Here is a 57,671-nt window from a genome sequence, read left to right on the forward strand (position 1 = left end):
CAGGATCGCATGCGGTTCGGCCAGCCATTCCAGCACGGCGTGGCACAGCACCAGGTCGTAGGGTTCGGTGAGTTGGCCGAGCAGATCCTGCCACGGCGCCTGAATGAACGTCGCTGTTTGCCCGGCGTCGGCAAAGCGCTGACGGGCGCCTTCGAGCATCGGCTCGGCGGGCTCGGCCAGCGTGACGTCATGGCCGCGCTGGGCCAGCCACAACGACATGTGGCCCAGACCCGCGCCGATGTCCAGTACGCGCAACGGTCGGTCCGGCAGGGTTTCGGCCAGGTCGGCCTGAAGCACCGCCAGACGGATCGCGCCTTTGGCACCGCCGTAGATTTTTTCGGCGAAGCGGGTCGCCAGTTGATCGAAATGACGGTCGCTCATCAGCTGAACCTCCGTTCGCTGTCCGCGAGTTTGCTGCGCACCACTTCATTCATGTCCAACCCCAACTCGCTGCACAGCAGCAGTAGATAGAGCACGATGTCACCGATTTCCTGCCCGGCATGGGCCAGTGTGTCCGCCGGCAACTGGCGCGACTGGTCTTCGCTCAGCCACTGGAAAATCTCCACCAGCTCGGACATTTCCACGCTCGCGGCCATGGCCAGGTTTTTCGGGCTGTGAAATTGCCGCCAGTCATTGCGGTCACGGATGGCGTGCAGGCGTTCGGTCAGTTCAACAAGGTTCATCGGGCTCTCCTGAAGGCGTATAGCTTCGGGGGGATAAGGAATGAAGGCAAGCGGCAAGCGCTGCAAAACCACTATGATTGGAGGGAACTCGGCACCCTGCTCGATAGCCCAAGGCTCAAGTCCGGCAACCACGCCACCACTTTCATCAAGGACGCTCACGACATGCAGGTAGAAAGTTTTTTCGAATGGCTCGGCCAGGTACTCGGTTCGGTTATCCGTTTCATCGTTGACGGCCTCAGTGGCTTGTTCAATCTGCTGAGCCACGCCGGCAGCAACTTTGTCGAAGGGCTGTCCCGTGCGCTGGGCATGGACGCGTCGATCATCAGCATCGTTGCGCTGATTTTGGGGTTGATGCTGTTGTGGTCGGCGATTCGGGCGTTCATGAATGCGTCGATCATCATGGGGATTATCTGGTTGCTGCTGGGGTTGTGGTTGTTGAGCTGGATAATCCACTAACACCACGGCCCCCTGTGGGAGCGAGCCTTCTCGCGAAAGCGGTTTGTCAGTCACATCATTGTCGGATGTGCTGCCGTCTTCGCGAGCAGGCTCGCTCCCACATGGGTTCTCTGATCGACATCTACCGCTACAATGCCCGCTCCCCCAAGGAGCCTGCATGTCCAACCTGATCGCCGACTGGCGCGACCGCCCTACCCATCGTCGAGTCTGGGCGCTCGCTGCGCCGATGATTCTCTCGAACATTTCCGTCCCGCTGGTGGCGCTGGTCGACAGTACCGTCATCGGCCACTTGCCCCATGCCCATCAGTTGGGCGCCGTCGCGGTCGGGGCCAGCCTGTATACCTTTCTCGCCTGGGCCATGGGTTTTCTGCGCATGGGCACCACCGGGTTCGCCGCACAGGCCGCCGGGCGTGGGGACGGCGCGGCATTGCGGCAGATCTTGCTGCAGGGTCTGTTGCTGGCCATGGGCCTGGCCATTGTCCTGGGAGCACTGGGTGTGCCGTTGAGTGGGGTCGCGCTGCACTTCATGCAGCCGTCGGCGGAGCTGGATCAACTGACCCGCGAATTTTTCCACACGCGCCTGTTCGGTCTGCCGGCGGCGCTGGCCAGTTATGCGCTGGTCGGCTGGTTCCTCGGCACTCAGAACGCCCGGGCGCCGTTGGCCATTCTGCTGAGCACCAACCTGGTGAATATCGCGCTGAACCTGTGGTTCGTTCTCGGGCTGGAGTGGGGTGTGGTCGGTGCCGCCCGAGCATCGGTGATCGCCGAGTGGACCGGCGCGCTGATCGGCCTGCTGATGACCCGCAACGCCCTGCGCGCCTATCCCGGCCACATCGCCTGGGCAGCGCTGGCGCTGTGGCAGAGTTGGCGACCGCTATTGGCGGTCAACCGCGACATTTTCATCCGCAGCCTGGCGCTGCAATCGGTGTTTTTCCTGATCACCGTGCAAGGCGCGCGACTGGGTGATGCCACCGTCGCCGCCAACGCGCTGCTGCTCAATGGTTTGCTGCTGACCGCCCATGCGCTGGACGGCCTGGCCCACGCCGTGGAAGCCCTTTGCGGGCATGCCATCGGCGCTCGCGATCGAGAGGCCCTGCGCCGCTCATTGGTGGTGGCCTGCGGTTGGTCGTTGCTGGCGAGTCTGGGCTTTGCCGTGCTGTTCCTGTTCGCCGGGCATCTGTTTATCGAGATGCAGACCAACATTCAGAGCGTGCGCGACACGGCGTTCATCTACCTGCCCTACCTCGCCGCGCTGCCGCTGATCGCGGTCTGGAGCTACCTGCTCGACGGGTTGTTTATCGGCGCCACCCGTGCCCGGGAAATGCGCAACGGCATGCTGCTGACGGTGGTTTTGTTGCTGCCGTTCGCCTGGGCGCTGCAAGGTTTTGGCAACCATGGACTGTGGATAACCTTTCTATTGTTCATGTTGCTGCGCAGCCTGACCCTCGGCGCGTTTGCCTGGTACCTGCACAAAAGCGACGGCTGGTTCGCAGGCAAAGCTCACTGAGTCGGCGTGGCTTTGACGAAGGCCGTGACCACATCCAGCACCGGAGCCAAACCGCGCAGGGGCCGGGACAGCGTCGCCACCAGCGTGGCGTGGCCGGTGCGCGAGAAATACAGGTCCTGCACCGGCACGCCCGCCTCGCGCAGTTTGCGCGCCAGACCACCGGTGTTGCGGGCCGGGTTGACCAGCTCATCGTCGCTCGCCGCGATCAACAAGGCCGGTGGCGCGCCGCGACTGACATGATTGATCGGCTGCGACCGGGGTGGTGAGTCCGGCCAGAAAAACACCGGGCGCACCTGCGGATTCTTGACCGGCAGAAAATCATAAGGCCCGGCCAGACCGATCCAGCCGCTGAGGTTGTGCGGCGACAGGCCCACCGCCCCCAGTAACCCGGGATCCAGCGCCAGCATCGCGACGTTGTAGGCCCCGGAACTGTGGCCCATCAGGTACAACCGTTGCGGGTTCCCGCCATACTGCCGAATGTGTTCATGGGTCCAGGCCACAGCCCGGGCGCCATCTTCAAGGAACAGCGGGTAACGCACCTGTGGATACAACCGATAGTCCGCCAGCACCGCAATAATTCCCCGGGACGCCAGGGCCTCGCCGACAAAAGCGTAATCGCTGCGTAAACCGCTGTTCCAGCTACCGCCGTAGAAAAACACCACCACCGGGGCGTTTTTCATGGGAGGGCGCGGCACATACACATCGAGCTTTTGCCGCGGATCAGCGCCATAGGCAATGCCCTCGGTCTTGTCGCAGGTTGCGTCGGGGGTCAGCGCATTGAGCAACTTCAGCGGCGAGCACGCCGTCATCACAGCCAGCATTACGCCGCCGATTATCAGGCTGAACAACCGCCGTGTGGTGCTCGCCATCGATGTTGAACCTCGTGTTCAGGGCTGATCGTTCTGCCACCGGTTGCGCAGGCTATCGAGACGCTCCTGCTGGGTGAGTCCCGGCAATGCGTGCCCAGTCAAAGCGCCGGGGTACTGCAAGCGTAGCCATAACCAGTCATCGAGTACCGGGCGCTCGGTAAAATCCAGCGCCAGCCCTTCCTGCACGTGGGACCACAGCGTGTTGTAGTCAGTCCCGGTGGACCGACTCCAGTGCCAGGCATGTTGCTCCAGCAGGCAGGTTTGCAGTTTTTCCTGCTGACGAGGACTGAGGTTTTCTTCAACCGCCAAAGGGCTGACGGCAAGCCCCGGATTGACCAACTGCTGCCAGCCCTGACTGCCGATCGCATGGTCGGCCCACGTCCCGCCGAACCAGCGCAAATGGCTGATAGGACCCAGCCAGCGACTCAGCTCCTGCGCATCGCAGGCATCGAACAAGTAACTGGCCGTTTGCGGGTTGTAGTAACTCAACAAGGCTCGATGATGCAGGCCGAACGTGACCGTGAGCATGCGGCGCAAATGCTCCAGCAACTGCGACGACGACACCTCGCTGGCCATCAGCAAGCCACGCCAGAGGGGCACTTCGCTGTGGCACAACCCGGCCAGCGCTGGGCATGTCCGAAGGTCGATCAGGGCCGGGCCGTGTTCACGCAACGCATGCCACTCAGTGCCTTCGAACAACCAGAACCACCGGGCATGCGCAAATTGCTGTTGCAGCATCGCCCCCGCCTGTGGCGCACCCGGCACATCCAGCAATAGCCATTGCGGGGTCGCGACGATCATGCCGAACCGCTCTGGCCAAACCGCTTCGCCGCCCGGCAGGTGCAGAGGGCCTGCGTGCAATGGTTGAAACTGCCGCCACCGGGCAGCAGACATAACAACATCAATGGCTCGCTCGATCGCAGAAGCTCCAGCAAGCCCTCGACATCATCTGTCGCGGATGTGCGCGGCGGGCCGACCTCCTCAGCCTCTTCAACGGACGAAGGAACGTGAAGAAACCCGGTAATCAGCGGCTGATCCGGATCCCCCTCGATAAAGCTCACCACCACCTCGGCCCCCTCACTCAACTGCGTGACTGCCGCGTCGCCCAGTTCAGCGGCCACCGGCAGCCAACTGTGGCTGGGCACCGCGCCCTCGCCCTGATAGAGCCAGTCAAATTGCACGGCAACCGGTCTGGACGGATCGGGGCATGACTCATCAATGTTGACCACCCAGGCCCGTTGCAGGCTGTGCATCCTGGGTTTCACTGCGCAATGAGGCGCTACAAAAGGCACCTGCCAGTGAATCGCGCGGATCTGGTTGCTGTAGGACGCCGTTAAATCCTGGCTGCCCTGATGCTCGATATGGGTCAGCAGCCAGAGATGATTCCAGTCAGCGATCGGATGACCGGACAGCGGCATCAACTGACCGCTGCGCAGCGCCGTCAGGTCCGTGCGACCTTCGGCAATCTGCGCGGTTCGTTGCCCCTCTCGGGCTGCATCAGCGCAACCCTGAACCTTGAACTGACGCACCGCCGACTGCTCGCTCTCGACCTGGAAGGCCGCGCTCTCACCGAAACGAAAGTGCCCCTGACCATCACCGAAAACCACGCAATGCCCGAGCGCGCAGTGTTCGAAATGGAAATGAAGCCGTTCCTGGGCACACAGTCGCTGGATAAATTGCAGATCCGATTCCTGATACTGCGTACAGAAATCACGGGGCGGGTATTCGCGACCCAACTCAAAGCGCCGATTCTTGCCGACAATACCGTGCTCCTTGAGCACCTGACTGAGGATTTGCGGCACCGAGCGCGCGCTGAAAATTCGCTGACTAAAGCGCAGGGAAAGGCACGCCAGCTTCGGCCCCAGACGTACGCGGCAGAGCCTGACAGCCAAGTCATGGTCACGTTGGACGAGTTCATGCAATTGTCCGTGAAAGCCATTTCCCGCAGGCCCGACATGCAAAAAGGCCGAACGGTACAGCAGGCTTGCAAGGTCGAGTGTCGGGTCATCGATCAGCAGATCCACGTCGAACACAAAAGGCTCGCTGATGGCTTCTCTACCGGTAAACGCCAAGACCTCAAAGGGGTCGGGCAGACCCTCTACATCCAGACGAAATGACGGCTCGTTGACTGGATCGAACATCGGCGATTCTCTACAGGAGGGGCGGTCGGGGATTCTCTCCGAGAGAGTTGGCCGAGTAGAGTGCCGAAGTACAACTTAGGAAATGACCTACGCGAAAAGAAGACCACATCACTTGGATGACCAAGAATGTAAGTCATTTCGCTTGAAATCAGAGAGGCATCCCACCAAGCCATCTGAAATTTCCGCAGCGTGCGGAACATTTTCAGACAACCTGATGAGAGCGGTGCCTTACCTCAAGAAGACAGGTAAGAGGAACGGGTCAGACCCAGACGCAGCGCGTCGAGGAACTGGGTACGCTCGGCGGCGGTGATGCGGGCACTGGCGCATTTGTCGCGGTAGTGGGTCATCAACTCTTCCGGCGACAAGTGCACGTAACGCAGCATGTCTTCGATAGTGTCGTGGGTTTCGATACCCGCGTGGTACACACTGCCGTCAGCGTTCTGGTAGATGTTCACCGAGTCGGTGTCACCGAACAGGTTGTGCATGTCGCCGAGAATTTCCTGGTAGGCGCCGACCAGGAAGATACCCAGCAAGTAGTCTTCACCGTCGTTCAAACCGTGAACCGGCAGGCTGGTTTCAATGCTCTGCTCGTCGACGTATTGCTTGATCTTGCCGTCGGAATCGCAGGTCAGATCTTGCAGCACGGCACGGCGCAGCGGCTCTTCGTCGAGACGGTGCAGCGGCAGGATCGGCAACACCTGGCCGATGGCCCAAGTGTCCGGCAGGCTCTGGAATACCGAGAAATTGCAGATGTACTTGTCGGCCAGTTTGTCGTTGAGTTCGTCGAGCACCTGACGGTGCGAACGCTGACGAGCCTTCAACGAGTTGTGCAGGCGACGGCACACGGCGAAGTAGCATTGCTCGGCCAGGGCTTTCTCGGCCAGGGTCAACTTGCCATCGGCGTACTGGGTCGCGATGTCGCTCATGTAGTGAGTGGCGCGCCAGTAGGTTTCGGTGACCATCTCGATGTCGGTCGGGCCCAGCAGGTCAACCAGCCACTGCACGGTTTCCGGCAGTTCTTCCTTGTTGTCGATCTGCGGCACGTCGTCGTTGTGTTTCTCGACGTCGGTCACTTGCACCACCAGCATGGCGTGGTGAGCGGTCAGGGAGCGGCCGCTTTCGGAGAAGATGTTCGGGTGCGGCAGGTTCTGCGCGTCGCAGAATTCCTTGAGCATCCCGACCACAACACCGGCGTAATCGTCCATGTCGTAGTTGATCGAGCTGGCGTTACGCGAGTGCGTACCGTCGTAGTCCACGCCCAAACCGCCGCCGACGTCGATGTGGTCCACCGGCAGGCCGAGGTTGCGCAGTTCGCCGTAGTAACGAATCGCTTCCTTGAAGCCGTGCTGGTAGTCCGCCAGGTTGGCGATCTGCGAGCCCATGTGGAAGTGCAACAGGCGAATGCCCTGATCCAGGCCAGCCGCGCGGAAACGCTCGACCACCGACAGCAGTTGCGCCGCCGACAGACCGAACTTGGATTTCTCGCCACCGGTGTCGGCCCACTTGCTCGACGCCAGGGACGACAGGCGCACGCGCAGGCCAACCTGAGGTTTGACCTTGAGCGAGGCGGCTTCTTCGATCACCAACCCGACTTCGGATTCTTTCTCGATCACGATGAACACGTTGTGGCCGAGCTTCTGGCCCATCAGCGCCAGACGAATGAACTCGCGATCCTTGTAGCCGTTGCAGACGATGGTGCCGCCCTTCGGCGCCAGGGCCAGCACGGCCAGCAGCTCAGGCTTGGAGCCGGCTTCAAGACCAATGGACACGTCTTGGGTGGCAATGATGTTCTCGATCACCGCTTCTTGCTGGTTAACCTTGATCGGGTACAGCGCGGTGTACTTGCTCTGGTATTCCAGACGCTCGATGTTGGCGTCGAACGCGCCGGTCAGCTGACGCACGCGATCTTGCAGAATGTCAGGGAAACGCACCAGCAACGGCAAGGACAGGCCGCTTTTACGCAGCTGGTCGACTTGCTCGAACAGGTCGATAGGCGAACTGGTCGGACCGTTCGGACGAACTTCGACGCGACCGGCGTCATTGATCGCGAAGTACCCGGCCCCCCAATGGCGAATCCCGTAAACACTGCGGCTGTCCGCAACTGTCCATTGGCTGCCATCGTCTTTGCGTGTGCGTCGTACGGACATTGAAGTCCCCTATAAAGAAGTCATAGAGCGTCGCCTGGGTTCAGGCCGGCGCAGTCTAAAGAATGAAAATGACGGTTCGTCAACGAGGGGATAGACCTCGCTGACCGCAGTGAGTTTAGAAACCGGTCAGAACAGGCTCTGTGAAAACCATGTAGACGACGCCAGACCTGAATCGGATCAGGGCTGGATCAAGCCGAGGGTGGTTTTCACAGAGACTGCTAGCCGCCGGACTTCTTCGCTTTGAAACCGTGTTTGATCAGCTCGGCCAAGAGTAGCTCGACATGATCGCCCTGGATTTCAATGATTCCGTCTTTCAACGCACCACCGGTCCCGCAACGTTTCTTCAACGTGGTCGCCAGGTCCTTGAGCGCGTCTTCGGCCAACGGCACGCCGGTGATGGTGGTCACCGTCTTGCCGCCACGGCCCTTGCTTTCGCGACGCACGCGAGCGATGCCGTCGCCGGCCGGGATAACGGTCTGTTTGCAGATGCAGGCATCCACCGGTTGACTGCAATCCGGGCAATGACGACCTGCGTCGGTGGAAAATACCAGGCCACCAAGGGCGGCGAAGGATGCGGCTTTTTTGGCCACCGGCAATCCTCTTGGGAGGACAAAGACTGGTCGCAGCACTTGGGCAAGGCTATCGACCGCGAAGCCCCACTCAGGCAGGGGCAGCGCTACTGAAACGGTACAACCCGTGTAGGAGCTGACGAGTGCAACGAGGCTGCGATCTTTTGATTTTGACTCAAAAGCAAAGTCAAAAGATCGCAGCCTGCGGCAGCTCCTACAAAAAGCAATGCCGGTTCAGCTTGAAAAGGTCGCGCAGTGTAACGGCAAAAAGCCGACTTGCTAAGAGCCAATCGGCGCCAATTTATGCCTCTTTTGCGACGTCCGACCCACGGGCCCGAAGATACCGCTTCAATGCGGCCAGAGAGTCCGGGCAATAAGGCTTTTGCTGGATTTCCAGCAGGACCTGATCGACGGGGATAAAGCGCGCTTCAAGGACTTCTTCGGGTTGCAGGATCAACGGACCGTCCCACACCGCCGAAAACGCCGAACACCAGAGCCGATTGCCGGTGTCTTCGAAGAAAAAATGATCATGGGCGGTCAGTTCCACGCCGCTCACACCCAGCTCTTCCTCCAGTTCGCGGGCCGCCGATTCGGCGTAGGTTTCGGTCGCGAGCACCATGCCCCCCGCCGCCACGTCCCAGAAACCTGGATAAATGGCTTTGCTCAGCGTGCGTCGATGCACGCAGAGTTCACCGGCGGAATTGAACAGCATGATGTAAGTGCCGCGCCCGATCAGCCCGCGTTCACGCAGGTCGGAGCGGACCAGGGCGCCGAGCAGGTTGTCCTGCTCGTCAACCCAGGCGATCTGTTCGGCATCCGAGGCCGCGCGGTGCGCGACCTCTCTGGCGCTATCGACCATGACTTAGCCCTGATTGAGCAATTGACGCAAATCGATCACTGCGGCGTTGGCCCGGGAGATGTAGTTGGCCATGACCAGCGAGTGGTTGGCCAGCACCCCGAAGCCGCTGCCATTAAGGATCATAGGACTCCAGACCGGTTCCTGCGAGGCTTCCAGTTCACGAATGATCTGACGCACGCTGACCGTGGCGTTCTTCTTGGCCAGCACATCGGCGAAGTCGACTTCGATGGCGCGCAGCAGATGGGACAAGGCCCACGCCTGACCGCGCGCTTCGTAGAACACGTTGTCGATCTGCATCCACGGGGTCTCGACGATTTCTTCGTCAACCTGCGGCACCTGACCCGGTGCGACGACTTCGGTTTTCAGCGCGGTGTTGAGTTTGACCCGGCCAACGCTGGCCGACAGCCGTTGCGACAGCGAACCCAAACGGGTGCCGACGTCGCCCAGCCAGTTGTTCAGGTTGTCGGCGCGGGCATAGAACAGCGCGCTTTTCTGACTCGGGTCGGACAGGCGCGCCTGATAACGGCTCAGGGAGTTGATGCCTTCCTGGTATTCGGACTCACTGGAGGGCAGTACCCAGCTCTTGTTGTCGAAGTTGAAGCGCGGCTCGGCCTTGGCCAGGTCAGCGTCTTCGGTGGACTGCGACTGGGAACGAGCGAAGTCTTTACGCAGTGCACGACTCAGGTCGCGGACCTGGACCAGCACGCCATATTCCCAGCTCGGCGTGTTATCCATCCACAGGCCCGGCGGGAAACGGTCGTTGGAGATATAGCCACCCGGTTTGGTCAGCAAAGTACCGGCGACGGTCTTGAGGGTTTCGACCGTGGTGTAGCCGATGACCATTTGCTTGCCTTCTTTCTCGGCGGCCATCTGGGCGTTCTGCTGAACCGGGAACAGCGCAGGTTCCTGGCTCCAGTACCAGCCCAGCGCAATAGCCACCAACAAGTAAATGGCAATCAGAGTGGCCAACGCCCGGCTGAACAACAGGCCACCCAAGTAACTACGGGTGGCCGATTTCGGTTCAGCGGCACGTTCAGGCGCGCTGCCCGCGCGGTTCTTCCAGTCCAGCATGGCGATATCCTTTCAATCACTTGAGTTCATCGGTTCGACCACAACCCTATCTCATCGTGCCTCGTTTGCCGCGCATTAAATCCTGCGCAAACACTACCCGCACAATGACCATGATCGACGGCCACTATAAATGAAGCACAGCTTTGATCCTATGCGACCAGTCGGTCAGAAACTGAATCAGGTCGCTTTGCAGTTAATTGACGTACGACACTCATGCGATGGAAAAGAGGTGCTAGCATAGAGCCACCAGTCGATCTCAGCATGCACCCTAACTAGTAGTCAGGATATGACCGAGCCAGAAGACCCCAGCCGTGAGCGCCTCAAGCACCACTTTGCCCAGCGGGTAATTCATCAGGCACGTCAAATTCTTGAGATATGGCAGCGCCTGCAACGCAGCGAGTGGTCCACCACCGACTTATCGGAACTGAGCGAGGCCAATCTGCGCCTGCTGCGTTTCGCCGAGCGCTTCGAACAACCTGAACACACCCAACTGGCACGCCACATCGGTCAGTCGCTGGAGGCTGTCGACGCCAATCGCGGACGCCTGAGCAGCGGACTGATCACTGACCTCAATCGTTTGATGCAGCGCCTGTCACGCACCGGTTTGCGTCATGGCGATCAGTTGGACCAGACCTTTCTGCCGCCGCTGCGCAAGCCGATTTACGTGATGCTGCAGGATTACGACCGCGCCGAGCGTCTGGCCAAGCAGCTGGAATTTTTTGGGCTCAGCGCTCAAGCCCTCGACAGCGTTGCGGCGTTCCGCTCTTCGATGGTCGAGCGCTTGCCTGCGGCAATCGTCATGGACGTGGATTTCAGTGGCGCCGGCATCGGCCTGAAACTGGCTGCCGAAGCCCAGGAAGGCCTCGATCATCAATTGCCGCTGTTGTTCTTCAGCCTGCACGAAACCGACACCCCGACCCGTCTCGCCGCCGTGCGTGCCGGTGGCCAGGAATTCCTGACCGGCACCCTCGAAGCCTCGAGCCTGCTGGAGAAAATCGAAGTCCTGACCTGCGTCGCCCAGTACGAACCTTATAAAGTGCTGATCATCGACGATTCCCGCGCCCAGGCCTTGCACACCGAGCGCCTGCTCAATAGCGCCGGGATCGTCACGCGGACCTTGATCGAACCGATCCAGGCCATGGCCGAGCTCGCGGATTTCCAGCCAGACCTGATCATCCTCGACATGTACATGCCGGCCTGCACCGGTACTGAACTGGCCAAAGTGATCCGCCACAACGACCGTTACGTCAGCGTGCCGATCATTTACCTGTCGGCCGAAGACGATCTGGACAAGCAGCTCGACGCCATGAGCGAGGGCGGCGACGACTTCCTGACCAAACCGATCAAGCCCCGGCACCTGATCACCACCGTGCGCAACCGCGCGGCGCGGGCACGCAATCTGAAAGCGCGGATGGTCCGCGACAGCCTCACCGGGCTGTACAACCACACGCACATTCTGCAACTGCTCGAAGACTGCAGCTTCCGCGCCCGTCGCGAGAACAAGCCGCTGAGTTTTGCGATGCTCGACATCGACCACTTCAAACGGGTCAACGACAGCCACGGCCACCCTATGGGCGATCGAGTAATCAAGAGCCTGGCGCTGTTCCTCAAGCAACGCTTGCGCAAGACCGATTTCATCGGCCGTTACGGTGGTGAAGAGTTCGCGATTGTCATGCCGGACACCGATCTCGAATCGGCCCACAAAGTGCTCGACGAAATCCGTCGACGCTTTGCCGAGATTCACTACCCGGCTCAACCGCAGGACCTCTGGTGCACGTTCAGCGCCGGCGTGGTGGAACTGTGCGAGCACTCCGACAGCCTGATGATGGCCAGCCAGGCAGACGAAGCGCTGTACCGCGCGAAGGACGCCGGACGCAACCGCGTGCAGGCCGCGCGGACGTCAAAGCAAAGTGCCACTTTTTCATCGGAATCGACCAACTCGGTCATAACCCTGTAACACAAACGCAATAAATTCAGGCGCTTACCATTCTGCCGCTGGTAGACCCGCGATGCGCCTGAAGCTGCTAACCAATCTCAATACTCTCCTTTTAGTCGCCGTGTGCGTGGCCCTTGGCGCCACACTGTGGTGGTCGCAAAAGGCCCTGGAACGCCCCTATCTATTGATGGAGCGTTACTTGGGCTTGTCCCAGCAATTTCAAAATGAAGTCGCGCGCAACATCGACGACTACCTCGCCAGCGGCGATGCCCTGCGCCTGAGCAGTGCCAGTCAGGCTATCGACGGCCTGCAAAAGGAGCTCGGTGAGTTGCCGCCGGCATTAGCCGACACCTTGCGCCCGAGCCTGTCGAACCTCGAAGAGTTCAGCAAAACTGACCTGCTGGCCGCCGGCAAACTGGCCGGTGATCCGCAAGCGCTGCTGCTGCAGGCCGAACGCGAACTCGGCGCCAGCCTCGATCAGCTCAGCCAGTACGCCAGCGCTAACGCGGCGTATCTGACGCCGTTGCTCGCCGCCTCCCAGCACTTGGGCAAGTTGTCTCTGGCCCGGGACAAACTGGTCAGCAGCGGCCGCAGCGAATTGGCCGCCGATGTCGAGCGTGAAGTCACCAACATCCGCACTCAGGCTGAGTTGCTGGGCGCCTTGCCGCTGCTCGGTGTAGCCAGCAGCAGCGAATCCGGCACCGATGATTTCGCCGCGATGATGGGCTTGGAGAACACCGAAAAAGCTGTTGCCGAAGATGCGGGCGTCGGCCTCAAGCGCGAACTCAACGGCCTGCTGACGCGCTACCCCGCCGAACTCTCCCGTACTCGTGACCAGATCCAGAAACGCACCGACCTCAGCGCCGCCACTCACCTGAAAATCGCCGCCGTGCAGCAGGCCATCGCCGGACTGGAGCCGGTGGTTCGCGCCCAGCACGGGCAGATCCAGGGCGAAGTGCGGCTGATGCAAGGCGTGATGATTGGCCTGATTCTGCTGATTGCTTTGCTCATCGACACCTTGCAACGGAAACTGGCCCGGACGCTGACCAACCTCGCCCCGGCCCTTTCAACCTGGGCCGAGGGCGACTTCAGCCGGGACATTGAACTGGGCGCGACCAATCGTGAACTGCACGACATTCAAGCTTCGCTCAATCGGTTGCGCGCCTATCTGGTCGACTTGGTCGGGACCATTCGCCTCAACGCCGAGCAGGTCGCCGGCAGCAGCCGAACCTTGGCCGAGTTGAGCAATGACCTGCACAGCGGCGCCGAACATCAGGCCGGCGACACGGCGCTGATCCGTGATTCTCTCGGCGAGCTGGAAGCGACCATTCAACAGGTGGCCGGCGATGCCAGCCAGGCGGCCGACGCCAGCCGCCATGCCGGGCTGGCGGTGGAGCACGGCCAGAAAGTCATCGGTTTGAGTCTCACCGGGCTGCACGCGCTGGTCGATGAAGTGCAAGGCAACGCGCAGATGATCGAACACCTGGCCGAAGAGTCGGCAACCATTGGCGGCGTGCTGACGGTCATCCGCTCGATTGCCGACCAGACCAACCTGCTGGCCCTGAACGCCGCCATCGAAGCGGCCCGTGCCGGGGAAATGGGTCGAGGATTTGCGGTGGTGGCCGAAGAAGTTCGCTCACTGGCACAACGCACCGCTGGCGCCACGGCAGAAATCCAGACCCTGATCGCCGGCTTGCAAACCGCGGCGCGGCAATCGGTGGAAGGCATGCGCGCCCAGGTCGAACACGCCGAAGCCACTGCCAATCAGGCCCAGGCCGCCGACGGTGCGCTGGATAAAATCGTCGGCGCGATCCAGACCATTTCCGACACCGCCGTGCGCATCGCCGATGTCACCGCCCAGCAGAGTGGCGCCGTCAGCGAAATCCGCGATCACAGTGAGCGGATTCACCAATTGGGTGGGGATAACTTGCTGCGTATCGGTGAGGGACGCGTGCAGGGGGAGAATTTGTTGGTGCTGGGTGGACGGCTGCATACCGCCGTTCAGGCCTTCCGCGTCTGATAGATTGCCATCGTCGGAACGCCGCCCGGAGCAGGCTCGCTCCCACAGGAGTGCGCATTCCATTGTGGGAGCGAGCCTGCTCGCGATGGCGCCAGAACAGTCACCGGAAAACTCCCCGCCCTGCACACCCGACCGCTGTCCGCTATCATGCCCTCACTTTCGATACGCGAGATTGTCATGCGCCGTTTGCTCTGCCTGCTGTTTTTAGTGCTCGCCCTGCCGGCCACCGCCGCCGGTTTGCTGGACAGTCGGCCCAGTTCGACGTTGGGCTCGATCAACAACAGCGCCGACTTTCTGCCGGTACGCGAAGCCTTTCAGTTGAGCCTGGTCGAAAGCACACCGCAATCGATAAAGCTGCGTTTCGTCGCCACCGAAGGCTACTACCTCTACCGGCACCGCTTTCAGTTTCGCGCCGACCCGGCCGATGTTGCCTTGGGCGCCGCGCAACTGCCCAAGGGCGAACAGAAACACGATGAGTATTTTGGCGATGTCGAGGTCTACCACGGGGTTCTCGATGTAGAGCTGCCGCGCACCGATCAACGCGCCTTCACCCTGGTGGTTACGTATCAGGGTTGCGCCGACAAAGGCTTGTGCTATCCACCCGAGACCGAGCGCCTGAGTATTGATGGCAGCGCAGGCGCAACTCCGACCTGGAGCTGGCGCGAACTGGCGCTGTTCTTCCTCGCAGGCTTGGGCCTGACGTTCACACCCTGCGTGCTGCCAATGCTGCCGATTCTGTCCGGCGTGGTGTTGCGTGGTCAGGTGGGTGGCTTGCGCGGTTTCAATCTGTCCCTCGCTTATGTGCTGCCAATGGCCGCCTGCTTCGCCCTGCTCGGGGCGTTGATGGGGATGTTCGGCGCCCAGCTCAATCTTCAGGCGCGGCTGCAATCGGCGTGGGTGCTGGTACCGTTCGCGATGTTTTTTGCGCTGTTTGCCCTGGCGATGTTTGGCGTCTTCGAACTCAAGCTGCCCCACGCCATCAGCAGTCGGCTGGATCGGATCGCCGGTCGCACCGAGGGTGGTTCGTTGTGGGGTGCCGCGGTGCTGGGCGTGGTTTCCAGCCTGCTGGTGTCGCCCTGCGTCTCGGCACCGCTGGCCGGCGCGCTGCTGTACATCAGCGCCAGCGGCGATGCATTGGGCGGTGGTCTGAAATTGTTCATGCTCGGCCTTGGCATGGGCGCCCCGCTGTTGCTGGTCGCCACCGGTGGCGCCGCCTGGCTGCCGAAAAGCGGACCCTGGCTGATCTATGTGAAAAACGCGATTGGCGTTTTGTTGCTGGGGCTGGCGATCGGTTTGCTCAGTCGAGTACTGCCGGGCCAGATCACGTTGTTGCTGATCGGCTTGCTGGCCGGTGGCGTCGGGTTGTTCATGGGTGCGCTGGAGTTCGTCTACAAACCGCCGAGAAAACGCCTGGGCCAATTGCTTGGGATGTTCCTGCTGTTTTATGCGCTGGCGTGTTGGTATGGCGCGTTCAGCGGCCAGACCGACCCGCTCAATCCGATTGGCCAGCCGCGCACGGTTGCCGGCAACGAGCAACCGCAAAACTTCAGCGCCTGGCAAACCGTCAGCACTCCGGCAGACCTTGACCGCGTCCTCGCCGAAGCCAAATCATCGGGCACCCCGCTGCTGCTCGACTGGTACGCCGACTGGTGCATCAGCTGCAAAGTCATCGAACATGAGGTGCTCAACGACGTCAGGGTCGTCGAACGCCTCAAAGGCTATCGGCTGATCCGCTTCGACATCACCGCCAGCAACGCCGAGCAACGCGCCCTGCTCGACCGCTACAAATTGTTCGGCCCGCCAGCGCTGATGTTTTTCGGCAAGGACGGCGTCGAACACGCCGATGTGCGAGTGATCGGCGAGATCAACGCCACTGACTTCGCCGAACGTGTTGCGAAAGCAAATGACCGGATTTAATAACCCGGTCACATATTTCGCGCAAACATCGGCCATCGTGCTGGCTATTGCATAGAACTGGACAGTCACAAAGGCTTTGCGGCATAGTCGCCGGGTTCTGACAATTGCACACAGATAACAAGGAACAGCAGATGGCGACGCTACTGGTTCTGCACGGACCCAACCTGAACATGCTCGGCACCCGTGAACCGGGCACCTATGGCGCTACGACACTGGCGCAGATCAACCAGGACCTGGAACGCCGCGCCCGTGAAGCCGGCCACCATTTGCTGCACCTGCAAAGCAACGCCGAGTACGAATTGATCGACCGCATCCACGCTGCCCGCAGCGAAGGTGTGGACTTCATTCTGATCAACCCAGCAGCTTTTACGCACACAAGTGTCGCATTACGTGACGCGCTGCTGGCGGTGAGCATCCCATTCATCGAAGTGCATTTGTCTAACGTGCACAAACGCGAACCTTTCCGCCATCACTCTTACTTCTCCGACGTAGCGGTGGGAGTGATCTGCGGCCTTGGCGCCAGCGGTTATCGACTGGCCCTGGAGGCTGCCCTAGAGCAGCTTGAAAGACCGGCAACAGCTTGAACGACAAGCGTAACGCCCCTGACCGACCCTTGGGAGTTGATGATTCATGGATATCCGTAAAGTTAAGAAACTGATCGAACTGCTGGAAGAGTCCGGCATCGACGAGCTCGAGATCAAGGAAGGCGAAGAGTCCGTACGCATCAGCCGTCACAGCAAGACCCCGGCTCAGCAGTATTACGCACCGGCTCCAATGCATGCTCCGGCGCCTGCGCCTGTGGCTGCTGCCCCGGTTGCTGCCGCCGCACCTGCTGCTCCGGCCGCGCCAGTTCTGAACGGTAACGTTGCCCGTTCGCCTATGGTCGGTACCTTCTATCGCAAATCTTCGCCAGCCTCGCCGTCCTTCGTTGAAGTCGGCCAGACCGTGAAGAAAGGCGACACCCTGTGCATCGTCGAAGCCATGAAGATGATGAACCACATCGAAGCTGAATCCAGCGGTGTGATCGAATCTATCCTCGTCGAAGACGGCCAGCCGGTTGAGTACGACCAACCGCTGTTCACCATCGTTTGAACCGCGGAGAGACTTTGATGACTGCGAAGTTGGAAAAAGTTCTGATCGCCAACCGCGGTGAGATCGCCCTGCGGATCCTGCGTGCCTGCAAAGAGATGGGCATCAAGACTGTCGCCGTTTACTCCAAGGCCGACAAAGAGCTGATGCACCTGGGTCTGGCAGACGAATCCGTCTGCATCGGCCCGGCCTCGGCCGCGCATTCTTACCTGCACATCCCGGCAATCATCGCCGCGGCTGAAGTGACTGGCGCCACTGCCATTCACCCAGGCTACGGTTTCCTTGCGGAAAACGCTGATTTCGCTGAACAGGTCGAGAACTCCGGCTTCGCCTTCATTGGCCCGAAAGCCGACACCATTCGCCTGATGGGCGACAAGGTATCGGCCAAGCACGCCATGATCGCTGCGGGCGTTCCAACCGTTCCGGGTTCCGACGGCCCGTTGCCTGAAGACGAAGAAACCGCCCTGCGCATCGGTCGCGAAGTCGGTTACCCGGTGATCATCAAAGCCGCTGGCGGCGGTGGTGGTCGCGGCATGCGCGTTGTGCATAAAGAAGAAGACTTGATCTCCTTCGCCAAACTGACCCGCACCGAAGCAGGCGCGGCGTTCGGCAACCCGATGGTCTATCTGGAAAAATTCCTGACCAACCCACGTCACGTGGAAGTCCAGGTACTTTCCGACGGCCAGGGCCACGCCATCCATCTGGGCGACCGCGATTGCTCGCTGCAACGTCGTCACCAGAAGGTTCTCGAAGAAGCGCCGGCACCGGGCATCGACGAGAAGGCACGGGCTGAAGTCCTCGCACGCTGCGTCAAGGCGTGCATCGACATCAACTACCGTGGCGCGGGCACTTTCGAGTTCCTGTACGAGAACGGCGCGTTCTATTTCATCGAAATGAACACCCGCGTTCAGGTTGAGCACCCGGTATCCGAAATGGTCACCGGCATCGACATCGTCAAGGAGATGCTCAGCATCGCCGCTGGCAACAAGCTGTCGTACACCCAGGAAGACGTGGTCATCCGCGGTCATGCACTGGAATGCCGAATCAACGCCGAAGACCCGAAAACCTTCATGCCGAGCCCGGGCACGGTCAAGCATTTCCACGCACCAGGCGGCAACGGCGTTCGCGTCGATTCGCACCTGTACAGTGGCTATGCCGTTCCGCCGAACTACGATTCGTTGATCGGCAAGCTGATCACCTACGGCGCAACCCGTGACGAAGCCCTGGCGCGCATGCGCAATGCGCTGGACGAAATCGTTGTCGACGGGATCAAGACCAACATCCCGCTGCACCGCGATCTGGTCCGTGATGAAGGCTTCTGCAAAGGTGGAATCAACATCCACTACCTGGAACACAAGCTGGCTGGCGAAAAGCATTAAGCTGTGATCCATACCAACAAAGCCGCTTTCGAGCGGCTTTGTTGTTTCTGAAGGTTTCATCCATCCCAGCGGGGCTAATCTGGCAGGCACTGGTTTGTCCGGGCTGGCTATAATCGCCCTCTTATCAGCGCAACGCCGACGAACCAGAGCCAGCCTATGCCTGAAAAACTGCCCATCAATCTCAACGATCTCCTGCGCCAGAGGACAGTCGAGGGGGAGCGAATCGAATACAAATCAGGCTGGAATCCTGATCCGATCATTCGCACGCTCTGCGCTTTCGCCAACGACTTCGAAAACCTGGGCGGTGGTTACGTTGTGATTGGGCAGGATTGCGATGCCAATGGTCAGCCGATCTTTCCTCCACTGGGACTTTCCGATCAGGCGCTCGACAAGATCCAGCTCGAACTGCTAGCGGCTTGCCAATCAATTCAGCCTGCTTACTTTCCAGTGTTGAGTATGGAAGAGGTCGAAGGCCGCAAGTTAATCGTGCTATGGGCGCCCGGCGGGCAAAATCGCCCCTATAAAGCTCCGGCCGCAGTGACAGCCAAACACAGAAGCTTGCACTACTACATCCGTCGCTACAGCAGCACGGTGGAAGCCAAGGGGGAAACCGAACAGGAACTCTTGAGCCTTACTGCCAAGGTGCCTTTTGATGATCGCTTCAATCTGGGCGCTCGTGTCAGCGATCTGTCCAAACCTCTAATGCAAAGCTTTCTGCAAGAAGTGGGCAGTGCCCTGGCCGAGGATGCAGCGGTTCTGTCTACCGAAGCGCTAGGGCGACAAATGAACGTCGTGGGCGGCCCGACCGAGTCGCCATGGCCTAAAAATGCAGGCCTTATGTTCTTTAGCCCAGCCCCAGAGCGATTCTTCCCCGGCACACAGATTGATGTGCTGTGGTTTCCGGAGGGTACTGGCGGTGATCGCTTTGACGAAAAGATCTTCAAGAGGCCACTGGCAACCATAACCCGCGAATCGCTGGCTTATATTCAGCGCAATTACCTACATGAAACAGTGATCAAGCATGCAGACCGCGCCGAAGCTACACGGATCTGGAACTTCCCCTTCGCTGCAATTGAAGAGGCGCTGGTCAATGCCGTTTATCACCGGTCCTATGAAGAACGCGAACCGATTGAGGTCCGCATCAGCCAGGAAGAATTGGTGATTCTGAGCTTTCCGGGGCCAGACCGCTCGATTCGAATGGAGGACCTGCGAATAGGCCGCGCCGTGAGCCGCCGCTACCGTAACCGGCGAATTGGTGAGTTCCTGAAAGAACTGAATCTGACCGAAGGCCGCTCGACAGGCATCCCGAAAATCCTCAAGGTCATGGCGGTCAATGGCTCACCTGCGCCACTATTTGAAACCGACGATGATCGGATTTCGTATGTCATACGGCTTCCAGCTCACCCTCAGTCACAGAGAGCAGAAGCAACAACCATGGAAGTCAGCATGGAAGTCAGCATGGAAGTCGCTTCGGTGCTGAGGGCCGTTGAAGGCAACATGAGCAGACTGGAACTTCAGAACAGTATGGGCCTGAAAAACGCTGACCACTTCCGCAAGGCTTACATACTGCCGGCCATGGCCGCCGGGGTACTTGAAATGACGCTGCCTGAACGCCCCAACAGCCGCCTGCAACGCTATCGTCTGACGAACAAAGGCCTGCAATGGCTCACAGCCAACAATGCAGGCAATCAGCATTAATATATCCATACCAACAAAGCCGCTTTCGAGCGGCTTTGTTGTTTCTGAAGGTTTCATAATGTGCATGCGAGCAAGGCTGCTCCCACAAAAGCCCCGCGCTCGCGTAAACTTGCGCGCTTCTCGCAGCCCGCTAGGCTGCAATCAATATTTTTCAAAGGTGCCCGCCATGCCTTGGCTGCAAGTCCGTCTCGCCATCAGCCCAGAACAAGCCGAAACCTACGAAGACGCTTTCCTTGAAGTGGGCGCCGTATCGGTGACTTTCATGGACGCCGAAGATCAGCCGATCTTCGAACCGGAACTCAACACCACGCCGCTGTGGTCGCACACGCACCTGCTGGCCCTGTTCGAAGGTGGCACCGAAGCCGCCACCGTGCTGGCCCACCTTGAGTTGCTGACCGGCAGCCCGCTGCCTGAACATCACAGCGAAGTCATCGAAGACCAGGACTGGGAACGCAGCTGGATGGACGGTTTCCAGCCGATGCGTTTCGGCCAGCGCCTGTGGATCGTCCCGAGCTGGCACGCAGCTCCCGAGCCTGACGCGGTAAACCTGCTGCTGGATCCAGGCCTGGCGTTCGGCACCGGCACTCACCCGACCACCGCGCTGTGCCTGGAATGGCTCGACGGCCAGGATCTGAAAGACTGCAACGTGCTCGACTTCGGCTGCGGCTCGGGGATTCTGGCGATCGCCGCCCTGCTGCTCGGCGCGAAAGAAGCCGTCGGCACCGACATCGACGTGCAGGCGCTGGAAGCCTCGCGCGACAATGCCGGGCGCAACAACATTGCAGAAGAGCTCTTCCCCCTGTACCTGCCGCAAGATCTGCCGCAGGTTCAGGCCGACGTGCTGGTGGCCAACATTCTTGCCGGCCCACTAGTTTCCCTGGCGCCGCAATTGTCCAGTCTGGTCAAATCCGGTGGTCGTCTGGCGCTGTCGGGCATCCTCGCCGAGCAAGGTGAAGACGTCGCCAAAGCCTACGCTCAGGACTTCGATCTGGACCCGATCGCCAATCGCGATGGCTGGGTGCGTATTACTGGCCGTCGGCGCTAGAATGAACGCCTGCATAATCCGGATTACCGCATGACCGACAGCTTCGTCACTCAGTGCCCGCATTGCCAAACCAGCTTCCGCGTCAGCCATGCTCAATTGAGCGTGGCCCGCGGAGTGGTTCGTTGCGGCTCGTGCTTGCAGGTGTTCAACGCCGCCAAGCAGCTACTTGAGCAACGGTCAGGCAAGGACGCGATCACGCCTGCAGCCCCGGTCATCGTCGAACCGCCGGAGCCGCGAGCCATCAGCCAAAAGCAATGGACCGCGGCCGAGCTGGATCTGGACAGTCTGGACCTGGACGAAGAGCTCGCCCGCCTCGAACAACGGGAGATCCAGCCGACCACGGAATTCGGCAGACAGCGCGAAGACAACCTGAGCGCCAGCCGGGATACCGTCGAGCACGAAGAAGCGCCATGGCCCGACAGCCTGTTCAGCGAATCGGCTGCCGATCGTGCGCAGACCACTGAAGCCGACTTCCCAGAGCTGGAACTCGACCCGAGCAAATACTCGCGCACCGAACCTTCGCTGTCCCTGGAACCGGTGGAGCTGGAAGACGAGTCTCTGCCACCACAGCTGCGCCTGCACGACCCGCTCGACGCACCGATGCATCACGAACGCCTGTCGGCGACTGATGATATCGACGACGATCTGCCCTCGATCGAACCAGTGCGCAAAAAGCGTGAGCCGGCTGTCCGCGCCGACGCCCTGCAAGACCTGACCGATGACCCGCTGCAACTGGACTGGCAAAAGCGCCGTTCACCCTGGGGTCGTCGATTTTTCTGGCTGCTGCTGATCCTGCTCGGCGTCGCCGCGCTCGCTGGTCAGTACATCGCCTACCATTTCGATGAACTGGCGCGTCAGGACCAGTACCGTCCGTGGTTCCAGCAACTGTGCCCGCAAATCGGCTGCACCGTGCCATCCAAAGTCGACATCGCCAAAATCAAAAGCAGCAACCTGGTGGTCCGCAGTCACCCGGACTTCAACGGTGCACTGGTGGTCGACGCGATCATCTACAACCGCGCACCCTTCTCCCAGCCTTTCCCGCTGCTGGAGTTGCGTTTTGCCGACCTCAACGGCCACTTGATCGCCAGCCGTCGCTTCAAGCCCGGCGAGTACCTCAACGGCGATCTCGAAGGGATGGCGGAAATGCCTCCGCAAACGCCGATCCACATCGCACTGGATATCCTCGATCCAGGCTCCAAAGCGGTGAATTACAGCCTGAGCTTCCATTCACCCGAGTGAAACGGTTCAGTGTTACGGCTTTGACGGCATATTTCTGACTTTGACCGCTCACACCAAACCGCTGGCGATAACAGAATAACTGTTCAGATTTTGTTCAATTCAGCCTTTATCCAGTCATCGAGAGCGGGTATCATGCCAACCCTTTTTCGAACTCTCATGATCCGACCCCACAACAGGGAAGTCCTATGTCGGCGGTACGCATCGGTCCTTACACATTGCACAACGGCTTGATTCTCGCCCCGATGGCGGGGGTCACAGACCAACCCTTTCGTCAGCTGTGCAAGCGACTGGGCGCAGGACTTGTAGTCTCGGAAATGGTCACCAGCGACATGAGCTTGTGGAACACCCGCAAATCGCGGATGCGCATGATCCACGAAGGTGATCCCGAGCCCCGCTCGGTACAGATCGCCGGTGGTGATGCACAGATGCTGGCGGATGCGGCCCGGGCCAACGTTGAACTGGGCGCACAGATTATTGATATCAACATGGGCTGTCCGGCGAAAAAGGTCTGCAACAAGGCCGCCGGGTCCGCGCTGTTGAAGGATGAAGCACTGGTGACCGAGATCCTGCAGGCCGTAGTGGCTGCAGTTGATGTGCCGGTGACCCTGAAGATCCGCACCGGCTGGGACCGGGACAACAAGAACGGCCTGACCGTGGCGAAGATCGCCGAGCAGGCAGGCATTACGGCGCTGGCAGTCCATGGCCGCACCCGTGCCGATCTGTACACCGGCGAAGCCGAGTACGACACCATTGCCGCGATCAAGCAGGCCGTGTCGATTCCGGTCTTTGCCAATGGCGATATCGATTCGCCAGAGAAGGCCCGGTACGTGCTCGATGCGACCGGTGCCGATGGCCTGCTGGTAGGCCGGGCCGCCCAGGGGCGGCCATGGATTTTTCGTGAGATCGATCATTTTCTGCGTACCGGCGAGAAACTCCCGGCACTGGAACTGATCGAGGTGGAACGCATTCTGCTAGAGCATCTGGCTGCGCTGCACGTCTTCTATGGAGACGTCATGGGCGTACGCATTGCTCGAAAGCATGTGGGCTGGTATCTCGCAACCTTGCCGGGCGCCAGGGAGTTTCGCGCCCACTTCAATCGTTTGGAAGATACGGAAGCACAATGCGCCAACGTTCAGGGCTTCTTCGCCGAACGTTACAAGAGCCTGACAGGGGACGGAGAAGGGGTGGCCGCATGACGATGATGACCGAGACTTTAGTGAGTGGAACAACACCCGTGAGCGACAACGTGAATTTGAAACAGCACCTCAATACGCCGAGCGAAGAAGGTCAGACCCTTCGCGGGAGTGTCGAGAAGGCGCTGCACAATTATTTCGCCCACCTTGAGGGCGCTGCCGTCACGGATGTGTACAACCTGGTGCTCTCCGAAGTCGAGGCGCCCCTGCTCGAGTGCGTGATGAACTACGTCAAGGGCAACCAGACCAAGGCCAGCGAGCTGCTCGGACTGAACCGAGGCACGCTGCGCAAGAAACTCAAGCAGTACGATTTGCTGTAAGCATTCAATCAAACCAGAAAGGCGCCCGCGTAAAAACGGTCGCCTTTTTTGCTGACTCCTTTGCTTTTGATGGAAATTGAAATGACCGACCAGACTACCCGCCTGCCGATCCGCCGCGCCTTGATCAGCGTATCCGACAAGACCGGGATCCTCGAATTCGCCAAAGAGCTTGAAGCCCTGGGCGTCGAGATCCTCTCCACCGGCGGAACGTTCAAGCTGCTGCGCGACAACGGTGTTGCCGCAGTGGAAGTCGCGGATTACACCGGTTTCGCAGAAATGATGGACGGCCGGGTAAAAACCCTGCACCCGAAAATCCACGGCGGGATCCTCGGTCGTCGCGGTATCGACGACGCCATCATGAACGAGCACGGCATCAAACCGATCGACCTGGTAGCGGTCAACCTGTACCCGTTCGAAGCCACCATCAACAAGCCAGGCTGCGACCTGCCGACCGCGATCGAGAACATCGATATCGGCGGCCCGACCATGGTCCGTTCGGCTGCAAAAAACCACAAAGACGTGGCCATCGTGGTGAATGCTAGCGACTACGCCAGCGTCCTCGAAAGCCTCAAGGCTGGCGGCCTGACCTACGCTCAGCGTTTCGACCTGATGCTCAAGGCCTTCGAACACACTGCCGCCTATGACGGCATGATCGCCAACTACATGGGCACCGTGAACCAGGCGGCTGACACCCTCGCTACCTCCGGTCGCAGCGAGTTCCCGCGCACTTTCAACAGCCAGTTCGTCAAGGCTCAGGAAATGCGCTACGGCGAGAACCCGCACCAGAGCGCGGCGTTCTACGTTGAAACCAAACCTGCCGAAGTCGGTATCGCCACGGCGACCCAACTGCAAGGCAAAGAGCTGTCGTACAACAACGTGGCCGACACCGACGCCGCGCTGGAATGCGTGAAGAGCTTCGTCAAACCGGCTTGCGTGATCGTCAAGCACGCCAACCCGTGCGGCGTGGCCGTCAGCCCGGACGCCGAAGGCGGCATCCGCCAGGCTTACGAGCTGGCCTACGCCACCGACACCGAGTCGGCGTTCGGCGGCATCATCGCCTTCAACCGCGAACTGGATGCTGAAACCGCCAAGGCCATCGTCGAGCGTCAGTTCGTCGAAGTGATCATCGCCCCGTCCGTCAGCGAAGAAGCTCGCGCCATCGTGGCCGCCAAAGCCAACGTGCGCCTGCTGGCCTGCGGCGAGTGGTCGGCTGATCGCGCCGCTGCCTGGGACTACAAACGCGTCAACGGTGGCCTGCTGGTACAGAGCCGCGACATCGGCATGATCGGTGCCGACGACCTGAAAGTCGTGACCAAACGCGCTCCGACCGAACAGGAAATCCACGACCTGATCTTCGCCTGGAAAGTCGCCAAGTACGTTAAGTCCAACGCCATCGTCTACGCCAAGAACCGTCAGACCATCGGTGTCGGCGCTGGCCAGATGAGCCGCGTGAACTCCGCGCGTATTGCTGCGATCAAGGCTGAACACGCTGGTCTGCAGGTGCAAGGTGCGGTCATGGCATCGGATGCATTCTTCCCGTTCCGTGACGGCATCGACAACGCGGCCAAGGTCGGTATCACTGCGGTGATCCAGCCTGGCGGCTCGATGCGCGATAACGAAGTGATTGCAGCAGCCGACGAGGCTGGCATCGCCATGGTCTTTACTGGCATGCGTCACTTCCGTCACTGATTTGTTTGCTTGATCGTACCCACGCTCTGCGTGGGCACGCAGCCCGGGACGCTCCGCGTCCCTCGGACGCGGAGCGTCCGCAGAGGCATTCCCACGCAGAGCGTGGGAACGATCGCCCTCCACAGAATTAGCGTCATCCGAGGTTTTTGAAATGAATGTTTTGATCATTGGCAGCGGTGGCCGTGAACACGCCCTGGCCTGGAAAGTGGCTCAGGATCCGCGCGTGCAGAAGGTTTTCGTGGCGCCCGGCAACGCCGGCACCGCCATTGAAGCCAAGTGCGAGAACGTCGCTATCGACGTGCTGGCACTCGAACAGCTTGCTGACTTCGCCGAGAAAAACGTTTCCCTGACCATCGTTGGCCCGGAAGTACCGCTGGTCGCGGGCGTCGTCGATCTGTTCCGCTCCCGTGGCCTGGATTGCTTCGGTCCAACCGCTGGCGCTGCTCAGCTGGAAGGTTCGAAAGCCTTCACCAAGGATTTCCTGGCGCGCCACAAGATCCCGACCGCCGACTACCAGAACTTCACCGAGATCGAGCCTGCCCTGGCTTATCTGCGTGAAAAAGGCGCACCGATCGTGATCAAGGCCGATGGCCTGGCCGCCGGTAAAGGCGTGATCGTTGCCATGACGTTGACCGAAGCAGAAGACGCCGTACGCGACATGCTGGCGGGTAACGCCTTCGGCGACGCAGGCTCGCGCGTGGTAATCGAGGAGTTCCTGGACGGCGAAGAAGCCAGCTTCATCGTCATGGTCGACGGCAAGAATGTGCTGCCGATGGCCACCAGCCAGGACCACAAACGCGTCGGTGACGGCGACACCGGTCCGAACACTGGCGGCATGGGTGCTTACTCTCCGGCACCGGTGGTGACCAGCGAAGTGCACAAGCGCGTCATGGACCTGGTGATCTGGCCGACCGTGCGCGGCATGGCCGAGGAAGGCAACGTTTACACGGGTTTCCTGTACGCCGGTCTGATGATCGACAAGGCTGGTAACCCAAAAGTCATCGAATTCAACTGCCGTTTCGGCGACCCTGAGACCCAACCGGTGATGCTGCGTTTGCAGTCGAGCCTGGTGTTGCTGGTCGAAGCGGCGCTGGCGCAAGCCCTGGACAAGGTCGAAGCACAGTGGGATCCGCGTCCGAGCGTCGGCGTTGTGCTGGCGGCTGGCGGCTATCCTGGTGACTACGCTAAAGGCGTTGCCATCAACGGCCTCGATGCAGCTGCAGCACAGGAAGGCAAAGTCTTCCACGCCGGTACTGCACTCAAGGACGGTCAAGTGGTGACGGCCGGTGGTCGGGTGCTCTGCGCCACGGCAATGGGTGCCAGCGTCGATGCCGCTCAGCAGCAGGCTTACAAGCTGGCGGCCAAAATTGACTGGGAAGGCTGCTTCTATCGCAAGGACATTGGCTACCGTGCCATTGCCCGCGAGCGTGGCGAAAATCAGGAATAAGAGCGCCTTTCGGCCAGGCAAGGGCTTCGGGCCCTTGCCTGACTATTCCGGCGCCGCGCATAGTTATATTCTGGCATCAACCTACGAAGGGATTTCGCCGTGCGCTGGCTCAGGATTGCCATAGGTTTCACCGTCACTCTGCTGACCTTGCTCTGCATGCTCCCGGCCCAGGCCGCGCAAGGCAGTGGCTGGGCGGTATTGCTCGACGAACAGGGCGACTTGCAGCTCAGCGACATCCGTTCCGCTCGCTACACCAATCAATTCAGCCCCATTGAACTCGACCGCCTCACCGCCGCCGAGCCCGATGGCGCGTTATGGCTGCGCTTCAGACTCGCCCCCGGCAAGCATGAACAGTTGCTGCGGGTGTTCGCGCCCGACCTGTCGCACCTCAATCTGTATGTGCTGGACGGCGACACGCTGATCGAGCAACTGAACACCGGTACCGGCCAGCCCCAGGCTGAACGGCCACTGCCCAGCAGCGACTTCATGTTGCCACTGCCGCAAAACGAAAAACCTCTCGATGTTTACCTGCGACTGGTCTCCGACCATCAGTTGAGGCCTTACATCACCCTGCAGTCAGCGGTCATGACCGCGGCCAATCAGAATCAGACGCTGATCTACGGACTGTTGTTCGGTTGCCTCGGGATGTTGATCCTGTACAGCCTCGTCCGCTACGCATATACCCGCTCACGCAGCAGTTTCTGGCTGGCCGGATGTGAAGCATTGTTGATGCTCAGCCTGTTGCTGTTGCTGAATCTGGCAGGGCCCTGGCTGCCGAACTGGCACGCGGTGCAGACACCCGGCGCCTACTTCGCCTTGCTGCTGACGGCGCCGTGCGGCCTGATGTTCGCCTATCGCTTCTTCGCCCCACTCGGCCCGCACCCACTGAACAAGCTGCTGCTGGGGGACATGCTGTTCATCGTGGTTTGCAGCTTGCTGCTGTTATTCGTCAACACGCTGCCGCTGAACATCATGACCTATGCCCTGGTCGCGCTGGCAGGCCTGAGCATGTTGTTCGTCAGCGCCTATCACTGGCAAAAAGGTTATCGCCCGGCGCGCCTGTTCGTCGCAGCGATGGTGGTGTTCAACATTGGCACTCTGATCATGTTGCCGGCACTGCTGGGATTGACCCTGGTCGCACCGCAAGGCTTGATCATGACGCTGCTGGGGTTAATCTGCATCAGCGGCGTGTTGATGAGCATTGCCTTGAGCGAACGTCAGCGCAGCATCACCGAAGACCGTTTCAGCGTCAGCCGCGACCTGGCCGCCAGCAATGCAGAGATCAACGCCAAAGCCGAATTCCTGGCAAAAATCAGCCACGAAATCCGCACCCCGATGAATGGCGTGCTGGGCATGACCGAGCTGCTGCTGGGCACGCCGCTCTCGGTCAAGCAGCGCGACTATGTACAGACCATCCACAGTGCCGGCAACGAACTGCTGACACTGATCAACGAGATTCTCGACATCTCCAAGCTCGAATCCGGGCAGATCGAACTGGACGATGTGCAGTTCGACCTCAACGCACTGATCGAAGACTGCCTGAGCATCTTCCGCGCCAAGGCCGAACAGCAGAACGTCGAGCTGATCAGCTTTATCCAGCCGCAAGTGCCGCGCGTCATCAGCGGTGACCCGACTCGCCTGCGCCAGACCCTGCTGAGCCTGCTGGAAAACGCCTTGAAGAAAACCGACGAAGGCGAAATCCTGATCGTCGTCGCGCTCGATGAGCGCAGTGTCAAACCGCGCTTGCGCATTGCCGTGCAGGACAGCGGTGAGCCGATGGACGTCGAAGAGCGCGACGCATTGATGCACGCCGAACTGCACAGCAAGCACTTCCTCTCGGCCACTCGTTTGGGAGGCAACTTGGGGCTGGTGATCGCTCGTCAGCTGATTCGCTTGATGCAAGGGGAGTTCGGGATCAAGAGCGGCACCAGCCAGGGTAGCACCTTGTGGCTGACCCTGCCGCTGGACCCTGACCGCCTCGAACACCCGACGTCTGACCTTGATGGCCCCTTGCAGGGTGCACGGGTATTGGTGGTGGACGATAACGACACGTGTCGCAAAGTGCTGGTGCAACAGTGCACCGCCTGGGGCCTGAATGTCAGTGCCGTAGCGTCCGGCAAGGAAGCGCTGGCGCTGCTGCGGACCAAGGCTCACTTACGCGATTACTTCGACGTGGTCCTGCTGGACCAGAACATGCCCGGCATGACCGGCATGCAACTGGCGGCCAAGATCAAGGAAGACCCGAGCCTGAACCACGACATCCTGCTGATCATGCTCACCGGCATCAGCAATGCGCCCAGCAAGATCATCGCGCGCAACTCCGGGATCAAACGCATCCTCGCCAAACCGGTGGCCGGCTATACCCTCAAGACGACGTTGGCCGACGAGCTGAACCAGCGAAACAAGGGCCTCTCCATCTCGCAGCACCTGCCCACCGGCCCGACCTTACCGGTGAAGGTGCCAAGCGATTTCCGCATCCTGGTGGCCGAAGACAACAGCATTTCGACCAAGGTGATTCGCGGCATGCTAGGCAAGCTCAACCTGCAACCGGATACCGCCAGCAATGGCGAAGAAGCCTTGCAGGCGATGAAAGCCCAGCGTTATGACCTGGTCCTGATGGACTGCGAAATGCCGATCCTCGACGGCTTCTCCGCAACTCAGCAATTGCGTGCCTGGGAAGTCGGTAATCAGCGGACTCGCACGCCGGTGGTGGCGTTGACTGCGCACATCCTCGCCGAACACAAAGAGCGCGCGCGTCAGGCCGGCATGGACGGGCACATGGCCAAACCGGTCGAGCTGTCGCAGTTACGTGATTTGATCGAGCATTGGGTGGCTCAGCGTGATCAGCAAAATCGGACCGCCTCGACCTTCTGAGCAGCCCAGTATTGCGATTCGATCAGATGCCCGAAGAGCCGTCGCTCAGGCTCAACATCGCAACATGTGCGTCAAGCTTTTCCCTGACCTTCAAGGCGATAGAATTACGCGCACGACCGTAGAGGGTTTCGGACAGATAGACCCGGGCGTAACGCATGCTGACTGCGCCTTGCACATCTTCGGCCTGATACAGCTGCGCCAAAGGATTGGGGCTTATCTCCAGATGGGTTTTGAACTCCAGGTACACACTTGTGAACGAGGTCGGAGTTCGCGCCAGAATCACAAGCAAACGCACAACCTTGGGCGGCACAGGTATTTCAGTCGACTCATCCAAAGACGTTTTTTGCACGTGACTGCGCAGCAAATTCATTGCAGGTTCAGAGCCCGACACACTCGCCACCCGTGCCAATGTTGCGGCAGTAGCTAGCCCTTCGTCTGGAGCACCTTTGGACATCGCAGCGGCAACCCATTCGATCGCAGACTCGACGCTGTTCTCGGTGATGAGCCTTTCCTCTCGTGCCTTTGTTTGCCGCAGCCAGAAGTCATCTAAAACTTCCACATAGGCGTTGTACCAATCAGCCTTTGGATCTTTTTCAGCCTTTTTATTGGCAACCAATTGCGCCAGAAGCACCGAATTGACCAAATCATCATGAGCTGCCTGCCCATCAGATTCAGGAACAATCACGATAGCCCCACCCACGACCGACACTGAATAATCGCAACTCATATCAGTTCCTCGCTCATAAAGAAGGGCAGCCGATACTCGACTGCCCTTCCAGATCAATTAGATGTCATAGTCAGCAATTTTGCCGGAATGAGCGATAAGTTTGTTTTCAATAATCTCACGAGTGCCTTTGGCGACCGTATTATTTTTTTCAAATACTGTCTCGCCGCGATACAGTTTCACACTACGAGTATCCACATCCACAAACAGCACTTGGGTCGAAGTGTTCCTGCGTAAAAACCGCACTGCACCGAGGGCCAAAGTGGCTACGCCATTATGTTCAGTGCACGCACCGGCCGCTATTCCGCCTACACCATGCGCCAACAGATTTCTCTCATAAACTGTCAGTGCCGTATCGCGTTTTTGCAGGGCTGCAATCGCTTCCCCCGCCACTTTCAGCATCAATGCAGTAGCCGGACCAGGCAGCGCAAGGCCTGCGACCACCGAGCCAAGAATCTCCAACACCAGTTTGTCCATGCGAACACTGGTTCCGCTGATGTGCAAGTCGTTGTAGTACTTGCTGACAGGCGTCCAGCCCGCCTTGGTCATGACTTCCCGAAACTTCTCATACCACTCTTTACCTTGGTATTCCTGTGGAAATGCTTTGTTCGCTACAAGGCTCGCATAGAGAAAAGCATTCTGCGCATCCGACCGGTTCTCACCACTGAGGCCACTGCTGAAAGACAACACACCTTCGCCCACAATAGAGGCTTTCGAAGGTTCTTCAACCTTATCACCCGCCGTCAACAGACTACGAGGGCGAATAGTCATCGCATCATCCAGCTCATATCCCTGCAGACTTTTAACGCAGGCGGCAATATATTCTTCACTAATTACTTGGCTATTCACACTAAATTCCTTATTTATATTCAAGCAAGCTCTTCATGAACTTGCCAGAGAACAATAACCAAACAAGCGAATACTAACAAACCAAAATATGTAACTTCATGTCCCGTCATACCATAACAACCAATATCACTTACTTAGTTAATAACACACCAACAAAGACAACTAACAAATCAGGTTTTTGAAACCCGATACCCACACGCAATTGATCGACTGATAGACTTCGCCTCACCCCTCTCTTGATGCGAGCCGAAACCATGCTCCACGTGTTGTTCAGCGTTTACCTGAAGATGCTGGTGCTCTACAGCCCGTTCTTCGTGTTGTCCTGCTTCATCAGCCTGACCCGCGGTTATTCGCGCAAGGAACAACGTCGCCTGGCCTGGAAAGTGGCGACTGCCACCCTGGTCTCCAGCGTCTTGCTGTACCTGTTCGGGAGGGTGATTTTCAGTGTCTTTGGCATCACTGTGGACGCCTTCCGCATCGGCGCCGGCAGTGTGTTGTTCATCTCGGCGCTGGGCATGGCCCAAGGCAAGTCTGCGGTGCAGACCGACAACGTGCAGCAGGACGTGACCATCGTCCCGCTGACCATTCCCCTGACGGTCGGCCCCGGCACCATCGGCGCCTTGCTGGTGATGGGCGTGAGTCAGCCTCATTGGGACGACAAACTCACGGCCATTCTCAGTATTGCCCTGGCCAGTTTTACGGTCGGCGTAGTGCTTTATCTGTCCAACCGCATCGAGCGCATTCTCGGTGACCAGGGCTTGCAGATCGTCAGCCGGTTGATGGGGTTGTTCGTCTGCGCATTGGCGGCGCAGATCATCTTTACCGGGGTGAAGGGCTACCTGGTTCCTTGACGCCCACCTTCGTCATTAGCGACGCAAGCTGAAAAAAGCCGACAGCCACTCACACATCGAACAGGTTCAATGTGTCAGTGGCTGTCAGAACTCAACCTTCTATTTTTTCAACTATTGCGGTGGGCAAAATGTCTTTGAGCAACACACTGCTCGTGCTGCCTTTCCTGGCAACCAGGGCACTCACCAGTGTTGACACCGCTAAAGAATGATAGCCGCTCATCGTCAGAAATACGTTCCGTTGCAAAACGACATCGGTCGAGAATACGTCGCGAAAGATCAAACTGTGTCCGCTGTCCGCATCCACAATCACCAAGTGTTCATCGACCCGGCTCGCCCACAACTGATCCGCAACCACGATATCCCAGATCAGTTTTCCCGGAACCGAAGGCGGGTGATCGAGTGCATAGCGGCAATCGACAATGACCGATTCAAGTTTCAACCATGCGGCTCTGGTAAGCCGACAGGTCGTTGAACCTTGACCCAGTTTGAGCACCAGGATGCTGACATCATCGGCAATCAACGGGAGCAGGTCCGTACGCGTTTTCGACCCCTCGACCACCAGTACTTCGGCGTTTCGCTGGACATAGTCGAGCGGCCCGACCCTGTTGTTTTGCGGATAGGTGTGCAAAAAACCATCCCCGCGGTCATGCAGCATCATATTGGTTTGATGCTGGGTGCCGACGAGCGTGAATTGCGCAGCAACAGCGGTCTTCGGAATGCGGATCAACCGTCCGGTCCGGACCACGTACCATTGTTGGTAGTCAGGGTCTTTGACGGACAGAAAATCGGCGCATCGATGTTCGTTCACCAGCGCCGCCAGGCCCTCACTCAATTCACCTTCCAGTGCAGCGACCCAATGGCTGTCAACGCCCGTAATCCGTACCGGTTCGTTGTACTGTAAATCCACCTCCACACCTTCAAGCGTCGTTGCCCTCAGGCCAGAGCCTTCCACTGTTACGTCGCTAAAGGTCCAGTTCGCCCATTCCTGCGTCGGGGCTGGCAATGCCTCAGCCAGTAACAGTCTCGTTCCCTGAGCAAATGCCGTGCTCAAGCGGTCTGGATCGATAAAACCCAGACGGACAATCTTGCCGGTTGAAAGATCAAACAGCCAGGTGGCCTGATTGTCTGGAGTAAGACTCAGCAACCGTACTTCTTTGCCGTGCCCCATTTCAGCGAGCAGCAGCCGACCATCCAGGTACCAGGCGCACAAACCGGCCTTGAAACCGGTCAAACCCAGGATGGCAAAACTCGGCACCGGGTATTGCAACGCAACCGTTTCCAGCGCCGACCACCATTGGGTTTTTCCCTTGAACCAGTCCTTGGTCAGCCCGCCGAGTCTCAGATTCCCGTCCGGCATAATGTTAAAGAACAGACCAGAGTCGGTCAGGGCGAGATAGCCCCGCTCAACGGCGACAACATTTTTCAGCCCAGGGGGGGAGATGTTGCTGGACGCCCATTGTGCGCGACCCTCCACCATCGACCTTTGCTGACACATGAGGCGTTGGTGAAGTTTGTCGTAGGTAACGAACACGTCGCCCTCGACACCGGCGGGAGCAATGAGCACAAGATCATTCAAGTCCTTGATCGAGTCTGCCCATCCCCGCGCATGGTGACGCCTGACAGGTGCACGAATAATCAACCCATCACTGCTGCGCACCCAGACCAGATCCCGCAACTCGGCATCGATCTGCCAACAAATCGAAACCAGTGCACCGGGACGCCAGTTCACTGTATTGGCGGACACTTTCTGCAAGTGATAGTAGCCCAGTACCTGCGTCCAATCCGTCAGCGTGCCAGCCTCCAAAACAGCCTGCAGTGCAGGATCCTGACCGCGGGTGATCGAGCTGAGCAGCACGGCCCGGTCATGGATCACATAGGTCAGTTCATCGCGCTGGCCGTCCTTTCCAGGGAGCTGCTGCACGATCTGAATGCCGCCATTGGTCACAGCCTCGAAGCGGACAATCGCCATGCCATCTCTAATAAGCAAACGATAGCGCTGAACCAGCGTGCCGGTGATCGCATCGACCTGCCAGATATTGAAATCATCGGGGTGATAGAAGTAAGCCGAACCCTCCACCACCGCGCCCAATCTCACCTCATCCGACATCAGGACATGCGAGTCGCGGATGTACAGAAAACGATCCAGCGCCGAGTCGTAATACGCGGTTACTGTCCTGGGTTCGTCCGGTTTTTCGAACGGCACCACGAAGTTGCGAACAGGGGTGTAAGACGCAGCGAGGCGATGTTCATGGGTCAGTGTCTTGAAGTGATCCAGCAACGCTTGTTCCCCGAGGGCCGGACTGGCCTCTTCTTCGACCACTTCAAGCTTGCAGGCAACAAGATCAACGAGCACGATTTTGTTTTTCGACAGTTTGAGCAACACATGGTGAACGCCACTGCCACTGAACGTCACATCCAATGTCCCCGAGACAAGGCGCCCCCCGGCTTCTATCCGGATGTCTGCCTCCACCAGCCATGGAGCCAGCAGCATCCATTGCATGGCAATGTGACCGGGTGCGGCGAGTTCAAGGCTCACCCCGGGATTGAGCAGCATGGAACATTGAGCACCTGCGCCTTCTACCCGGTAGGACACCAGCCCGTGCCACATCTTCGGCAGCGCAGGTACCGCCAGTGAACGCTCGACGTTATCGAGACGAACGTTGAATACCGTTGGTTGGTAGGCCGGGATCAGCCGGTTGACCACGTACTCACCGGGAAACGAGTAGAACGAAAACAGAAACTGCCATTGCCCCTCTTCGTTCTTTTTCTCCAGTCGACGTGCCGTGTCGTAACCGCCGGCATGACGAAACGTGACAAACGGCAGCAACTTGTATCTGTAGCCGTACAAGGTCTTGGGTCTGCAGGGCAGAACGATGGTTTGTCCTGCCTGTGGTGAGAAATGCGCCGAGCCCGGCAACCCAAGGCCCTGGCGAATATCGATGGCGCGGGTGTAATCCACATCGTAATCCGGGACCCCGAAATGGTCCCGGAGCGGGAACAGTTTCGGGCTGTCGAAATGGACGGTGGATGCGCGCAAATCCAAATCGGCAAACACCAGCAAGGGCTGCGCAATCCAGGCATTCAACGCCTTGTCCAGGTAATAGCCGCCTTGTATATACGCCTTTTCAAGCCCATCAAAAAACAGCGCGACCTCCTTGGCTTCCTCCGCAATGGTCGCAAAGCCTTCGGCCAGCGCCGTAACGCCCACCGCCACGCCGCCAAGAATCACCCCGACACCCCCAAACACCCCGGCCACCGTACCCGCGCCAGCCAGTGCCGCACCCAGACCGGCTGCGCCTACCATCGCACTCGCGGAGTCAAAGGCCAACTGCGTCCCGAACTGCGCCCTTTCAACGTCATTGGTGGCGTGGCTTAGCTGATAAATATCAAACCCGACATTCACCATCCCCAATACCGTACCGACCCCTTCATTGGCGATATGCCCCAACGCCCTGCGCACTAACGGCGCGCTGGTCCTGGCGATCAGCTTTTCATCGTCCAGTGCCTGGCGGACCAGTTTGATCACACCAATAACGTCCACTGCGTTGCCATGGGCCAACTGGGCATAGTTCACGTAGGCATGCAGGCGAATGGCGGTGGTCAGGGCCTTGTCACCACCGCTGGCCGCGCCCTCGTGATGTCGCAGCGCATTCATCAGGGCCTGTATGGTGAAACCGGCATTGAGCGTATGAACGCTGCCGGCGTCCGTCGGATCAATCGGATTGATCGGCACACGCGGTCGAGCGGCCAATGAATGGAAGGTTTCGGAGAGGAAGTTTTTAATTCTCAGGAACCGGTGATCGCTGGTGGTGACACGCTTAATGGTCTGCCCGGCATCGCTGTTGACCAGACTGATTGTGTATTCCCCTGTTGGGGTTATCTCCAGTGTCTCGAACAACACAACAGAATCCGACGCCAGCCCGTGTTGCGCCTGCAACTGCCGTGTCGCCTGCGCGATCTGCCCACCCCACCAGTGCGCGTCCAGTTCCAGCAATGAACTGCCCAGCGCCGCATTGTTGACCAACGACTGCCCCCGGGCACTGGCCAGCCGTTGTCTTACCCGCGGCGCCTGCTCAGGCAACGCTCCCGGCGCCAACAGACTTGAGACCTGAGCACCGGACGCAAGCACCATGGTGCTCAGCCCTGCGCCGTTGAGTTCGATCAGGTCAAAAGTCGGACGTGCCACATCCCCAAAGGCGGCGTAATGCCTGGCCATCTCCTTGCGGATGAAAAAGTGCGTCAGCGCCTCATTGAACGCCCCGGCAGTCGCAAACTCGAAGATCCCGAAATTCGGATCGTAGAGCAGGTAAGTGCCCTGCGGCCCCTCAAGCGTTTTCGCCACCAGCATCGAGTGGTTGTCCGAGTTGAGCATCAGGGTAGTCGTGGTCGTTTTTTCTTCCAGCATCGCTACGATCTGAGTCAGATCGGAGCGCATCAATGGCTTGCCTGGTTCATTGACCGGGACGTCACGCAGCTCCTCGATCATGTTCACAAACCCCCTTGAGTCGCCGGCTTCAGGCTCGGTAACCGCCAGGTAAAAGCGTTCCCGCAAGGTATTTGCCGCGTTGCTGCCTTTATGGAGCGCAGCAGCCATGGCCAGTGCCAGTGGGTAACAGCGTCCGGCAACCCGATCGCCCGATCCTTCGAGCAACAAGTCCTGAGGCACCAATTTGAAACTGCCGTGATCGAAGCTCTCCAGCACTTCACCGATTCGCTCGCCAATACGGTCGCGGTATTCGAGCTTCGCCACGTGCTGAATCCTGGCGACCAAATGCCCCCATTCCGCCAGGGTCAGCGGACGTTCGAGTGCCTGCTTCTTGAGCTCGACGCTGGTTTCGGACAAGGCCACGGGCGGGTTGGAAGCACGCGTCAACCCGGCAAGGAAAGCCGGACGACTGTGCTTGAACAACTCCCGCTCAATGGCCCCGTAACGGTGGATGACTCCCAACTCCGACATCGTATTGGCAAGGTTTTCAAGCTTTGCACTGGCGGCATCAAAATGCTGGTTATCCAGGGCATTGACCCCCAACAGGCCACCCAGCAACAGACGTTGCAGCGGGTTTAGATTCAGGGTGAGCAGTGGGTCTTTGGCGAGCTGGCTCAGCAGTTCATCCATCGGCAGATTTTGTGTCGCTGCGTCCAGGAGGGATGCCGGGGCGCGGATCTTGGCGTCCTGAGCAATGATCGCTTGCCGCTCATCGAAGCTCAGGGACAACGGCTTTTCAAACGTCACAGTGCCGTTGTGCCGCTGACTCATTGCCTGGCGAAATGGCTTACCGAGATCATCGGCCAGTTGCTGCAACAGATCGGTGATCAACACATGACGACCTTCGATGACCGGCCAGCCTTCTTCGAAATCAATACGCTGGTACTTGAGCAGTTGTGTGACATCGCCGGCATAGCGGGCTTTGAACTTCTTGGCCGCCCAAAGCTGCTTTTCTATATTCAGCCATTGAACCGTGTCGCTCTCGTTCTCCTTCCAGGAGTGATCCAGCTCCTCCTCGGTCGCCCGGTTGACGGTTGCGAAGGCGGGTATGGCGACTTCAGTTCTCGAAGTTTCAGCGCCCCGTGGGGTGAAATGCATCTTCTCGTAATCCGCCAGCCCATCGCGCATCGCAGCAGGCCCGGTCAGATAAATGGTCACTTCACTCTGTGGACGGATTCCATCGCTGTGGTAAGTAGCGGCAGCTTCAACCAAAAACCTGAGCGCTATTTCTTCCTCCATCGACAGTTCATGCAAGGGCCCGAACCGTTTCTCGACCACCTCCTTGGCAACGTCAATGACTGCATGGGCATCGATAAGCGCGATCTTTCTTTCAACGGCTAACCGGGCGGTGGCATCAACCACCTCATAGTTAAGCCTGAAACGGTCAAGAACAGCCTTGAGCATCGCTGACCCGGGATGAGCCATCATGAACGCGTTACTCAACGTGCTTTGTTCGGCGACGGCACGCAGTCCATCCGGTCGCACCTGGCGCTCTTCCGGGCGCCGGAAAACACTGCTGATATCAGGGCTGCTCTTGGAAAAATTCTCCAGCGCCTCACGGTGCTCCAGGGGAATTTCCTCGAAGTAGTTTGTGTACTCGCTGCGTATAACCTGTCGCCCCGGCATCCACTCAGGACGGTGGTCAAGTATCAACTGCAAAACACCCAGGCGTGCATCCGAGCCAAACCGGCTGATATCCACCCCCCCCAGCTTTTCTAACAGCGGCGGCAGGTTATCCACGTCTGCATAACTGCCACCGTCGGCGAACAGTGCCTCGGCGCGGACAATATCGGAGGCGGCAGCAAAGTTGCCACGCAAGCTGATTTCTCGCTCGTAGATGTCCTGCAAGTACAACGGTGTCGCCTCGGTGGCGAGATCGCGAAGAACAATAGCGCGCTCTTTCAATGACAACAGACTCTGGCGGTTTTCTTCCCTGAGTACTTTCAACCGTGCTTCATCTTGGCTATAGGCTCGAACCAACAGATCGATCCTGGCGTTGTCGGCGCTCTTTCCTCGCTCTACCGCTTTATTAATGTGTGCAAACATCTGCTGCTTGAGAGCGATGACCCGCTGTTCATACTTGTCGCCTAGCTCAATAGCGGTACTACTGGCCTTCCCGCCATTAAGCATGGCGTCAGCCTTTGCCGCCTCGACAATAATCCGATTGGTTTCGTAGGCCAGCAATGCATCGCTGTCGTACCAGAGTTTGAGGGTGTAACCCTGCCCAGCCAGTGTCTGCTTCCAGATATTGATGTAGTCGCGCTGGATATCGCCCATACCACCGCCGAGCCAGACGAAGTGCAGATTGTCAGGAACGTTTGTTTTGGGAGTTTGCAACTGCTGCGTACCGTTCGACAAACGAGCCTCGAAACCTTCGAGCCGTTCGTAGATGTCTGTCACGTCGGGGGGCGCGCTCTTGGGAGGAAGCGACTCAGGCGTTCGTCGTGGTCGACCCTCAGGCCCGGCAAAAGATGCCAAAGCCTGTTTCAACAGGCCCAGCGGCTCCAGCATCCTGGGCGAATCGAGCAAGTCGATGCAGCCTGAGTAATACCTGAAGACGTCGTCATACTCATCGGTACCTTTGTGCGAAATTAACGCTTGCTCAAGATCTTTAAGATTAAAAAGTTTTGCGAACTTTACATATTCACCGATATACGCAACATCCAAATGACTATTAGACAAGACACTCTCCAGCTTCAATACATGCAATTAAGTTCTGTAAGCCAGCCACGCAAATACCGCTCGACGACAACGTCAACCCTTTCGTATTTTTGAGCGAGACCCAACCACTACGCAAAGTAACCACTTCACACGAGACAAAACTAAATCGCAAAAGCGCGCACTTCAAACCCGAAGAAATTCAATTAATTTCAATACAATCAAATTTGAAAAAAATAAAACCTTATATTGCCGACTTAAATAAGCGCATTTAGACAAACAAAATCGTCAAGACCATCAACAAACAGGCGGCGTTGCGACTTATGCGCAACGCCGAAGTTTTCGACTGCAAAAAAACACTGCACAAAGGAAGAAAGCAGCGACAGAAAACAGTATTAATTCGTCGTAGCGAGAATCATAAATCCCACAACGACTGGTGAAATAAATGACGCATCAGCGTGAAAGTGAAAGTGCCAAACCAGCAGACGGAAATGTATTAAGTGAAAAACGGCCCACGCGGGGCCGCTGCAGTTCAGGAGGCAGGCTTGATACCGTACCAACGCGGCGTATACACCCACTCACCACCCTCGGCACGAGGAAATGCACAGGTGGTGGACGAGCCGATCAACACCATGGTGCGCATGTCGACCTGATCCGGGGTTAACTGCCCCAGCGTAGTCACGCGCAAGGTCTGGCCCGGGCGACCAATGTCTCGCCCCAACACCACGGGCGTTTCTGCGGTGCGGTGTTGCGCGACAATCTCCAGTGCCCGACCCAACTGCCAAGGACGCGACCGCGAGATCGGGTTGTAGAACGCCAACGCCAGATCGGCTTCGGCGGCCAGGTCCAGGCGCTTCTCGATGATCGCCCAAGGCTTGAGGTTGTCCGACAGCGACATCACGCAGAAGTCATGCCCCAACGGCGCACCGGCCTGCGCAGCGGTCGCCAGCGAAGCGGAAACACCCGGCAGGATTTCCAGATCGACGCTGTGCCAGCTCGGCTCACTCGACTCGTGCAACGCTTCAAGCACCGCCGCCGCCATGGCGAACACACCGGGGTCACCGGATGAAACCACAATCACCGAACGACCTTGCGCCGCCAGCTCGAAGGCGTGACGGGCACGCTGCATCTCTTCGCGGTTGTCGGTGCAATGCAGCACTTGGTCTTCGTGGAACGGCCCGGCCATGCGCACGTAGGTTTCGTAGCCGAGTACGTCGGTGGCCCTGGCGAGTTCAGCCTTGACCGCTGGCACCATCAGTTCGGCGGCGCCAGGGCCCAGACCGATTACCGCCAGACGACCGCGTGCACGGCCGATCTGCGCAGGGTTTAGCGGCTGAGTGGCTACCGCGATGGCAATGCCGGTATCCGCTGACACGATGGTAGCGTTCGGCACGGTGTGGCGGGACAACTCGCTAACGCCGCCGCTGACCGACGCAAACCGCAGAGGTACACCCAGTTCAAGTGCCGCTTCGCGCAATGCCGTGCTGGCCATGTTCAGATCGCTCGCTAACAGGCACGCCACCGACTGCACCGCGATCTTCGCCTGATGCAAGGCTGAGCGAACGGCGCCTGGCAGATCCGCGACCTCACCGCTCACCGCCACCAACACATTGCGCGGGTAAATCATCAATTCATTGTCTGCCGGTGTCCGCTCGGCATGACCGACATGGATCGACAGCTGCGCTTGAGGATCTTCCGGCAACTGCGCGTGCGCCAGCCACGGCGCAGCCCCTTCGACGCGTACGCTTTGGCCGGCGAGCAAATCCGAGACGAAGCGCTTGCCCAGTTCCAGATCGCCGAGGGCGTAACCGCTGGGTGGATTGAGCAGGCAGGTGCCGAAGCGCAATTCACCACTGGTGGTAATGGCGGCGGCGACCTCAAGACCGGCAGCAATCTCTCGCGCCATGACGTTCACGCCACCGAGGCCGCCGAGCAGCGGCACCACGGCGCTGCCGTCTTCAGCCACGGCCAGCACTGGCGGCTCGGCGCCTTTTTCCAGCAGAAGCGGGGCCAGCGTTCGGATCACGATGCCCGCAGCGCACAAGGCGATGATCGGCGTGTCCTGCTGATAGAACTCACGCAAGGTGGCGCCGAACTCGTGATAAACGCGGTCCGCGCCCTCCACCCGTTGGGCCAGGCCATGGATCAATGCGCCAGGGTACAGCTGCGCAATCTTGCGCGCGGTCGCGAGGCTGCCATTGCCCAGAATGACAATCGCCGGAACTGGACGGGCCATCAGCCTTGCCACCTTTCACCGGGCACAATGATCAGCGAGAAGTACGGCGAGGACATCGGCTCGACCTGATCCAGCGGAACGATTTTCTGGTTGGCCATGGTCGCGCGTTCAACGTACAGCGCACGTTCCGCCAGCCCGAGTTCTTCGAGCACCTGACGGACCTTGGGGAAGTTGCGCCCCAGTTTCATGATCACCGCGGCATCGGCATCGGCCAGACGACGCTTGAGATCGTCGGCGGGCAATACACCCGACAGAACCGACAAACTCTGATTGCGATACACCAGCGGCGCACCCAGCACCGAAGCGCCGCCGAGCATTGAGCAAACGCCCGGCACGACTTCGGCTTCATAACGTTCCGCCAGTCGATCGTGCAGGTACATGTAGGAGCCGTAGAAGAACGGATCGCCTTCGCAGATCACCGCCACGTCACGGCCAGCGTCCAAGTGCGCGGCGAGTGCTTCGCCGGCCGCATCGTAGAAATCGCTGATCACTTGTTCGTACGACAGCGGCGCTGGCAATGCTTCTGTGGTCACCGGATACACCAGCGGCAGCAGCGTTTGCGCGTCCTGCAAATGCGCCTCGATGATGCCGAAGGCGTTGCCTTTTTTGCCCTTGGCGACGAAGTACGCCACCACCGGCGATTCGCGCAGCAGGCGCAGGGCTTTGACGGTAATCAGTTCCGGATCACCGGGGCCGACGCCCAGGCCGATCAAACGTCCAGGTTGCTGCATCATTCGATCTCCGTGGCGAGGGCATTGACGGCGGCGGCGGCCATGGCGCTACCGCCCAGCCGGCCTTGCATGATGACGAAAGGCACGCCACGGCTGTCTGCCGCGAGCGCTGCCTTGGATTCGGCGGCGCCGACGAAACCCACCGGGAAGCCAAGGATCAGTGCCGGTTTTGGCGCGCCGGCATCGAGCATTTCCAGCAGATAAAACAGCGCGGTCGGCGCGTTGCCGATCACCACCACGCTGCCTTCCAGGTGCGGGCGCCACAGTTCGAGCGCGGCGGCGGAGCGGGTGTTGCCCAACTCCCGGGCCAGGTCAGGAACGCTTTCATCGCGCAGGGTGCAGATGACTTCGTTGTTCGCAGGCAAACGCGTGCGGGTCACACCTTCACTGACCATCCGCGCATCACACAGAATCGGTGCACCGGCGGCCAGCGCCTCACGCCCGGCCTTGCCCGCGCCTTCGGAAAATTGCAGGCCGTCGATGGCGTCGACCATGCCGCAGGCGTGGATCACACGGACCGCGAGTTTCTCCAGATCGGCCGGAATACGCTCGAGATTGGCCTCGGCACGAATGATCGCGAAGGAGTTGCGATAGATCTCCTGACCGTCGCGGATGTAATCAAGCATCAAGGGGGCTCCGTGAGCGGGCGTCGAGCAAGGCTGCGACCGCTTCAATAGTAAGGTTGCGTGCGTGCCGCGCGCCGAAACCCGGCTGCGCTGCATCGCGAAAATAGAGATCGTAGTGACCGGGAGAAACCGCCAGCAACGTGACCGGCGCGATGTGCGCGGCCGCGCAGGAACGCGGGCAGCCGGACAGATGCACGTTGAGTGTCTGGCCGTGACGTTGCAGCAGCGCCGCCAGTTGTCGCGCATCGCCCTTGGTGTCGGCCAGGCCTTTGCCGCAACCCGTCGAGCCGGTGCAGGCGATCAGATGCGCCAAGGCATCGTCGGCGGAACAACGCAGACCGAGTTGTTCAAGGTTGTGGATAACTTGCAGCACATCGTCGACATGGACACCGGGTAACAACAGACTTTGCCAAGGTGTGAAACGCAGGCTGTCGTCGCCGTGGTCACGCGCCAGTTGTGCAGCACCTCTGAGCATCGCGGGATTGAGACGGCCCAGCGGCGGCACTGCGCCTATATACACATGCTCGGCGTCGCGTTGTGGATGAGCGCCGATGTGCAAGACACTCGGACTTACTTTGCGCTGCCAACCCTTGATGGGCATCAGCGGCACACGCTCGGCCAGACGGGAGAGAAATTCGTCGAGCGAGCATTCAGCGAGCAGATGCCGCATGCGTGTCTGCTCGGGACGCGCCAGGTCGAGAAACAACTCAAGCACCGCGACCACCAGCGCATGGCCCTGATCCAGTGACACCGCGCCCGCAGGCGTATCCACGGGACACCCTGCCAGACCGAATGCAAAAACCAGCTCGCCGTCTCGCTCAGTGGCGGACAACCACAAGTCATGAGAATGTTCGAGCATCGCCAAGCCTTCGCCGCCATCCAGTTGCACGGCAAACTTGGCGCTGAGGTCGTGGAAGCGTTCATGACTTTGCAAGGTGGCGAGGATCTGTTCAGCCAACGGACGCGTGTCGAACAGCATCTGCTGATCGATCCCGGCGCTGGGGCTGAGCATCAGATTGCGCACATCGTCGCCAGCGGCGGTGCTTGGGCCCAACCCTGCTGCCATCAGGCCGTCGATCAAGGCGCCATGTTCACTGCCGATCCCGCGAATTTGCAGATTGGCGCGGTTGGTCGCCTCGATCACGCCGCCGGCGAACCTTTCGGCAGCGCTGGCCACTGCGTCGGCCTGAGCCGCACTGATCGAACCGCCATTCAGTTTGATCCGGCAGATACCGCCGTCCAGCGCCTGGACGATACGCAGCAACCCCGGGCAGGCCGAGGGGCGTAAAGCGGTGGACATCGGGCGTTCGTTCAATGAGTGACCGGCTGACTGGATGCACGTGAAGGGCGAAGGGCTGCCATTATGCCTGCTTTGCCCGAGTGCATGAAAAGTCTGCCGGTCGGAAACGCTGCCGAAGTATCAATCAAGCAAAAGAATGCTTCGGTCTGCGTGGATTAGAGCTCGTACTCGCTGAACTCAAGCGCAAGGGCTCGAGTGGCTTCTTCCACGCTTTGTCGAATGACGTCCATGTCTCGACGCTTGATCTCCAACCGCCGAATCCGGATATCCAATTGAGACAGGCTCTGGTCTATTGTCCAGAAAAGGTAGGGAGTAGTGATGCCCAACTTGATCAACCTGACATGACTGACCACCATTACCAGGTCTCCGTTGGGTTTATAACTGACCGGCACAATGTTGAACCCGACTATTTTCCCACTTAAGCCCGTCATCTTTGCCAGCAACTTGGCGTCACTCTCCAGCTTTCCAAGTACGGCTCCAACCTGAGCTATTTGAGCGCTGGAGAGGTAGGGACGTGCAACGTTCAACCAGGCCTGTTTCAAACTGCCCGAAAACTGCGGTTCAATGTACTCGACAGGCTCGGCCAGCGTCCAATCCATTGACCAAAACATACCGGCGTAACGATCGAACCAAGGCCCCGGCTGCGTCTCGCTCCTTGCGACTTTATCCGCGCCATGCTGGGCCAGATAAATGCAATTTTTGACAAAGCTATTGTCGGCGATCGTCTGGCCGGCAATGCCGGTCAGCAGCACATTATTCATCATCAGCGCATCATGCTCGATGACACCTTTAGCTAACACATTATCCATATAAGTTCCTTTTCATCCTTGATAGTGTCGCGGCCAACATCAACTATTGGCCGCCTACTTATTACCTATAAAATCGTGCAACCAAAACACAAACCAAACTACCAAAACCTCCCATTCAACAAACAATTTTTCCTCAACATTAAGTGTCTGCAACTCGGAGTTCTCCTGTCTCGGGCACAGATCCGCGTCAGATGACAGAAGCCGCGCTATCATGCCGCCTTTGAACATGAACATTGGGTTGAGGAACAACATGGCCTCCTGGCTGACAGTAGTGGGAATCGGCGAAGACGGCTTCAAGGGCCTGGGCAAAAACGCCCGGCACGCTCTGCTGCGCGCTTCGCGGATCATTGGCGGTCAGCGGCAACTGGATTTGCTGCCGGTGTGCATCCGTGGCGAGCGGCAGTTGTGGCCCAGCCCTTTCTCCCTTGATCCGGTTTTGGCGCTGCGCGGCGAACCGGTCTGCGTACTGGCCAGCAGCGATCCGATGTTCTTTGGCGTGGGCGCAAGCCTTGCCCGGAAACTGCCCAACGATGAAATGCTGATACTGCCGGCGCCCTCCTCCTGCTCGCTGGCAGCAGCGCGAATGGGCTGGCCGTTGCAGGATGTGGTCACGCTTTCGGTGGTTGCTCGTCCCATCGCCGCACTCAATGCGCAGTTGTTCAGCGGTGTTCGCTTGCTGGTGTTGAGCAACGACGGTCAGAGCCCGGCCGCGATCGCGACGTTATTGCGTGAGCGCGGTTTCGGGGCGAGTCGCCTCACCGTGCTGGAACATCTGGGCGGTGCAGCCGAACGACGCATCGAGGGTGTCGCCAATGACTGGAACAACCCTGTGATCGCCGATCTGAACCTGATCGCCATCGAGTGCATCGCCGAACCCAATACGCCGCGCCTTTCCCGATTGGCCGGTCTGCCGGACTCAGCCTTCAAGCACGACGGCCAACTGACCAAGCGCGATGTCCGCGCGATCACTCTCGCTCGCCTGGCCCCGGTGCCCGGTGAGTTGATGTGGGACGTCGGCGCCGGCAGCGGCTCGATCGGCATCGAATGGATGCGCGCCCATCCGAGCTGCCGGGCTTTAGCCATAGAGGCCGACGACGGGCGCCAGCAGTTGATCGAATACAACCGTGATGCCTTGGGCGTTCCCGGTCTGCAACTGATTCGCGGCAGTGCACCGCAAGCCCTGGACGGACTGGAGCGCCCGGACGCGATTTTCATCGGTGGCGGCGTCACTCGCGAAGGCGTACTCGACACCTGCTGGGCACAACTCAAACCCGGCGGCCGACTGATCGCCAACGCCGTCACGCTACAAAGTGAAATGACCTTGATGGCCTGGCGCGAGCAGCACGGCGGGGAACTGACGCGCATCCATATCGCTCAAGCCCAACCGCTGGGAGACTTCGATACCTGGCGTCAGGCGTTGCCGATTACCTTGCTGGAAGTGACGAAGCCTTTCGATGCGTGACGAAACCGCCGAACAACCCGCACCGTTGCGCAGCGGCCTGACCACCGGCAGCTGCGCCACCGCCACCAGTCTGGCGGCTGCACGTTTGTTGCTGGAAGGTACGCATTCGGACGCAGTGGAAATCGTCCTACCCAAAGGCAAGCAGGTACAGATGCGTCTGGAGTTCTGCCGGTTGCTGGAAGATGGTGCCGAAGCCGGAACCATCAAGGACGCCGGCGACGATCCGGACGTGACCCATGGCGCCCTGCTCTATTCCCAGGTGCGACTGAACACGGCGCCAGGCATTCGCTTCAATGCCGGTCGCGGCGTCGGCACGGTGACCCGGCCGGGGCTGGTGTTGGGCGTCGGCGAACCCGCGATCAACCCGGTGCCGCGCAAGATGATCACCGATCACTTGACCCTGCTGGCCGAAGAACTCGATTACCGCGGCGGTTTCGACGTCACGGTGAACGTCGAAGGCGGTGAAGCGCTGGCCTTGAAAACCATGAACCCGCGCCTGGGGATTCTTGGCGGTTTGTCGATTCTCGGCACCAGCGGCATCGTCCGGCCGTTTTCCTGTGCGGCCTACATCGCCTCGATCCATCAGGGCATCGACGTCGCAAAAACCAACGGCTACTTGCACATTGCCGCCTGCACCGGCAATGCCAGCGAAGACACCATGCGCCGGGTCTACGACCTGCCGGAAATCGCCCTGATCGAAATGGGCGACTTCGTCGGCGCCGTGCTCAAACATCTGCGCAAAGTGCCTGTGGATAAACTCAGCCTCTGCGGTGGTTTCGGCAAAATCAGCAAACTGGCGGCCGGGCATATGGATTTGCACAGCCGACATTCGAGCATCGACCTGCCGCAACTGGCCGAGTGGGCGGCGGCGATTGGCGCCGATGAGGTATTGCAGCAAGGGATTCGCGAGGCCAACACCAGTCAGCAAGCCTTGGCGATGGCCAGTGCGGCGGGCATCGCCCTGGGTGATGCGGTGTGTCAGCACGCGTTGGACTTTGCCCGCAGCGTGGTGCCGGCGCAGGTTCAGGTTGAAGTATTTGCCATCGATCGCCAGGGCGGGATTGTTGGCCATGCGGGAGCTTTTCAATGAAGCGCGTGTTGTTGCTGGGTGGCGTGACGGAAGCCTTGGCCATCGCTCGAACCCTGGGCCCGGAACACATCTATAGCCTGGCCGGCGTCGGGCGTGTGCCGACAGACCTGATCTGTCAGGTTCGCGTTGGCGGTTACGGCGGTGCTGAAGGTCTGGCGCAGTTCATTCGCGATGAAGGGATCGATCTGCTGCTGGACGCCACCCATCCCTACGCCGCACAAATCAGCCAGAACGCCGCCATCGCTGCGCGGTTGAGCGGTATTGCCTGCTGGGCGTTAAGGCGCCCGGCCTGGCAACCACAGGCTGGGGATGACTGGCGAGATGTCAGCGACTGGGCCGAGTTGATCGAAGCGTTGGAACCGTTCCGGCGACCGCTGTTCACCCTTGGCCGTGAACCGTTGCAGCATCTGCACGAAATACCATCAGAACAATTCTGGACCCTGCGCGCCCTGGACGTTTACCCCGGCAACGAACGCTGCGAAGTCATCGGCGCGCGTGGACCGTTTCTGATCGAGGATGAACGTGAACTGTTCGAACGTCGGCAGATTGATGTACTGATCAGCAAGAACAGCGGCAGCACCGCGACCGAGCCGAAGCTGGAAGTGGCACGGGAGCGAGGAGTGCCGGTGATCGTTTTGCAGCGGCCGGTGTTGCCGGGGGTTGATCGGGAGTTTGTGACGCTTGAAGAAACACTTGATGCGTTGGCGACCTTTGCTCAGTAAGGCAGGATCATCGGCTTGCATGAACAGTAACCTATTTGTTACCTTCAGGGCCGCCTGTGATCACACTCGAAGAATACTTGCAGGAAAACGATACAAGCCCCTTTGGGCGCTGGTTTTCCACCTTAAATGCTCAGGCAGCACTTAAGGTATCCAACGCTTTGGTCCGACTAGAGCTAGGCCATAGCTCCAACATCAAGTGGTTCGAAGGTCTCGGCGAATACCGAATAAATTGGGGGCCGGGCTACAGAATCTATCTTGTGCAAGAAGGGAAACGCCTGATCATCCTTTTTGGTGGAGGCGATAAGTCCACTCAGAAAGCCGACATTAAAAAGGCAAAAACACTGATAGCTGAATTTCGAACCCGTAAAAAAGCCGAACGACCCCGGAGATAAAGTCATGGCGCTCACCCGAAGCTACAAACACACCATTGCCGAGCGTGCCCAACGTGACCCCGAGTTCGCCCAGGCGTTGTTGGACGAGGCTGCTACTCTGTTTCTTAATGGTGAACCTGAAATGGCCAGGATCATTTTGCGTGACCTAGTCAACGCTACCGTAGGTTTCGAAGAGTTGGCGAAAGAAACAGCAAAACCTAGCAAAAGTCTCCATCGAATGCTGTCTGCCAAGGGCAACCCAAGCATGGACAACCTGGCTGCGATATTCGCCGTCATTCGCGCTACGCTTGGAGTCGATATGCAAGTACATGTGGTACGTGCGCACTGATGGCGTTGAAACAAGCGGTTTTAACTGCGACACCACACCGCACGCCGCTTTTTTACTTATCGGCCCTGATCAGGCTAAATAGCCGCGCTTGATCGCCCACCCAACCGGATTTTTCCCATGTCCCGACAACGGCTCGCATTTGCCTGGATCGCCTGCTTCGCAGTGCTGTTCAACATGCTCGCCATGCCGATGACGGGAGCGATGGCGCAGACGGCGAAATCACCCGCCGAGCAGTTGTTGTGGGGCAGTTTCTGTTCGTCCAGCGGCACCAAGATGGTGGCGATTTCCCTGGGCGATATCGAACAGAAAACCCCGCAGAGTGACGATCACTCCAACATGCAACATTGCTGGTGCTGTTCAGGTTCCGCGCCACTGGTGGCGCTGCCCGGGCATGTGCCGCAACTGTACTTCGCGCGTTTCGAGGCCAATAGAAGCCTGCTTCACGCCTCTCTCGATACACCGACACCGCGCCAGCAATGGCCAAGTCTTAATCCTCGCGCTTCCCCTCTGGTGTGATTCCTTCTCGCAATTGACCTGCGTTTTGAATCGTTCTGGAGAACTGCCATGTTGAACAAACTCATCGTCCTGGCTGTGTTGCTGTTGCCTGCCTGTTTTGCCAATGCTCACGAATACAAGGCCGGGGAGCTGGAGATCGCTCATCCGTGGTCGCAGGAGTTGCCGCCAAACGCGCCAACGGTCGCGGCGTATTTCGTGATTCACAACGGTGGCAAAACCGCTGACCGCTTGCTCAGCGTCGACTCGCCGATTGCAGGCGTTGCCCAACTGCACGAGCATGTAATGCAGAACGATCTGATGAAAATGCAGCACGTGCCGAGTGTCGAAATCCCGGCCGGTGGCGAAGTCACTTTTGCGCCAATGGCCTACCACGTGATGCTGCTGGAACTGAAAGACCGCAGTCTGTTGAGCGACGGAAAACGCTTCCCGCTGACGATGCACTTCGAAAAATCCGGCGACGTGACGGTCGAAGTCTCGGTGCAGAAGAAGCCGCCGGAAGGCATGCAGATACACGCCCACGCCCAGTAAGCGACTGAGCAAAAACGCCCATGCGCCCGCTTAGCGCCAGGTCATCCGCACACCGTCGTCAGCCGTTAAGCCTGACGCGCGGCAGCTGGATCAGCCTGTTCGCCATGTTGATGATCTTTATCGGCCCGCTGATTTCTCAGTCGATGCCGATGGATCAACGCGCCTCGATGTCCATGACGATGTCGATGGACATGAGCATGGACATGTCGGCGATGGATCACGCCGTCCACGACGCACAACCCGCTGCCGAACACTGCCCGCCAAAAACCTCACATCACGCGCTCTGGGAAAAATGCGGCTATTGCAGCCTGCTGTTCAATTGCCCGGCGCTGACCGGCGGCCAGTCTTTCGTCGCATTCGACACGCCAACAGCCACCACCTTCACCACACCCTCCCCTCGCCTGGGCCACGCCCGGCAAACCTTCTTCCCCGGTGCCCGCACCCGCGCCCCACCCATCGACGCGTAAGCACCCACCTCCGATCTCACACGGTTTAGAAGACAGCCGCAGGCTGCCGGCCGTGTCGTTTACGACTGTTCGATGGAAATTGTCATGTCCAGGTTTTCTGCTGACACGCGCTTGAGCGCTGCCCAAGCTTCTTTTGCCTTGAACGAATCCAGCATTCGTTTCAGGCACGCCACCGCGTTCCTTTGCGGTGCACTGCTGACCCCCATGGTGCTGGCCGATGAACACGCCGGTCACAGCGAAGAACTGAGCCCGACGGTGATCACCGCCATTGCGCCGAGTTCGCCACTGACCATCGTCACCAACCCCAAGGACCCGCGCCAACCGGTGCCGGCCAGCGACGGTGCCGATTACCTGAAAACCATCCCCGGCTTCGCCCTGGTGCGCAATGGCGGCACCAACGGCGACCCGGTGCTGCGCGGCATGTTCGGCTCGCGGCTGAACATCCTCACCAACGGCGGCCAGTTGCTCGGCGCCTGCCCCGGCCGAATGGACGCACCGACCTCGTACATCTCGCCGGAAACCTACGACAAACTGACCGTGATCAAAGGCCCGCAAACCGTGCTCTGGGGACCGGGCGCGTCGGCCGGGACCATCCTCTTCGACCGTGAGCCGGAGAGTTTCGGCGAACTCGGCACGCGGGTGAACGCCAGCGTACTGGCCGGCTCCAACGGCCGTTTCGACAAAGTGGTAGACGCTGCTGCCGGCGGGCCATTGGGTTACGTGCGAGTGATCGGCAACACCGCGCATGCCGACGACTACCGGGACGGCAACAACGACACCGTGCCGTCGCGCTATGACAAATGGAATGGCGACGTCGCGGTGGGTTGGACCCCGGACGCCGACACCCTGCTGGAACTCACCGCCGGCAAGGGCGATGGCGAAGCGCGTTACGCCGGACGCGGCATGGACGGCTCGCAGTTCAAGCGCGAAAGCCTGGGCCTGCGTTTCGAGAAGTCGAACATCGGCGACGTGCTGGACAAGGTCGAGGCGCAGGTTTACTACAACTACGCCGACCACGTGATGGACAACCACACCCTGCGCACGCCGTCCGGCACCGGAATGATGGCCGGCCCGATGGCCTCCAACGTCGACCGTCGAACCCTCGGCGCACGGATCAAAGCCACCTGGCGCTGGGCCGATGTGCAGTTGATCAGCGGCATCGATGCGCAGACCAGCGAACATCGCCAGCGCAGCGCCATGGGCATCGACGTCTACAAGGACTTGCCGCGCAACAAGGACGCCGACTTCCACAACTACGGCGTGTTCAGCGAATTGACCTGGTACGCCGCCGACCGTGACCGGCTGATTACCGGCGCGCGACTGGATCGCGCCTCGGCCAAGGATTTCCGGCAGAGCACTGGCTCCGGGATGATGGCGCGCCCTAACCCGACCGCCGACGACACCCGCGCCGACACACTGCCAAGCGGCTTCGTCCGTTATGAGCACGACCTGGCTGACAGCCCGACCACGCTGTATGCCGGCCTCGGTCACACCCAGCGTTTCCCGGATTACTGGGAGCTGTTTTCACCCAAGTCCGGCCCCGCCGGATCGGTGAATGCCTTCGATTCGATCAAGCCTGAAAAAACCACCCAGCTCGACTTCGGCCTGCAATACAAGACCGAAGACCTCGAAGCCTGGGCTTCGGGTTACGTCGGGCAGGTGCGCGACTACATCCTGTTCAACTACACGCCAACAATGATGGGCATGACCTCGCAAGCACAGAACATCGACGCGCGGATCATGGGTGGCGAATTGGGTGCGGCCTACAAGCTGACCAGCAACTGGAAAGCCGATGCGACCCTGGCCTACGCCTGGGGCAAGAACAGCAGCGACGGCAACGCACTGCCGCAAATGCCGCCGCTGGATGCCCGTTTCGGCCTGACCTACAGCGAAGACAACTGGAGCGCCGGGGCCTTGTGGCGCGTGGTCGCGGCGCAAAACCGCATCGACCAGAACAAGGGCAACGTCGTCGGCAAAGACTTCGGCAAGACCCCGGGTTTTGGCGTGTTCTCGCTCAATGGCGCGTACCGGATCAACCAAAACTGGAAGGTCAGCACCGGCGTCGACAACCTGTTCGGCAAGGCTTACGCCGAGCACTTGAACCTGGCCGGCAACGCTGGTTTTGGCTATCCGGCCAATGACCCGCAAGCCATTAAAGAACCGGGGCGCACGCTCTGGACCAAGGTGGACATGAGTTTCTAACAAGAAAAGTCAAAAGATCGCAGGCTACGCCAGCTCCTACATTAGAACGCGTACCCCCTGTAGGAGCTAAACGAGGCTGCGATCTTTCCAAGACAATTGAATTGCCAAAGCGGAGCACAACCGATGAAACAGCCCAAACCGAATTTCTACAACATGGCCTGGCGTTGGCATTTCTATGCCGGTCTGTTCGTCGCGCCTTTCATGGTGATGCTGGCCCTGACCGGCATCATTTACCTGTTCAAGCCGCAACTCGATCCGTTGATGTACGGCAGCCTGCTGAATGTCCCCGCCGGGCATCACAGCGTCCCGGCCGATGCCTTGCTCAAGCGGGTGAAAGAGGCTTATCCACACGCCACGATCAAACAGTACCTGCCACCGGTCAACGCCGAACGCAGCGCGCAATTTGTCGTGATCGATGGCGGTAACGAGCTCAACGTATTCGTCGATCCCTACCACGCTGACATCCTCGGCGAGCAAGACGCCAAAAAGAATCTGCAAGCCGTTGCGCGAGCGATTCATGGCGAATTGATGATCGGCACCGTCGGTGATCGACTGATCGAACTGGCCGCCGGTTGGGGCGTGGTGTTGGTGGTCTCCGGCGTCTTTCTGTGGTGGCCGCGCGGCCAGGCGGCCGGCATCCTGTGGCCACGCTTGAGCAGTCGCGGTCGAGTGCTCTGGCGTGACCTCCACGCGGTGACCGGGTTCTGGGGCGCGTCGTTGCTGCTGGTGATGCTGCTCAGCGGCATGACCTGGACCGGGTTCTGGGGCAAGCAATACGCCGAAGTGTGGAATGTCTTTCCGGCAGCGATGTGGGACAACGTGCCCAAGTCCGATGTCGAGGCCCGCAGCCTCAACACCGCCACCCGCCAGACCGTGCCTTGGGCGATGGAAAACACACCGATGCCAATGTCCGGCGACCACGCCGAACACATGGCCCACGGTAGCGCGCAAGCGGGCTCCGCCGCACCGACCATCAGCTTGCAGGACGTGCAGAACATCGCTGTGCAACGCAAGGTCGAACCGGGTTACAGCATCACCTTCCCGAAAACCGCCACGGGTGTGTTCACCATCGCCGTGTTCGCCGACGACCCACGCAACGACGCCACACTGCATGTGGATCAATACACCGGCGACGTCCTCGCCGACGTGCGTTTCGAGCAGTACGGCACCGTCGCCCGCGCAACGGAAATCGGCGTGATGCTGCACGAAGGCAAAATGTTCGGCCCGCTCAATCAGATCATCATCCTGCTGATCTGCCTGATGATTCTGCTCAGCGCCGTCAGCGGCGTGGTGATCTGGTGGAAGCGCCGCCCGCAAGGCAAATTCGGTGTTCCGCCGCTGCGCCACGACCTGCCGAAATGGAAAACCGCAATGGTCATCATGTTCGCATTGGCGGTGGCGTTTCCGTTGGTGGGCGCTTCGCTGGTGGTGGTCTGGCTGCTCGATCGGGTGCTGCTGTCGCGATTCAATCGGCAAACTGAATCGGCCTCACCTTCATCATGAAACAGGCGAGATGCGCGGTTTAGAGGGATCTGTAGACTTCCCGCGCTTATCTCCCGGTCATTTTTAGTGTTACTGTGTAACGCAAAATGCCGTTCTGATCCTACGGCCCCATCGCGAGCAAGCTCGCTCCCACAGGTATTGCGCTGTCCCTGTGGGAGCGAGCTTGCTCGCGATGGGGCCGTCAGCAACACCCCCAAAATCTCAGAGTTAACGCATGACCTCGCTGAACCTCACAAACCTCGCCTGGACACCCCTGGGCCACGGCCATTGCCATCATCAGTTCCAACTGCGTGATGCAACCTTGCACGTGCTCCCCGGTGAGTTCGTGGGTCTGATCGGCCCCAACGGCAGCGGCAAAACCAGCCTGCTGCGCTGTGCCTGGCGCTTCAGCAAACCCGAGGCCGGCGAGGTCAAGCTCGACCACCACAACGTCTGGAAGCAATCCTCGCGCTGGTGTGCGCAACGCATCGCCGTGGTCCTGCAGGAGTTCCCCGACGCCTTCGGTCTGACCGTCGATGAAGTCGTCGCCATGGGCCGCACACCGCACAAAGGTCTGTTCGACGGCGATACCCTCGAAGACAGAAATCTTGCGACCCAAGCCCTCGAATCAGTCGGTCTCAAAGGCTTCGAGGAGCATGCCTTCGCTACCCTCTCCGGCGGTGAAAAACAGCGCGTGATCCTCGCCCGCGCCCTGGCTCAGCAACCGCAAATGCTGATCCTCGACGAGCCGACCAATCACCTCGATCCACGCTATCAGCTCGAACTGCTGCAACGGGTCAAACGCCTGAAGATCGGCACCCTGGCGAGCATCCATGACCTCAATCTGGCGGCTGCTTTCTGCGATCGGCTGTACGTGATCAATCACGGCCGCATCGTCGCCAGCGGCACACCCAAAGAAGTCCTGACCGCCCCGCTGCTGCGCGACGTGTTCGGCGTCGAAGCGCTGATCGATGAACATCCCTTGCACGGCTACCCACGAATCACCTGGATAACCCAATCATGACTTTGCGTTCCCTGCTTTGCGTCGTCCTGTTGCTGGGCAATGCCCAAGCATTTGCCGAGGCCACTCACTACCCGTTGACCGTGCAGAGCTGCAACCGCGAAGTGACCTTCAAGCAAGCGCCGAAACACGCGGTCAGCCACGACATCAACATGACCCAGATGATGCTCGCCCTGGGCCTCAAACCAAACATGGCCGGGTACAGCGGTGTGACCGGCTGGAAGTCGGTCACACCGCAGATGCAGACCATCCTCGATGGCTTGCCGGAGCTGGCGGCCAAGTACCCGTCGGTGGAAACCCTGCTCAACGCCAACGTTGATTTCTTCTTCGCCGGCTGGGATTACGGCATGCGCGTGGGCGGTGACCTGACACCGCAAACGTTGCAGCCGCTGGGCATCAATGTCTACGAGCTGACCGAGTCCTGCGCGTTCGTGATGAAGCGTCCGCCTGCCAGCCTGGAAGACACTTACAACGACCTGCGCAACCTCGGCAAAATCTTCGACATGCAGGATCGCGCCAACACCGTGATCGCCCAGATGCAGGCGCAAGTCGCCGAAGTGCGCAAGGATCTGCCGGCGGACAAACCTCGCGTGTTCCTCTATGACAGCGGTGAAGACCGCGCCATGACTTCTGGCCGACTTGGCATGCCGCAAGCGCTGATCGATGCCGCTGGCGGGCGCAATATTCTGGATGACGTCGAATCGAGCTGGACGCGAGTCAACTGGGAGAACGTGGTCGAGCGCAATCCGCAGGTGATCGTGATCGTCGACTACGGCGAAGTCACTGCCGAGCAGAAAGAACAATTCCTGCTCAACAACAAGGCGCTGCAGTCGGTGGACGCGATCAAGAACCAGCGCTTCATCGTGATTCCGTATGTGCAGGCCACGCCGGGGATCGACAACGTGCTGGCGGTTGAAACCCTGGCCAAGGGTTTCCACGGCGAATGATCAATCGTCGCTACGCCTTGCTGCTGGTGGCCCTCGGCGCGTTGTTGCTGGTGTCGTGCGTGGTGTCGCTGGGCTTTGGCCCGGCGCGGGTGCCGGTGAATGTTGTGTGGCGGATTTTGCTGCACAAGATTTTCGGTTTCGGCGTGCCGGACTGGGCCGCCGGGCAGGAACACATCGTCTGGCTGATTCGCGTGCCGCGCATGTTGCTTGGCGCGTTGGTGGGCGCCGGGCTCGCGCTGATCGGTGCGGTGCTGCAAGCGGTGACGCGCAATCCGCTGGCCGATCCGCACCTGCTTGGGGTCACCTCCGGCGCGACCCTCGGTGCCGTGATCGTGGTGCTGCATGTCGGTGAAATCGCCGGATTGCTGACCTTGCCGATCGCGGCGTTTATCGGCGCGTTGCTGAGCATGCTGATCGTGCTGATGATCGCCAACCGCAACGGGCGGCTGGACAGTGATCGGCTGCTGCTGTGTGGCGTCGCGGTGTCGTTCGTGATGATGGCGATCGCCAATCTGCTGCTGTTTCTCGGCGATCACCGTGCGAGTTCGGCGGTGATGTTCTGGATGCTTGGCGGGCTCGGGTTGGCGCGTTGGGAGTTGCTGGCGGTGCCGGCGGCCAGCGTGTTGCTCGGGTTGGTGTTGTTGCTGGGCATGGCGCGGCCGTTGAATGCATTGATGACGGGCGAGCAGACGGCCGTGACCCTCGGGCTCAATGCTCGTACCGTGCGGTTGCGGGTGTTTTTGATTGCGTCGCTGATGACTGGGGTGCTGGTGTCGATCAGCGGCTCCATCGGATTTGTCGGGCTGATGGTGCCGCACATTGCTCGTCGATTGGTCGGAGCGGAGCATCGGCGATTGCTGCCGGTGTGCGTATTGTTGGGCAGCGTCTTTCTCGTCTGGGTCGACGTCGCCGCCCGCACCCTGATCGCCCCGGAAGACCTGCCCATCGGCGTCGCCACCGCCGCCATCGGTGGCTTGTTCTTCATCGGGCTCATGCGCCGACGCTGACGTTGCTATTGCCTCTAAGCAATTGCCCTGAATAAGACTGGAAAAATCTTGTTTTAAGTTAAGCCTTAACAAACTTACCCTCAAACACA

At 59.5% G+C, this 57,671-nt stretch carries 47 protein-coding genes (1 of these 47 only partly in view); 30 read left to right on the forward strand and 17 right to left on the reverse strand.

The genetic code is table 11. The features are described from left to right. Window positions 1-381: the 5' portion of a methyltransferase domain-containing protein gene (locus ASC74_RS28915; protein ID WP_056746201.1), read on the reverse strand. 369 nt of this gene lie to the left of the window's left edge; 381 of the gene's 750 nt are visible here — the first part of the coding sequence; the start codon lies at window positions 379-381; its stop codon lies beyond the left edge, outside the window. Further along, window positions 381-683 (reverse strand): MazG-like family protein, encoded by a 303-nt coding sequence (locus ASC74_RS28920; RefSeq protein WP_050681964.1) that lies wholly within the window; start codon window positions 681-683, stop codon window positions 381-383. Before ASC74_RS28920 ends, ASC74_RS28915 begins: the two co-directional genes overlap by 1 nt. A gap of 162 nt (window positions 684-845) precedes the next feature. On the opposite strand from ASC74_RS28920, the gene ASC74_RS28925 reads away from it, so the two are divergent. Continuing rightward, window positions 846-1,139, forward strand: coding sequence for a hypothetical protein (locus tag ASC74_RS28925; RefSeq protein WP_046044745.1), 294 nt, complete (start codon window positions 846-848; stop codon window positions 1,137-1,139). A gap of 157 nt (window positions 1,140-1,296) precedes the next feature. Further along, window positions 1,297-2,646: an MATE family efflux transporter gene (locus tag ASC74_RS28930; protein WP_056746203.1), complete on the forward strand. Its 1,350-nt coding sequence runs from the start codon at window positions 1,297-1,299 to the stop codon at window positions 2,644-2,646. Here ASC74_RS28930 and ASC74_RS28935 read toward each other — a convergent pair. The 7 genes from ASC74_RS28935 to ASC74_RS28965 all read right to left on the reverse strand — a co-directional run bounded on the left by ASC74_RS28935 (window position 2,640) and on the right by ASC74_RS28965 (window position 10,302). After that, on the reverse strand, window positions 2,640-3,515 hold the full coding sequence (locus ASC74_RS28935) for an alpha/beta hydrolase (protein WP_056746205.1): 876 nt from the start codon (window positions 3,513-3,515) through the stop codon (window positions 2,640-2,642). The genes ASC74_RS28930 and ASC74_RS28935 overlap by 7 nt on opposite strands. Window positions 3,516-3,533: 18 nt before the next feature. Further along, window positions 3,534-4,316, reverse strand: a complete 783-nt coding sequence (locus tag ASC74_RS28940; RefSeq protein ID WP_056746207.1) for a DUF4123 domain-containing protein — start codon at window positions 4,314-4,316, stop codon at window positions 3,534-3,536. Further along, window positions 4,313-5,656 (reverse strand): contractile injection system protein, VgrG/Pvc8 family, encoded by a 1,344-nt coding sequence (locus ASC74_RS28945; RefSeq protein WP_056746209.1) that lies wholly within the window; start codon window positions 5,654-5,656, stop codon window positions 4,313-4,315. Before ASC74_RS28945 ends, ASC74_RS28940 begins: the two co-directional genes overlap by 4 nt. 233 nt (window positions 5,657-5,889) lie before the next feature. Further along, window positions 5,890-7,803 carry an arginine decarboxylase gene (gene speA / locus ASC74_RS28950; RefSeq protein ID WP_008153741.1) on the reverse strand — a complete coding sequence of 638 codons (1,914 nt, stop codon included), beginning with the start codon at window positions 7,801-7,803 and terminating at the stop codon, window positions 5,890-5,892. 218 nt (window positions 7,804-8,021) lie between these two features. Continuing rightward, complete coding sequence (locus ASC74_RS28955; protein ID WP_007907444.1) at window positions 8,022-8,393, reverse strand: translation initiation factor Sui1; 372 nt, start codon at window positions 8,391-8,393, stop codon at window positions 8,022-8,024. Window positions 8,394-8,673: 280 nt separating this feature from the next. Then, window positions 8,674-9,231 carry an NUDIX hydrolase gene (locus tag ASC74_RS28960; RefSeq protein ID WP_008153742.1) on the reverse strand — a complete coding sequence of 186 codons (558 nt, stop codon included), beginning with the start codon at window positions 9,229-9,231 and terminating at the stop codon, window positions 8,674-8,676. A 3-nt stretch (window positions 9,232-9,234) separates the two neighbouring features. After that, window positions 9,235-10,302 (reverse strand): DUF2333 family protein, encoded by a 1,068-nt coding sequence (locus ASC74_RS28965; RefSeq protein WP_056746213.1) that lies wholly within the window; start codon window positions 10,300-10,302, stop codon window positions 9,235-9,237. 286 nt (window positions 10,303-10,588) lie between these two features. Here ASC74_RS28965 and gcbA point away from each other — a divergent pair, with 286 nt between their 5' ends. From gcbA to ASC74_RS29035, 14 genes are all read left to right on the forward strand, one after another. Further along, window positions 10,589-12,259, forward strand: a complete 1,671-nt coding sequence (gene gcbA / locus ASC74_RS28970; protein ID WP_056746216.1) for a diguanylate cyclase GcbA — start codon at window positions 10,589-10,591, stop codon at window positions 12,257-12,259. Window positions 12,260-13,214: 955 nt separating this feature from the next. After that, complete coding sequence (locus tag ASC74_RS32805) at window positions 13,215-14,258, forward strand: methyl-accepting chemotaxis protein (RefSeq protein ID WP_442965808.1); 1,044 nt, start codon at window positions 13,215-13,217, stop codon at window positions 14,256-14,258. Window positions 14,259-14,435: 177 nt separating this feature from the next. After that, on the forward strand, window positions 14,436-16,175 hold the full coding sequence (locus ASC74_RS28980) for a protein-disulfide reductase DsbD (protein ID WP_056746220.1): 1,740 nt from the start codon (window positions 14,436-14,438) through the stop codon (window positions 16,173-16,175). 131 nt (window positions 16,176-16,306) lie between these two features. Then, window positions 16,307-16,759 (forward strand): type II 3-dehydroquinate dehydratase, encoded by a 453-nt coding sequence (gene aroQ / locus ASC74_RS28985; protein WP_033059577.1) that lies wholly within the window; start codon window positions 16,307-16,309, stop codon window positions 16,757-16,759. A 46-nt stretch (window positions 16,760-16,805) separates the two neighbouring features. Continuing rightward, window positions 16,806-17,267 carry an acetyl-CoA carboxylase biotin carboxyl carrier protein gene (gene accB, locus ASC74_RS28990; protein ID WP_046044753.1) on the forward strand — a complete coding sequence of 154 codons (462 nt, stop codon included), beginning with the start codon at window positions 16,806-16,808 and terminating at the stop codon, window positions 17,265-17,267. Between the two features lie 17 nt (window positions 17,268-17,284). Beyond that, window positions 17,285-18,643 carry an acetyl-CoA carboxylase biotin carboxylase subunit gene (gene accC / locus ASC74_RS28995; RefSeq protein WP_008153754.1) on the forward strand — a complete coding sequence of 453 codons (1,359 nt, stop codon included), beginning with the start codon at window positions 17,285-17,287 and terminating at the stop codon, window positions 18,641-18,643. 156 nt (window positions 18,644-18,799) lie between these two features. Next, the gene (locus ASC74_RS29000; RefSeq protein ID WP_056746222.1) at window positions 18,800-20,341 is read left to right on the forward strand and encodes a Fic family protein; all 1,542 of its coding nucleotides are present in this window, start codon (window positions 18,800-18,802) and stop codon (window positions 20,339-20,341) included. A 166-nt stretch (window positions 20,342-20,507) separates the two neighbouring features. Then, window positions 20,508-21,386 carry a 50S ribosomal protein L11 methyltransferase gene (prmA, locus tag ASC74_RS29005; protein WP_056746224.1) on the forward strand — a complete coding sequence of 293 codons (879 nt, stop codon included), beginning with the start codon at window positions 20,508-20,510 and terminating at the stop codon, window positions 21,384-21,386. A gap of 30 nt (window positions 21,387-21,416) precedes the next feature. Further along, window positions 21,417-22,625 carry a DUF3426 domain-containing protein gene (locus ASC74_RS29010; RefSeq protein ID WP_056746226.1) on the forward strand — a complete coding sequence of 403 codons (1,209 nt, stop codon included), beginning with the start codon at window positions 21,417-21,419 and terminating at the stop codon, window positions 22,623-22,625. A gap of 185 nt (window positions 22,626-22,810) precedes the next feature. Beyond that, window positions 22,811-23,821: a tRNA dihydrouridine synthase DusB gene (dusB, locus tag ASC74_RS29015; RefSeq protein ID WP_056746229.1), complete on the forward strand. Its 1,011-nt coding sequence runs from the start codon at window positions 22,811-22,813 to the stop codon at window positions 23,819-23,821. Continuing rightward, a complete protein-coding gene (gene fis, locus ASC74_RS29020) occupies window positions 23,818-24,138 on the forward strand; it encodes a DNA-binding transcriptional regulator Fis (RefSeq protein ID WP_007907419.1) in 321 nt (106 codons plus the stop codon). Before dusB ends, fis begins: the two co-directional genes overlap by 4 nt. An 81-nt stretch (window positions 24,139-24,219) precedes the next feature. After that, window positions 24,220-25,827, forward strand: a complete 1,608-nt coding sequence (gene purH / locus ASC74_RS29025) for a bifunctional phosphoribosylaminoimidazolecarboxamide formyltransferase/IMP cyclohydrolase (RefSeq protein ID WP_056746230.1) — start codon at window positions 24,220-24,222, stop codon at window positions 25,825-25,827. Window positions 25,828-25,978: 151 nt separating this feature from the next. Beyond that, on the forward strand, window positions 25,979-27,274 hold the full coding sequence (purD, locus tag ASC74_RS29030; RefSeq protein WP_056746232.1) for a phosphoribosylamine--glycine ligase: 1,296 nt from the start codon (window positions 25,979-25,981) through the stop codon (window positions 27,272-27,274). Window positions 27,275-27,373: 99 nt separating this feature from the next. Next, window positions 27,374-30,148 (forward strand): hybrid sensor histidine kinase/response regulator, encoded by a 2,775-nt coding sequence (locus tag ASC74_RS29035; RefSeq protein ID WP_056746234.1) that lies wholly within the window; start codon window positions 27,374-27,376, stop codon window positions 30,146-30,148. Window positions 30,149-30,170: 22 nt separating this feature from the next. Here the strand turns inward: ASC74_RS29035 and ASC74_RS29040 are convergent, their stop codons facing one another. Then, window positions 30,171-30,875, reverse strand: coding sequence for a hypothetical protein (locus tag ASC74_RS29040; RefSeq protein WP_056746236.1), 705 nt, complete (start codon window positions 30,873-30,875; stop codon window positions 30,171-30,173). 57 nt (window positions 30,876-30,932) lie between these two features. Next, window positions 30,933-31,721 (reverse strand): hypothetical protein, encoded by a 789-nt coding sequence (locus tag ASC74_RS29045; RefSeq protein WP_056746238.1) that lies wholly within the window; start codon window positions 31,719-31,721, stop codon window positions 30,933-30,935. A 254-nt stretch (window positions 31,722-31,975) separates the two neighbouring features. Between ASC74_RS29045 and ASC74_RS29050 the strand changes: the two genes are divergently transcribed. Further along, complete coding sequence (locus ASC74_RS29050; RefSeq protein WP_007937197.1) at window positions 31,976-32,572, forward strand: MarC family protein; 597 nt, start codon at window positions 31,976-31,978, stop codon at window positions 32,570-32,572. Window positions 32,573-32,663: 91 nt separating this feature from the next. Here ASC74_RS29050 and ASC74_RS29055 read toward each other — a convergent pair whose 3' ends face one another. The 6 genes from ASC74_RS29055 to ASC74_RS29080 form a co-directional block, all read right to left on the reverse strand. Further along, complete coding sequence (locus tag ASC74_RS29055) at window positions 32,664-39,740, reverse strand: TcdA/TcdB pore-forming domain-containing protein (RefSeq protein WP_056746239.1); 7,077 nt, start codon at window positions 39,738-39,740, stop codon at window positions 32,664-32,666. 508 nt (window positions 39,741-40,248) lie between these two features. Further along, window positions 40,249-41,952 (reverse strand): precorrin-3B C(17)-methyltransferase, encoded by a 1,704-nt coding sequence (cobJ, locus tag ASC74_RS29060; protein WP_056746241.1) that lies wholly within the window; start codon window positions 41,950-41,952, stop codon window positions 40,249-40,251. Then, the gene (locus ASC74_RS29065; protein WP_046044764.1) at window positions 41,952-42,683 is read right to left on the reverse strand and encodes a precorrin-2 C(20)-methyltransferase; all 732 of its coding nucleotides are present in this window, start codon (window positions 42,681-42,683) and stop codon (window positions 41,952-41,954) included. Before ASC74_RS29065 ends, cobJ begins: the two co-directional genes overlap by 1 nt. Further along, window positions 42,683-43,309: a precorrin-8X methylmutase gene (locus tag ASC74_RS29070; protein WP_056746243.1), complete on the reverse strand. Its 627-nt coding sequence runs from the start codon at window positions 43,307-43,309 to the stop codon at window positions 42,683-42,685. The genes ASC74_RS29065 and ASC74_RS29070 overlap by 1 nt, the downstream gene beginning before the upstream one ends. Further along, window positions 43,302-44,609: a precorrin-3B synthase gene (gene cobG, locus ASC74_RS29075; RefSeq protein ID WP_056746245.1), complete on the reverse strand. Its 1,308-nt coding sequence runs from the start codon at window positions 44,607-44,609 to the stop codon at window positions 43,302-43,304. The genes ASC74_RS29070 and cobG overlap by 8 nt, the downstream gene beginning before the upstream one ends. A 155-nt stretch (window positions 44,610-44,764) precedes the next feature. Then, window positions 44,765-45,418, reverse strand: a complete 654-nt coding sequence (locus tag ASC74_RS29080) for a hypothetical protein (RefSeq protein ID WP_056746247.1) — start codon at window positions 45,416-45,418, stop codon at window positions 44,765-44,767. A 250-nt stretch (window positions 45,419-45,668) separates the two neighbouring features. Between ASC74_RS29080 and ASC74_RS29090 the strand changes: the two genes are divergently transcribed. The 13 genes from ASC74_RS29090 (at window position 45,669) to ASC74_RS29150 (ending at window position 57,582) form a co-directional block, all read left to right on the forward strand. After that, window positions 45,669-46,880 carry a bifunctional cobalt-precorrin-7 (C(5))-methyltransferase/cobalt-precorrin-6B (C(15))-methyltransferase gene (locus ASC74_RS29090; RefSeq protein WP_056746252.1) on the forward strand — a complete coding sequence of 404 codons (1,212 nt, stop codon included), beginning with the start codon at window positions 45,669-45,671 and terminating at the stop codon, window positions 46,878-46,880. After that, the gene (locus tag ASC74_RS29095) at window positions 46,873-47,970 is read left to right on the forward strand and encodes a cobalt-precorrin-5B (C(1))-methyltransferase (protein WP_056746254.1); all 1,098 of its coding nucleotides are present in this window, start codon (window positions 46,873-46,875) and stop codon (window positions 47,968-47,970) included. The genes ASC74_RS29090 and ASC74_RS29095 overlap by 8 nt, the downstream gene beginning before the upstream one ends. After that, window positions 47,967-48,692: a cobalt-precorrin-6A reductase gene (locus ASC74_RS29100; RefSeq protein WP_056746256.1), complete on the forward strand. Its 726-nt coding sequence runs from the start codon at window positions 47,967-47,969 to the stop codon at window positions 48,690-48,692. Before ASC74_RS29095 ends, ASC74_RS29100 begins: the two co-directional genes overlap by 4 nt. A 56-nt stretch (window positions 48,693-48,748) precedes the next feature. Then, complete coding sequence (locus tag ASC74_RS29105) at window positions 48,749-49,084, forward strand: type II toxin-antitoxin system RelE/ParE family toxin (protein WP_046044771.1); 336 nt, start codon at window positions 48,749-48,751, stop codon at window positions 49,082-49,084. Window positions 49,085-49,088: 4 nt separating this feature from the next. Further along, window positions 49,089-49,412, forward strand: coding sequence for a helix-turn-helix domain-containing transcriptional regulator (locus ASC74_RS29110; RefSeq protein ID WP_046044772.1), 324 nt, complete (start codon window positions 49,089-49,091; stop codon window positions 49,410-49,412). 117 nt (window positions 49,413-49,529) lie between these two features. Then, window positions 49,530-49,928, forward strand: a complete 399-nt coding sequence (locus tag ASC74_RS29115) for a DUF2946 domain-containing protein (RefSeq protein ID WP_056746258.1) — start codon at window positions 49,530-49,532, stop codon at window positions 49,926-49,928. Window positions 49,929-49,976: 48 nt separating this feature from the next. After that, the gene (locus tag ASC74_RS29120) at window positions 49,977-50,456 is read left to right on the forward strand and encodes a copper chaperone PCu(A)C (RefSeq protein ID WP_056746260.1); all 480 of its coding nucleotides are present in this window, start codon (window positions 49,977-49,979) and stop codon (window positions 50,454-50,456) included. Window positions 50,457-50,476: 20 nt separating this feature from the next. Continuing rightward, entirely contained in the window at window positions 50,477-50,923 is a 447-nt protein-coding gene (locus ASC74_RS29125) for a DUF2946 domain-containing protein (RefSeq protein ID WP_056746262.1), read from the forward strand. An 84-nt stretch (window positions 50,924-51,007) separates the two neighbouring features. Next, window positions 51,008-53,125 carry a TonB-dependent copper receptor gene (locus tag ASC74_RS29130; RefSeq protein WP_056746264.1) on the forward strand — a complete coding sequence of 706 codons (2,118 nt, stop codon included), beginning with the start codon at window positions 51,008-51,010 and terminating at the stop codon, window positions 53,123-53,125. 123 nt (window positions 53,126-53,248) lie between these two features. Further along, window positions 53,249-54,628, forward strand: coding sequence for a PepSY-associated TM helix domain-containing protein (locus ASC74_RS29135; RefSeq protein WP_056746265.1), 1,380 nt, complete (start codon window positions 53,249-53,251; stop codon window positions 54,626-54,628). Window positions 54,629-54,842: 214 nt separating this feature from the next. Next, a complete protein-coding gene (locus tag ASC74_RS29140) occupies window positions 54,843-55,631 on the forward strand; it encodes an ABC transporter ATP-binding protein (protein ID WP_056746267.1) in 789 nt (262 codons plus the stop codon). Beyond that, window positions 55,628-56,575 (forward strand): ABC transporter substrate-binding protein, encoded by a 948-nt coding sequence (locus ASC74_RS29145; RefSeq protein ID WP_056746268.1) that lies wholly within the window; start codon window positions 55,628-55,630, stop codon window positions 56,573-56,575. The genes ASC74_RS29140 and ASC74_RS29145 overlap by 4 nt, the downstream gene beginning before the upstream one ends. Further along, the gene (locus ASC74_RS29150) at window positions 56,572-57,582 is read left to right on the forward strand and encodes a FecCD family ABC transporter permease (protein ID WP_056746270.1); all 1,011 of its coding nucleotides are present in this window, start codon (window positions 56,572-56,574) and stop codon (window positions 57,580-57,582) included. The genes ASC74_RS29145 and ASC74_RS29150 overlap by 4 nt, the downstream gene beginning before the upstream one ends. Window positions 57,583-57,671: the final 89 nt, after the last annotated feature.

Origin of the sequence: Pseudomonas sp. Root329 (assembly GCF_001424925.1) — a bacterium.
In the GTDB taxonomy this organism is placed as follows: domain Bacteria; phylum Pseudomonadota; class Gammaproteobacteria; order Pseudomonadales; family Pseudomonadaceae; genus Aquipseudomonas; species Aquipseudomonas arabinosi.

Coding starts and splice junctions, on each gene's coding strand:
- ASC74_RS28940 (WP_056746207.1), bottom strand. CDS start 4,316: ATGATCGTCGCGACCCCGCAATGGCTATTGCTGGATGTGCCGGGTGCG.
- ASC74_RS29120 (WP_056746260.1), top strand. CDS start 49,977: ATGTTGAACAAACTCATCGTCCTGGCTGTGTTGCTGTTGCCTGCCTGT.
- purH (WP_056746230.1), top strand. CDS start 24,220: ATGACCGACCAGACTACCCGCCTGCCGATCCGCCGCGCCTTGATCAGC.
- ASC74_RS29140 (WP_056746267.1), top strand. CDS start 54,843: ATGACCTCGCTGAACCTCACAAACCTCGCCTGGACACCCCTGGGCCAC.
- aroQ (WP_033059577.1), top strand. CDS start 16,307: ATGGCGACGCTACTGGTTCTGCACGGACCCAACCTGAACATGCTCGGC.
- ASC74_RS29100 (WP_056746256.1), top strand. CDS start 47,967: ATGAAGCGCGTGTTGTTGCTGGGTGGCGTGACGGAAGCCTTGGCCATC.
- ASC74_RS28920 (WP_050681964.1), bottom strand. CDS start 683: ATGAACCTTGTTGAACTGACCGAACGCCTGCACGCCATCCGTGACCGC.
- ASC74_RS29095 (WP_056746254.1), top strand. CDS start 46,873: ATGCGTGACGAAACCGCCGAACAACCCGCACCGTTGCGCAGCGGCCTG.
- fis (WP_007907419.1), top strand. CDS start 23,818: ATGACGATGATGACCGAGACTTTAGTGAGTGGAACAACACCCGTGAGC.
- ASC74_RS28980 (WP_056746220.1), top strand. CDS start 14,436: ATGCGCCGTTTGCTCTGCCTGCTGTTTTTAGTGCTCGCCCTGCCGGCC.
- speA (WP_008153741.1), bottom strand. CDS start 7,803: ATGTCCGTACGACGCACACGCAAAGACGATGGCAGCCAATGGACAGTT.
- ASC74_RS29125 (WP_056746262.1), top strand. CDS start 50,477: ATGCGCCCGCTTAGCGCCAGGTCATCCGCACACCGTCGTCAGCCGTTA.
- ASC74_RS28925 (WP_046044745.1), top strand. CDS start 846: ATGCAGGTAGAAAGTTTTTTCGAATGGCTCGGCCAGGTACTCGGTTCG.
- ASC74_RS29000 (WP_056746222.1), top strand. CDS start 18,800: ATGCCTGAAAAACTGCCCATCAATCTCAACGATCTCCTGCGCCAGAGG.
- ASC74_RS29110 (WP_046044772.1), top strand. CDS start 49,089: ATGGCGCTCACCCGAAGCTACAAACACACCATTGCCGAGCGTGCCCAA.
- accC (WP_008153754.1), top strand. CDS start 17,285: ATGACTGCGAAGTTGGAAAAAGTTCTGATCGCCAACCGCGGTGAGATC.
- ASC74_RS29150 (WP_056746270.1), top strand. CDS start 56,572: ATGATCAATCGTCGCTACGCCTTGCTGCTGGTGGCCCTCGGCGCGTTG.
- prmA (WP_056746224.1), top strand. CDS start 20,508: ATGCCTTGGCTGCAAGTCCGTCTCGCCATCAGCCCAGAACAAGCCGAA.
- cobG (WP_056746245.1), bottom strand. CDS start 44,609: ATGTCCACCGCTTTACGCCCCTCGGCCTGCCCGGGGTTGCTGCGTATC.
- ASC74_RS29070 (WP_056746243.1), bottom strand. CDS start 43,309: ATGCTTGATTACATCCGCGACGGTCAGGAGATCTATCGCAACTCCTTC.
- ASC74_RS28935 (WP_056746205.1), bottom strand. CDS start 3,515: ATGGCGAGCACCACACGGCGGTTGTTCAGCCTGATAATCGGCGGCGTA.
- ASC74_RS29040 (WP_056746236.1), bottom strand. CDS start 30,875: ATGAGTTGCGATTATTCAGTGTCGGTCGTGGGTGGGGCTATCGTGATT.
- ASC74_RS32805 (WP_442965808.1), top strand. CDS start 13,215: ATGATTGGCCTGATTCTGCTGATTGCTTTGCTCATCGACACCTTGCAA.
- gcbA (WP_056746216.1), top strand. CDS start 10,589: ATGACCGAGCCAGAAGACCCCAGCCGTGAGCGCCTCAAGCACCACTTT.
- ASC74_RS28945 (WP_056746209.1), bottom strand. CDS start 5,656: ATGTTCGATCCAGTCAACGAGCCGTCATTTCGTCTGGATGTAGAGGGT.
- ASC74_RS29135 (WP_056746265.1), top strand. CDS start 53,249: ATGAAACAGCCCAAACCGAATTTCTACAACATGGCCTGGCGTTGGCAT.
- cobJ (WP_056746241.1), bottom strand. CDS start 41,952: ATGGCCCGTCCAGTTCCGGCGATTGTCATTCTGGGCAATGGCAGCCTC.
- ASC74_RS28960 (WP_008153742.1), bottom strand. CDS start 9,231: ATGGTCGATAGCGCCAGAGAGGTCGCGCACCGCGCGGCCTCGGATGCC.
- purD (WP_056746232.1), top strand. CDS start 25,979: ATGAATGTTTTGATCATTGGCAGCGGTGGCCGTGAACACGCCCTGGCC.
- ASC74_RS29090 (WP_056746252.1), top strand. CDS start 45,669: ATGGCCTCCTGGCTGACAGTAGTGGGAATCGGCGAAGACGGCTTCAAG.
- ASC74_RS29050 (WP_007937197.1), top strand. CDS start 31,976: ATGCTCCACGTGTTGTTCAGCGTTTACCTGAAGATGCTGGTGCTCTAC.
- ASC74_RS29065 (WP_046044764.1), bottom strand. CDS start 42,683: ATGCAGCAACCTGGACGTTTGATCGGCCTGGGCGTCGGCCCCGGTGAT.
- ASC74_RS28930 (WP_056746203.1), top strand. CDS start 1,297: ATGTCCAACCTGATCGCCGACTGGCGCGACCGCCCTACCCATCGTCGA.
- ASC74_RS29145 (WP_056746268.1), top strand. CDS start 55,628: ATGACTTTGCGTTCCCTGCTTTGCGTCGTCCTGTTGCTGGGCAATGCC.
- accB (WP_046044753.1), top strand. CDS start 16,806: ATGGATATCCGTAAAGTTAAGAAACTGATCGAACTGCTGGAAGAGTCC.
- ASC74_RS29115 (WP_056746258.1), top strand. CDS start 49,530: ATGTCCCGACAACGGCTCGCATTTGCCTGGATCGCCTGCTTCGCAGTG.
- ASC74_RS29130 (WP_056746264.1), top strand. CDS start 51,008: ATGTCCAGGTTTTCTGCTGACACGCGCTTGAGCGCTGCCCAAGCTTCT.
- dusB (WP_056746229.1), top strand. CDS start 22,811: ATGTCGGCGGTACGCATCGGTCCTTACACATTGCACAACGGCTTGATT.
- ASC74_RS29080 (WP_056746247.1), bottom strand. CDS start 45,418: ATGGATAATGTGTTAGCTAAAGGTGTCATCGAGCATGATGCGCTGATG.
- ASC74_RS28965 (WP_056746213.1), bottom strand. CDS start 10,302: ATGCTGGACTGGAAGAACCGCGCGGGCAGCGCGCCTGAACGTGCCGCT.
- ASC74_RS29010 (WP_056746226.1), top strand. CDS start 21,417: ATGACCGACAGCTTCGTCACTCAGTGCCCGCATTGCCAAACCAGCTTC.